General features: G+C 70.8%; 49 protein-coding genes (2 of these 49 only partly in view). 29 read left to right on the forward strand and 20 right to left on the reverse strand.

The features are described from left to right. The 3 genes from AB0M35_RS16470 to AB0M35_RS16480 all read right to left on the reverse strand — a co-directional run. Nucleotides 1-682, reverse strand: partial view of a DUF692 domain-containing protein gene (locus tag AB0M35_RS16470; RefSeq protein WP_363746052.1) — the 5' portion only. It extends 137 nt beyond the left edge of the window; only the first 682 of its 819 coding nucleotides appear in the window; the start codon lies at nt 680-682; the stop codon falls past the left edge of the window. Then, a complete protein-coding gene (locus AB0M35_RS16475) occupies nt 679-1,602 on the reverse strand; it encodes a TIGR04222 domain-containing membrane protein (RefSeq protein ID WP_363746054.1) in 924 nt (307 codons plus the stop codon). Before AB0M35_RS16475 ends, AB0M35_RS16470 begins: the two co-directional genes overlap by 4 nt. Before the next feature lie 90 nt (nt 1,603-1,692). Continuing rightward, the gene (locus AB0M35_RS16480) at nt 1,693-2,265 is read right to left on the reverse strand and encodes a helix-turn-helix domain-containing protein (protein WP_363746056.1); all 573 of its coding nucleotides are present in this window, start codon (nt 2,263-2,265) and stop codon (nt 1,693-1,695) included. Between the two features lie 161 nt (nt 2,266-2,426). Here AB0M35_RS16480 and AB0M35_RS16485 point away from each other — a divergent pair, with 161 nt between their 5' ends. Both AB0M35_RS16485 and AB0M35_RS16490 read left to right on the forward strand, forming a co-directional pair. Next, a complete protein-coding gene (locus AB0M35_RS16485) occupies nt 2,427-3,071 on the forward strand; it encodes an HAD family hydrolase (protein WP_363746058.1) in 645 nt (214 codons plus the stop codon). A 167-nt stretch (nt 3,072-3,238) separates the two neighbouring features. Further along, nucleotides 3,239-4,177, forward strand: a complete 939-nt coding sequence (locus AB0M35_RS16490; protein WP_363746060.1) for an RIO1 family regulatory kinase/ATPase — start codon at nt 3,239-3,241, stop codon at nt 4,175-4,177. A 49-nt stretch (nt 4,178-4,226) separates the two neighbouring features. On the opposite strand, the gene AB0M35_RS16495 is transcribed toward AB0M35_RS16490, so the two are convergent. Further along, nucleotides 4,227-4,475 (reverse strand): DUF2630 family protein, encoded by a 249-nt coding sequence (locus tag AB0M35_RS16495; RefSeq protein ID WP_363746062.1) that lies wholly within the window; start codon nt 4,473-4,475, stop codon nt 4,227-4,229. Between the two features lie 471 nt (nt 4,476-4,946). Between AB0M35_RS16495 and AB0M35_RS16500 the strand changes: the two genes are divergently transcribed. From AB0M35_RS16500 to AB0M35_RS16530, 7 genes are all read left to right on the forward strand, one after another. Then, on the forward strand, nt 4,947-6,284 hold the full coding sequence (locus AB0M35_RS16500) for a cytochrome P450 (RefSeq protein ID WP_363746064.1): 1,338 nt from the start codon (nt 4,947-4,949) through the stop codon (nt 6,282-6,284). A 41-nt stretch (nt 6,285-6,325) separates the two neighbouring features. Next, entirely contained in the window at nt 6,326-7,183 is an 858-nt protein-coding gene (locus tag AB0M35_RS16505; protein WP_363746220.1) for a terpene synthase family protein, read from the forward strand. Next, a complete protein-coding gene (locus tag AB0M35_RS16510; protein WP_363746065.1) occupies nt 7,180-8,796 on the forward strand; it encodes a prenyltransferase/squalene oxidase repeat-containing protein in 1,617 nt (538 codons plus the stop codon). The genes AB0M35_RS16505 and AB0M35_RS16510 overlap by 4 nt, the downstream gene beginning before the upstream one ends. Nucleotides 8,797-8,906: 110 nt before the next feature. Next, nucleotides 8,907-11,498: a nitrate- and nitrite sensing domain-containing protein gene (locus AB0M35_RS16515; protein WP_363746067.1), complete on the forward strand. Its 2,592-nt coding sequence runs from the start codon at nt 8,907-8,909 to the stop codon at nt 11,496-11,498. A gap of 89 nt (nt 11,499-11,587) precedes the next feature. Next, the gene (locus AB0M35_RS16520) at nt 11,588-12,010 is read left to right on the forward strand and encodes a roadblock/LC7 domain-containing protein (RefSeq protein ID WP_013734909.1); all 423 of its coding nucleotides are present in this window, start codon (nt 11,588-11,590) and stop codon (nt 12,008-12,010) included. Nucleotides 12,011-12,015: 5 nt separating this feature from the next. After that, the gene (locus tag AB0M35_RS16525) at nt 12,016-12,402 is read left to right on the forward strand and encodes a DUF742 domain-containing protein (protein WP_363746069.1); all 387 of its coding nucleotides are present in this window, start codon (nt 12,016-12,018) and stop codon (nt 12,400-12,402) included. Further along, nucleotides 12,383-12,985 carry an ATP/GTP-binding protein gene (locus AB0M35_RS16530; RefSeq protein WP_363746071.1) on the forward strand — a complete coding sequence of 201 codons (603 nt, stop codon included), beginning with the start codon at nt 12,383-12,385 and terminating at the stop codon, nt 12,983-12,985. Before AB0M35_RS16525 ends, AB0M35_RS16530 begins: the two co-directional genes overlap by 20 nt. Before the next feature lie 69 nt (nt 12,986-13,054). Here the strand turns inward: AB0M35_RS16530 and AB0M35_RS16535 are convergent, their stop codons facing one another. Next, on the reverse strand, nt 13,055-15,940 hold the full coding sequence (locus AB0M35_RS16535) for an aconitate hydratase (RefSeq protein WP_363746073.1): 2,886 nt from the start codon (nt 15,938-15,940) through the stop codon (nt 13,055-13,057). A gap of 159 nt (nt 15,941-16,099) precedes the next feature. Here AB0M35_RS16535 and AB0M35_RS16540 point away from each other — a divergent pair, with 159 nt between their 5' ends. Continuing rightward, the gene (locus tag AB0M35_RS16540; protein ID WP_363746075.1) at nt 16,100-16,513 is read left to right on the forward strand and encodes a VOC family protein; all 414 of its coding nucleotides are present in this window, start codon (nt 16,100-16,102) and stop codon (nt 16,511-16,513) included. A 134-nt stretch (nt 16,514-16,647) separates the two neighbouring features. Here AB0M35_RS16540 and AB0M35_RS16545 read toward each other — a convergent pair whose 3' ends face one another. Continuing rightward, entirely contained in the window at nt 16,648-17,292 is a 645-nt protein-coding gene (locus AB0M35_RS16545; protein ID WP_363746077.1) for a C39 family peptidase, read from the reverse strand. Nucleotides 17,293-17,710: 418 nt separating this feature from the next. Between AB0M35_RS16545 and AB0M35_RS16550 the strand changes: the two genes are divergently transcribed. Next, nucleotides 17,711-19,384 carry a right-handed parallel beta-helix repeat-containing protein gene (locus tag AB0M35_RS16550; RefSeq protein ID WP_363746079.1) on the forward strand — a complete coding sequence of 558 codons (1,674 nt, stop codon included), beginning with the start codon at nt 17,711-17,713 and terminating at the stop codon, nt 19,382-19,384. A 19-nt stretch (nt 19,385-19,403) separates the two neighbouring features. On the opposite strand, the gene AB0M35_RS16555 is transcribed toward AB0M35_RS16550, so the two are convergent. Beyond that, nucleotides 19,404-19,592, reverse strand: a complete 189-nt coding sequence (locus AB0M35_RS16555; RefSeq protein ID WP_363746230.1) for a hypothetical protein — start codon at nt 19,590-19,592, stop codon at nt 19,404-19,406. A 19-nt stretch (nt 19,593-19,611) separates the two neighbouring features. On the opposite strand from AB0M35_RS16555, the gene AB0M35_RS16560 reads away from it, so the two are divergent. From AB0M35_RS16560 to pulA, 5 genes are all read left to right on the forward strand, one after another. Then, on the forward strand, nt 19,612-20,271 hold the full coding sequence (locus AB0M35_RS16560) for a hypothetical protein (RefSeq protein ID WP_363746081.1): 660 nt from the start codon (nt 19,612-19,614) through the stop codon (nt 20,269-20,271). A 37-nt stretch (nt 20,272-20,308) separates the two neighbouring features. After that, nucleotides 20,309-20,698, forward strand: a complete 390-nt coding sequence (locus AB0M35_RS16565; RefSeq protein ID WP_363746083.1) for a hypothetical protein — start codon at nt 20,309-20,311, stop codon at nt 20,696-20,698. A gap of 122 nt (nt 20,699-20,820) precedes the next feature. After that, nucleotides 20,821-21,549, forward strand: coding sequence for a cellulose binding domain-containing protein (locus tag AB0M35_RS16570; protein ID WP_363746085.1), 729 nt, complete (start codon nt 20,821-20,823; stop codon nt 21,547-21,549). A 92-nt stretch (nt 21,550-21,641) separates the two neighbouring features. Continuing rightward, nucleotides 21,642-22,364, forward strand: coding sequence for a cellulose binding domain-containing protein (locus tag AB0M35_RS16575; protein WP_363746087.1), 723 nt, complete (start codon nt 21,642-21,644; stop codon nt 22,362-22,364). A gap of 139 nt (nt 22,365-22,503) precedes the next feature. Beyond that, nucleotides 22,504-27,990, forward strand: a complete 5,487-nt coding sequence (pulA, locus tag AB0M35_RS16580; RefSeq protein WP_363746089.1) for a pullulanase-type alpha-1,6-glucosidase — start codon at nt 22,504-22,506, stop codon at nt 27,988-27,990. A 160-nt stretch (nt 27,991-28,150) separates the two neighbouring features. Here the strand turns inward: pulA and AB0M35_RS16585 are convergent, their stop codons facing one another. The 3 genes from AB0M35_RS16585 to AB0M35_RS16595 all read right to left on the reverse strand — a co-directional run bounded on the left by AB0M35_RS16585 (nt 28,151) and on the right by AB0M35_RS16595 (nt 33,699). Next, nucleotides 28,151-29,845 carry a right-handed parallel beta-helix repeat-containing protein gene (locus AB0M35_RS16585; protein WP_363746091.1) on the reverse strand — a complete coding sequence of 565 codons (1,695 nt, stop codon included), beginning with the start codon at nt 29,843-29,845 and terminating at the stop codon, nt 28,151-28,153. A gap of 351 nt (nt 29,846-30,196) precedes the next feature. Continuing rightward, a complete protein-coding gene (locus tag AB0M35_RS16590; RefSeq protein WP_363746093.1) occupies nt 30,197-31,921 on the reverse strand; it encodes a right-handed parallel beta-helix repeat-containing protein in 1,725 nt (574 codons plus the stop codon). A gap of 296 nt (nt 31,922-32,217) precedes the next feature. After that, a complete protein-coding gene (locus tag AB0M35_RS16595; protein ID WP_363746095.1) occupies nt 32,218-33,699 on the reverse strand; it encodes an aminopeptidase P family protein in 1,482 nt (493 codons plus the stop codon). Nucleotides 33,700-33,936: 237 nt separating this feature from the next. Between AB0M35_RS16595 and asnB the strand changes: the two genes are divergently transcribed. Beyond that, on the forward strand, nt 33,937-35,898 hold the full coding sequence (asnB, locus tag AB0M35_RS16600; protein ID WP_363746097.1) for an asparagine synthase (glutamine-hydrolyzing): 1,962 nt from the start codon (nt 33,937-33,939) through the stop codon (nt 35,896-35,898). A 111-nt stretch (nt 35,899-36,009) separates the two neighbouring features. Here asnB and AB0M35_RS16605 read toward each other — a convergent pair whose 3' ends face one another. Next, a complete protein-coding gene (locus AB0M35_RS16605; protein WP_363746099.1) occupies nt 36,010-37,119 on the reverse strand; it encodes a lytic polysaccharide monooxygenase in 1,110 nt (369 codons plus the stop codon). A 398-nt stretch (nt 37,120-37,517) separates the two neighbouring features. Here AB0M35_RS16605 and AB0M35_RS16610 point away from each other — a divergent pair, with 398 nt between their 5' ends. Next, a complete protein-coding gene (locus tag AB0M35_RS16610) occupies nt 37,518-38,453 on the forward strand; it encodes a PfkB family carbohydrate kinase (protein WP_363746102.1) in 936 nt (311 codons plus the stop codon). 5 nt (nt 38,454-38,458) lie between these two features. On the opposite strand, the gene AB0M35_RS16615 is transcribed toward AB0M35_RS16610, so the two are convergent. Further along, nucleotides 38,459-39,289, reverse strand: a complete 831-nt coding sequence (locus tag AB0M35_RS16615) for an MBL fold metallo-hydrolase (RefSeq protein ID WP_363746104.1) — start codon at nt 39,287-39,289, stop codon at nt 38,459-38,461. Continuing rightward, a complete protein-coding gene (locus tag AB0M35_RS16620; RefSeq protein WP_363746106.1) occupies nt 39,286-39,690 on the reverse strand; it encodes a hotdog domain-containing protein in 405 nt (134 codons plus the stop codon). Before AB0M35_RS16620 ends, AB0M35_RS16615 begins: the two co-directional genes overlap by 4 nt. 210 nt (nt 39,691-39,900) lie before the next feature. On the opposite strand from AB0M35_RS16620, the gene AB0M35_RS16625 reads away from it, so the two are divergent. Then, complete coding sequence (locus tag AB0M35_RS16625) at nt 39,901-40,926, forward strand: phosphatase PAP2 family protein (protein ID WP_363746108.1); 1,026 nt, start codon at nt 39,901-39,903, stop codon at nt 40,924-40,926. Between the two features lie 88 nt (nt 40,927-41,014). Here AB0M35_RS16625 and AB0M35_RS16630 read toward each other — a convergent pair whose 3' ends face one another. From AB0M35_RS16630 to AB0M35_RS16640, 3 genes are all read right to left on the reverse strand, one after another. Then, nucleotides 41,015-42,448 carry a PH domain-containing protein gene (locus AB0M35_RS16630; protein WP_363746222.1) on the reverse strand — a complete coding sequence of 478 codons (1,434 nt, stop codon included), beginning with the start codon at nt 42,446-42,448 and terminating at the stop codon, nt 41,015-41,017. A gap of 119 nt (nt 42,449-42,567) precedes the next feature. Next, a complete protein-coding gene (locus tag AB0M35_RS16635; protein WP_363746110.1) occupies nt 42,568-43,107 on the reverse strand; it encodes a PH domain-containing protein in 540 nt (179 codons plus the stop codon). A gap of 95 nt (nt 43,108-43,202) precedes the next feature. After that, entirely contained in the window at nt 43,203-43,475 is a 273-nt protein-coding gene (locus AB0M35_RS16640) for a hypothetical protein (RefSeq protein ID WP_363746112.1), read from the reverse strand. A gap of 242 nt (nt 43,476-43,717) precedes the next feature. Between AB0M35_RS16640 and AB0M35_RS16645 the strand changes: the two genes are divergently transcribed. The 3 genes from AB0M35_RS16645 to AB0M35_RS16655 are packed head-to-tail and all read left to right on the forward strand — an operon-like array spanning nt 43,718 to nt 46,775. Next, nucleotides 43,718-44,827 carry a MoxR family ATPase gene (locus tag AB0M35_RS16645; RefSeq protein WP_363746114.1) on the forward strand — a complete coding sequence of 370 codons (1,110 nt, stop codon included), beginning with the start codon at nt 43,718-43,720 and terminating at the stop codon, nt 44,825-44,827. After that, nucleotides 44,806-45,828 (forward strand): DUF58 domain-containing protein, encoded by a 1,023-nt coding sequence (locus tag AB0M35_RS16650; protein WP_363746116.1) that lies wholly within the window; start codon nt 44,806-44,808, stop codon nt 45,826-45,828. Before AB0M35_RS16645 ends, AB0M35_RS16650 begins: the two co-directional genes overlap by 22 nt. Further along, nucleotides 45,825-46,775 carry a VWA domain-containing protein gene (locus tag AB0M35_RS16655; RefSeq protein WP_363746118.1) on the forward strand — a complete coding sequence of 317 codons (951 nt, stop codon included), beginning with the start codon at nt 45,825-45,827 and terminating at the stop codon, nt 46,773-46,775. The genes AB0M35_RS16650 and AB0M35_RS16655 overlap by 4 nt, the downstream gene beginning before the upstream one ends. 399 nt (nt 46,776-47,174) lie before the next feature. On the opposite strand, the gene AB0M35_RS16660 is transcribed toward AB0M35_RS16655, so the two are convergent. Next, the gene (locus AB0M35_RS16660) at nt 47,175-47,300 is read right to left on the reverse strand and encodes a hypothetical protein (RefSeq protein ID WP_363746120.1); all 126 of its coding nucleotides are present in this window, start codon (nt 47,298-47,300) and stop codon (nt 47,175-47,177) included. A gap of 567 nt (nt 47,301-47,867) precedes the next feature. Here AB0M35_RS16660 and fabG point away from each other — a divergent pair. The 4 genes from fabG (at nt 47,868) to AB0M35_RS16680 (ending at nt 51,361) form a co-directional block, all read left to right on the forward strand. Then, on the forward strand, nt 47,868-48,572 hold the full coding sequence (fabG, locus tag AB0M35_RS16665) for a 3-oxoacyl-ACP reductase FabG (RefSeq protein WP_363746122.1): 705 nt from the start codon (nt 47,868-47,870) through the stop codon (nt 48,570-48,572). Nucleotides 48,573-48,632: 60 nt separating this feature from the next. Beyond that, nucleotides 48,633-49,400 (forward strand): enoyl-ACP reductase FabI, encoded by a 768-nt coding sequence (gene fabI / locus AB0M35_RS16670; protein WP_363746124.1) that lies wholly within the window; start codon nt 48,633-48,635, stop codon nt 49,398-49,400. 112 nt (nt 49,401-49,512) lie between these two features. After that, nucleotides 49,513-50,544, forward strand: coding sequence for a ferrochelatase (locus AB0M35_RS16675; RefSeq protein ID WP_363746126.1), 1,032 nt, complete (start codon nt 49,513-49,515; stop codon nt 50,542-50,544). Nucleotides 50,545-50,581: 37 nt separating this feature from the next. Next, entirely contained in the window at nt 50,582-51,361 is a 780-nt protein-coding gene (locus AB0M35_RS16680; protein WP_363746128.1) for an HAD-IIA family hydrolase, read from the forward strand. Between the two features lie 207 nt (nt 51,362-51,568). Here AB0M35_RS16680 and AB0M35_RS16685 read toward each other — a convergent pair whose 3' ends face one another. After that, entirely contained in the window at nt 51,569-52,423 is an 855-nt protein-coding gene (locus AB0M35_RS16685; RefSeq protein ID WP_363746130.1) for an SDR family NAD(P)-dependent oxidoreductase, read from the reverse strand. A gap of 150 nt (nt 52,424-52,573) precedes the next feature. Here AB0M35_RS16685 and AB0M35_RS16690 point away from each other — a divergent pair, with 150 nt between their 5' ends. Then, the gene (locus AB0M35_RS16690; protein ID WP_363746131.1) at nt 52,574-53,482 is read left to right on the forward strand and encodes a helix-turn-helix transcriptional regulator; all 909 of its coding nucleotides are present in this window, start codon (nt 52,574-52,576) and stop codon (nt 53,480-53,482) included. Between the two features lie 16 nt (nt 53,483-53,498). Here the strand turns inward: AB0M35_RS16690 and AB0M35_RS16695 are convergent, their stop codons facing one another. Next, nucleotides 53,499-54,293 (reverse strand): hypothetical protein, encoded by a 795-nt coding sequence (locus AB0M35_RS16695; RefSeq protein WP_363746133.1) that lies wholly within the window; start codon nt 54,291-54,293, stop codon nt 53,499-53,501. Nucleotides 54,294-54,534: 241 nt separating this feature from the next. Between AB0M35_RS16695 and AB0M35_RS16700 the strand changes: the two genes are divergently transcribed. Further along, nucleotides 54,535-55,347 (forward strand): DUF3097 domain-containing protein, encoded by an 813-nt coding sequence (locus AB0M35_RS16700; protein WP_363746135.1) that lies wholly within the window; start codon nt 54,535-54,537, stop codon nt 55,345-55,347. Between the two features lie 116 nt (nt 55,348-55,463). After that, nucleotides 55,464-56,714 (forward strand): AI-2E family transporter, encoded by a 1,251-nt coding sequence (locus tag AB0M35_RS16705; protein WP_363746137.1) that lies wholly within the window; start codon nt 55,464-55,466, stop codon nt 56,712-56,714. Between the two features lie 90 nt (nt 56,715-56,804). Here the strand turns inward: AB0M35_RS16705 and AB0M35_RS16710 are convergent, their stop codons facing one another. Continuing rightward, nucleotides 56,805-57,413 carry the end of a serine hydrolase domain-containing protein gene (locus tag AB0M35_RS16710; protein ID WP_363746139.1) on the reverse strand. It continues 711 nt past the right edge of the window, so the window shows 609 of its 1,320 coding nt (coding positions 712-1,320); the start codon falls outside the window, past its right edge; its stop codon occupies nt 56,805-56,807.

The raw sequence follows: 57,413 nt of genomic DNA on the forward strand, positions 1-57,413 counted from the left end.
GTTCCAGCACCGGCGGGGGAACCGGGTCGGTGTGCGTGTCGTGGTAGAAGCCGCCCTGCTCGGCGCCGCCGGCCACGTGCAGGTACGCCACCCGTTCCAGGGGTAGCCGGTCCAGCAGCGCGAGCGGGTCGGTGCCCCGGTTACGGGCGTTGGCGTGCACGTTGGCGATGTCGAGCAGCAGTAGCGCGTCGGTGCGGGCCAGGATCTCGCTGAGAAACGCCGCCTCGTCGAGTTCGTCGTCGGGCCAGTCGAACAGCGCCGCGATGGGCTCCAGTGCGATCGGCACCGGCAGCTCGGCCTGGGCGCGCGCGACGTTGGCGCAGACCGCGTCGACCGCCTCACGGGTACGCGGCAGCGGGAGCAGGTGCCCTGCCTCCACCCCGCCGGCCCGTACGAAGGCGATGTGTTCGCTGACCAGTGGCGCGGCCAGTAGCTCGGCGACCGCCGCCAGATGGGCCACCCGGGCCGGCTCGACCGGTTCGGCGCCGCCGAGGGAGAGCCGCACCCCGTGCGGTACGACCGTCACGCCGCGCTGCCGTAGCTCGACCAGCGCGTCCGGCGGCGGGCCGGCGGTGGGCACCGCCTCGGCGATCACCTCGACGAATTGGAGGCCGGGAAGTTCGGCGACGAACCCGGCGATCTCGGGCCGCCAGCCGATGCCCACCCCGCGTGGACCGGTCATCCGCCACACCCACCGCCGCCGCAGCCACCGCCGCCACCACTGCCGCAGCCACCACCACCGCTGTCTGAGGTGCTGTCTCCGCCGTAACCGCCTGCGGTGCTGCTGCTGCCGCCGGCCGCCATCGCCTCGCGCTGGATGTCGGCTTGTTGGGCGAAGGTCGGGTCCAGCGCCCAGAGCGAGGCGGTGCCGTAGAGCGCCACCGCCATCGCCAGTCCGGCGGCGCCATAGACGGTGTACGCCGGCTTCGCGGCGGGTGCGAGGTGGCGGTTTCGGTGTCGCAGGCCGAGTAGGGCGTCCTGGGCCGCCCGGGTCCGGCGTGGTACCCGGACGAACAGGATCGTGGTCAACACCGCGAGCCCGCCGACGATGAGCACGAGATACCAGACCGGACGGTCGTTGGCCAGGCCGGCGGCGATGCGTGCGACGCCGAGCGCCACCAGCGCGGCCAGCAGCAGCGAGCCCAGGCGCAGTGCCGCCCGCCGGTCCGGACCGACCAGCAGGTCGTGGCGCGCCAGGCCGTCGCGCAACTCGTCGAGGGCGCGGGCCACCCACTCGGTGCGTCGCAGTTGCCGGGCGGGGTAGTGCTGACCAGCCGCGTGGTGCACGGCTCGGTCGAGCGGAGTGGCTCCTGGCGGCAACGCCCCTTCGGCGATGAGCGCACCGGTGGGTTGCACCCCGATCAGGCCCTGGCTGCGCAGACTGCTGACCGAGGACCAGACAGCGAGGTCGTCCCCGCCGTTGAGGTAGGCGACCTGCTGAGGGTTGAGCTGGTCGGCGGAGGGTGCCGAGCGGCCGGCCAGGGTGCGCCGGCGGTGGATCAGGGTGCCGATGACCAGCACGACGGCGGCCAGCAGGTAGAGAATCAGGAAGGTGCGACTGGGTACACCCCAGGTGTCGAAGTTTGCCGCGGGCTCCATCATGGCCTGCTCCTGTCGGGCGAGGGAACGCGCTTTCATTGTGCGGCGGCGATGCCAGTAATCGACGAGGGTGGAGGTGCGGTTACCTCGTCGTTATCTGCGGCGTACCGCTTCTTCGACCAGGTCGAGCACCGGGCCGAGGTCGCCGGCCGGTCGCCCCATGGCCAGGTGCAGCACCAACCCGTCGTAGGCGAGTTCGAGGAAGCGGGCCAGCACGTCGATCGGGACGTCGTCGCGGAGTACGCCGGCGTCACGCTGGCGTGCCAGCCGCTCTCGGGTCGCCTCGGCGATGGCGGCGGATCGTTCGGCCCAGCGTTTGGCGAAGGCCGGGTCGGTCCGCAGGCGCCGGGAGACCTCCAGCTGGCTGCCCAGCCAGCCGGTGGTGTCCGGGGAGATGGCCCGGGCGAGCAGGTCGCGCATCACCTGGACCAGGCCGTTACGGGCGACCGTGGCCACCATCGCCGCCGCGTCGTCCTCGGCGACGGCGAGGAACAGGGAGTCCTTGTCGCGGAAGTGGTGGAAGATGGCACCCCGGGACAGCCCCGTCGCCTCCTCCAGGCGGCGTACGGTGGCGCCCTCGTAGCCGTGCCGGGCGAAGCAGGCCCGCGCGGCGGCGAGAATTTCCTGTCGGCGGGCGTCGAGCTGGTCCTGACTTACTCTGGGCACAGTCCGATGGTGTCAGCACACCAGGGCTGACGCAAACCGTACGTACGGCTTGGTTTGCTCGCCGGTCAGGAGCCGTGATGATGCCGGCCAGGCTTGGTTCGACATATGTGCGTAACGTCCGGACCTGTCGGCCGGGTACCCGATTACCGTAGGGTTCCCGAGTGCCGCTGCTCCTGCTGGACTTGGACAACACCCTGCTCGACCGGGCCGGGCCGTTCCGCATCTGGGCAGAGCGTTTCCTCGACGGCATCGGTGCGCCGCCCGGTGACATCGAATGGCTGCTGTCGATCGATGCTGACGGGCTCACCGACCGCTGGGATGTCGCGGACGCCATCCGGGACCGTTACCGGTTGCGTATCCCCTCCATCGATCTGGTGGAGGAACTGCACGACGGGGTGGTCGGGTTCACCCGCCTCGATCCGCTGGTCGCCTGTGCCTTGCGGATCGCCGACGGCGCCGGCTGGATGCCGGTGGTGGTGAGCAACGGGGCGGTACGCCAACAGGACGCCAAGATCCGGCGTACCGGCCTGGACCGGTACGTGGCCGACTGGGTGATCTCGGAGGAAGCCGGGGTCAGCAAGCCCAATCCCCGGATCTTCGCGCTGGCCGCCCAGCGGGTACGGATGCCGCTGCGCGGGGCCTGGGTGATCGGTGACGGCCCCGAGGCGGACATCGGCGGCGCGACCGCCGTCGGCCTGCCCAGCATCTGGCTGCACCGGGGGCGGCGATGGACGGACACCCGCTTCGCCCCGACCGTCACGGTCGACACGGTGATCGCCGCAGTCGCCGCCGTGATGGGCGCGTGAGGCCGGCCGAGCCGTAAAGCGATTGACGCGGCGTGGTGAGCGCCGCGAACATGGTCCGCGCATCGTGCAGCCGGGTGCTCGCCCGGTCGAGGAGAGGGGGTCGGTCATGGCCGTCTTCGCAGGTCACTTCCTGCCTCCAACCGCCTCGACCAAGGGACTACAGCGCAGTGCGCGATCACGACTTCTCGGCGCGAGAGCGCCACACCCGCGGCAAGCGCCGCTTCGACGACGATGACGAACCGTATTTTCTGAAGCGCGGGCGCCCGTCCGAGCCGGTTCCCGCCGACCTCGCTGACGACCCCGATCCGGACACCGGCGCCGTCTGGTCCTCGTGGGACGACGCCGTGCACGGTCCGCAACCCCATCCGGCCTGGCTGGTCACCGACCTGGCCGCGAAGGACACCGAGTTGGGGGTGCTCAAGACCGGCAAGGAGGCGGATGTCCACCTGGTTCGCCGGGCCGTCCCCGACAGCGATCGTGCCTGCCTGCTGGCGGCGAAGCGCTACCGCGACCCCAGGCACCGGCTCTTTCACCGCGACGCCGGTTACCTGGAGGGACGCCGGGTCCGCCGGTCCCGGGAGATGCGCGCGATGACCGGCCGGACGGCGTTCGGCCGGCAGATGATCGCCGGGCAGTGGGCGGCGGCCGAGTTCGCCGCGTTGGCCCGGCTCTGGGAGATCGGCGACCGGTACGGGACGGTCGCCGTGCCGTACCCGGTGCAGTTGCGCGGCACCGAGCTGATGTTGGAGTTCGTCGGTGACCCGGATGCTGGGCGGGCCGCGCCCCGGCTGGCCGAGCTACGGCCGGTCGGCGCGGAGCTACGCGACCTGTGGGAGCAACTGGTCGAGGCCCTGATGGTCCTGGCGCGGGCCGGATACGCACACGGCGACCTGTCACCGTACAACCTGCTGGTGCACGCCGGGCGGCTGGTGCTGATCGATCTGCCGCAGGTGGTGGACGTGGTGGCGAACCCGCAGGGGCGCGATTTCCTGGCTCGCGACGTCCGGATCGTCACCACCTGGTTCGTGGCCCGGGGCCTGCCGTCGAGCCTCGCCGAGCCGGCCGCGCTGACCGAACTGCTGGCGCGCGAGGCGGGTCTGCGCTGATCACCGGCTCCGGGTGGCGGACCGACAGCCGCCCGGAGCCGGTCCACCGCTACTGGAGGTACCGCTCGACCTCCGACACCGGCCGGGCGCCCTGCGCCTCGGGGTCGCCATGTGCCTGCCGCGCGGCACGCCGACGGCGGAGCAGGTCCCAGCACTGGTCGAGGGACTCCTCCAGCTCACGTAGCCGGGTCCGGGCGTCGTCGTCGGTGCCTGCCTCGGTGGCCTGCGCATCGGCGCGCAACCGGTGCTCCTCGTCGACCAGTTCGGAGATCCGGCTCAGGATGGTCTTGTCGTCCATCCCCTGAGCGTGGCACAGCGGGACGGGCCACGCCTGGATTCACCCGCAGCGAGCCTCGGGCCGGGCCGGTCGGTGCTGATGCCCGTATGCCGGACATGACATAGATCACCCTAACCGACCGGGTCTGGTGGTTGACGACCCGTGTGTCGATGAGTACCGACCGTGGTCGCCACTCCTTTGGTGGCCGTGCTGAGCTGGGCAAACATGGTCTGAGTGGGGTCCTGGGGGTGGCCGTCGGGCCGCCGGGCGTGCCGGATCACGGCGGATGGTGGTCGCCGTACGGCGCCAAATCCGTTGTGGACAGCGGGAATGTCGACCATGAAGATTTCTCGGCACGCGACTAGTGAGGAATACCGCTGCGATGTCATGCTCTTCGCAACCGTGGCATTCCAAAGAGTAAACCCATACCCCGGGGGTCTGTACGTGGGAACCAACCACGCGACAATTGTCCAAAGCCGACGAGCGGGTTCGGTGCCGTTGCGGCGCGTACTGCCGGGCCTGCTGCGCGACCCGGCCCGCGCCCTGGTGGAGTTCGGTGAGCGGTCCGGTGGCGAGGTCGTGAAGCTCAACCTCGGCGCCTTCCGTCCCTTCCTCATCACCCACCCCGAACATCTCCAGCGCGTGCTGCGGGAAAAGTCCGACAACTATGTCCGAGCCGGGGACGGCCTCCAGTGGCGACCGCTCAAGCGGCTGTTCGGCGACGGCATTCTCAGCGACGGTGAACACTGGACGAACAGCCGACAGATCCTCCAGCCGTTGTTCACCGCCCGTCGCATCGACGGGCTGGTCGACCGTCTCGCCGTGGCGATCGAGGAGTCGATCGACGAGCTGGCCGAGCCGGCGCGTTCCGGCCAGCCGGTGGACATGGGCAAGGTGCAGGCGCAGGTGGTCTGTTCGGCGATCATGCGGGTCTTCTTCGCGGACAGGATCTCGGTGCCGGACGCGATGCGGATCATGGAGGCGCAGGACGCCATCGCCTGGTCGGTGATGCCTCGGATCCTGCTGCCCTGGGCGCCGCTGGCCGCGCCGATGCCCGGCGACCGGACGTTCCGTCGCGCCGTGCAGCTCATCGACGACCTGCTGCTGCCGACCATCCGGGCCGCGCGGGACACCGCCGACGAGGGCGCCGACGACATCATCTCCACGCTGTGGCGAGGGCGCACCGAGGACGGCGGCCGGTTGGACGAGCGTCAGGTGCGCAACGACACCGTGGCGATGGTGGCCACCACCACCGAGACCACCATCAGCGTGCTCACCTGGCTCTGGCCGCACCTGGAACAGAACCCGGAGATCTCCACCCGGCTCTACGAGGAGCTGGACCGAGTGGTCGGCGACCAGCCGGTACGCGGGCAGCACCTGCGCGAACTGCGCTACACCCGGCAGGTGCTCGACGAACTGCTCCGGCTCTATCCGATCGGCTGGCTCTTTCCCCGGATGGCGGTGGAGGAGGACGTCATCGGTGGGGTCCGGATTCCGGCCGGCTCCACTTTGGTGGTCAGCCCACTGATCACCCACCGGATGTCGCAGTTCTGGGACCGACCCGAGGTCTTCGACCCGGACCGGTTCCGGCCGGAGCTGGTCCGCGGTCGACCCAAGTACGCGCACTTCCCGTTCGGCGGCGGGCCGCACCAGTGCATCGGGATGCACCTGTTCTACCTGGAGGCGACGCTGATCGTCGCCACCCTGCTCAGCCGGTACCGGTTCCGGCTGAGTCGCCCGGCCGTACCCGGCATCAAGGTGGCTGCCGCGTTGCGTCCCCTGGACCGGGTCGAGGTCACCCTGCGACCCGTGGCGGGTGTCGCGGCGTGAGTTCGCTGACCGAAACGCCGCCGAGCACCGGCGGCGACCAGATGAGCGTGGCCGCCGAACAGGGACGCATCTGTGCCCTCGCCGCCCAGGGGCAGCGGGACCTGGCGCAGGTGGCGGCCGCCTACCCGGACCTGTTTCCCGCCAAGCCGTTCGACGCGACGCTGTTCGGCAACGTGGCCATGGCGATCGCCTTCGGCGCACCCTGGTGTGACGTGGCCCAGCTGCGGCTGACCAACCGGGCGGTGCTGTGGGGGTTCGCCGTCGACTGGCTGGTGGACCACGAGGCACGCTCGCGCGACGAGATCGACCGGCTGACCGCACGCTGTCTGGCGGTGGCCGACGGTGGTACGCCGGAGCCCGGAGACTCCCTCGGCGCCTTCCTCGCCGAGCTGCGTGACGAACTGGCCACCGTACCGGCCTTCGCCGCGCATCGGGGCCGCTGGCGGGAGGAGACCCGCAAGGTACTCGCCGCCATGGCGCGGGAGTGGGACTGGAAGCAGACCCCCGACAAGCTGCCCAGCTTCGAGGAATACCTCGACAACGCCGACAACCTGGCCTGCACCGTGGTCAACGTCGTGCACTGGATCCACACGGCCGATCCGGCGACGCTCGGGCAGCTGGACGCGATGCTCGCGGCGAGCGACCGCGTACAGCGGATCCTGCGGCTCGTCAACGATCTCGGCACCTACGAGCGGGACCTGCGGTGGGGAGACCTGAACGCGCTGCTGCTCGTGCCGCGCGCCGAGGTCGAGCAGCGTATCGCCGAGTTGGTCGCGCAGGCCCGCCAACTGTTGGAGGCGCTGCGCGAGAGCTGCCCGGTGCAGGCGGACTACCTGGCTCGGCAGATCGGCTTCAGCAGCGGTTTCTACCGTTCCACCGACTTCTGGGGGGTGCCGTGACGGCACCGACGCTCACCCCCGGTGCAGCGGCGGGATCGGCGCTGACCGATGCGGTCGGTGATCTGCTCGCGCAGCTGGAACGGCAGCCCCACGGCCAGGTCAGCACCTCGGTGTACGAGACCGGCCGGCTCGTCGCCGACGCGCCGTGGGTCGACGGACACCCACGGCGGTTGGCGTACCTGCTCGCCGAGCAGGGCGCGGACGGCAGCTGGGGCCCGGCCGGCGGGTACGCCCTGGTCCCGACCGTGAGTGCGGTGGAGGCGTTGCTGGCCAGCCTGGTACGGGCCGATCCGCTCGACTCGGCAGGACCGGACCGGTCCGAGATCGTCGCCGCCGCCATCCGTGGGCTGGCGGCACTGGACCGACGCCTCGGCGACGGCGCGGCCATGCCGGACACCCCGGCCGCCGACCTGATAGTGCCGGCCCTGACAGCGCGGATCGACGCGCTCCTGGTCGAGCTGGGTGGCGCGGACGCCCTGCCCGGTGCACCCGGCGCGCTGCTGCGGGTCGACCGGCGTCGGGTGGACGCGGTCAACGCGCTGCTGGCCAGCGGCAGACCGGTGCCCAGCAAGCTGTTGCACGCGTACGAGGTGCTCGGACCGGCCGCCGCCGTCCGCGACGACGTCACCCCGATCGACGGTGCGGTGGGCGCCTCGCCGGCGGCGACCGCCGCGTGGCTGGGCCACCGGGGTTACCAGGACCAGGCCGCGCGGTCGTACCTCGACGCCGTGGTGGCCCGGCACGGGGGCCCGGTCCCGTGTTGCACACCGATCACGGTCTTCGAGCGTTCCTGGACCCTCGCGACGCTGGCCCGGGTGGGTGTGCCGGTCCGTCCCGGCGCGCAACTGGTGGCGGAACTGATCGCCGCGCTCGGGCCGGACGGGGCGGCCACCGGGCCGGGTCTGCCCGCCGACGCCGACACCACCTCGACCGTGCTGTACGCCCTCGCCCGGCTGGGACACCCGGTGGACCCGGCGAGCCTGCTCCGCTATGACCTGGGCAGTCACTTCTGCACCTGGCGGGGTGAGGACGGGCAGTCGGTCACCACGAACGCACACGTGCTGGAGACACTGGGCTGGCACGCCCGGCACACCAGCGACGGTGCCGACCGGTACGCCGCCCGGGTGACGTCGCTGGCCGGGTGGCTGCGTGACGTGCAGCAACCGGACGGGCTCTGGGTGGACCGCTGGCACGCCTCGCCCTACTACGCCACCTGTTGCGCGGTGTCGGCCCTGGCCGGCTACGCACCGTCGGAGACGGCCGACGCGGCGATCGACCGTGCCGTGGACCGGGTCCTGGCCACCCAACGCGACGACGGCGGCTGGGGGCGTTGGTCCACGACGGTCGAGGAGACCGCGTACGCGGTGCAGATCCTGCTGGGCAGCGGCCGGCCGATCCGGCCGGAGGTGACCGCAGCCGTGTGCCGGGCACTCGGGCAACTGCGTGACGAACGATCCGATCACCCTCCACTGTGGCATGACAAAGATCTGTACGCGCCCATTCTCATTGTCCGGGCGGCCGTGATCGCGGCACGAAAACTGGCGCATGCGGCGGTGCCGACGAATAACCAGGCTTTGCCGCTGGCACGTGGAGTGGAGCCGACCAGGGCATGATCACGACCGCTTGAGTTGGCGCGGTGACGCTGTTAGCGTGCGCCGGGGTCGATGTGCGTGACGCGACGTTGACCGACCGATCTAATTAGCTCAGGGCCAGGGACGGTGTAATGGGTTCCCGCAGTTCGAATCTGCGTACCAAGGTCGTGGCCCTATTGGCCTCGCTGGTGGCACTCTGGGGCTTCACCGCCTGGGTCACCGTCCGAGAAGGAGTCAACCTCGTCGGCGTGCAGGCGCTCGACGTAAAGGTGTTCGACCCCACCGAACCGCTGTTGATGCAACTGCAGTTGGAACGGCGTACCTCACTGGTGTACCTGGGGCGCCCGGACGAGTCGCAGCGCGCCGAACTGGGGAAACTGCGCCAGCGTACCGACGAGTTGGCCGCCGAGTTCGTCGAGTCGACGGACAACTGGCAGGTGAGCCTGCTCGGCAGCAAGGATCTGCACGAACGGATCGACGCGCTGAACCGGGGCCTGGCCGTGCTGCCGGAAACCCGAGCCGCCGTCGACCAGCGCAACATCGGCCGGGGGGAGGCCATCAAGGCGTTCACCGGGCTGATCGAATCGATCTACGAGGTCTACGACGAGCTGGGCAACCTGGATGACGACGAGGTCGCCGAGAACACCGCCCAACTAATCCGGCTCAACCGCGCTCGGGAGTTGGTGTCCCAGGAGGACGCCATGCTCGCCGGAATCCTGGCCGCCGGTCGGATCACCCAGACCGAGCGCGCGGAATTCACGCGCCTGGTGGGCGCCCGGCAGTTCCTCGCGGAGCAGGCGGTCGTCCGGCTGCCCGAAGCCGATCAGCGTCGCTACGAGCAGATGATCGCCGGCACCAACTTCAAGCAGCTGGCTAATCTGGAAAGCCAGATCATGCTCGCCTCCGGTACCTCACGCCTGCCGTTCGACAGTCAGGAGTGGAACCAGGTCTCCTCCGCCTCGCTCATCGAGATCGGCGACGTGGTGCTGGCCGGTGGTGACGAGATCGTCAAGCGGGCCACCCCCGTCGCGATCGGCGTCGTCATCCGTCTGGTGCTCGCCGCCGGTCTCGGCCTGCTCGCCGTCATCGCCTCGGTGGTCGTCTCGATCACCACCGCGCGGGCCCTGGTGCAGCAGCTGCAACGGCTGCGCGACGCGGCGTTCCAGCTGGCCAACGAGCGGCTGCCGAGCGTGGTCGAGCGGCTCGGTCGCGGCGACCAGGTGGACGTGGCCAAGGAGGCGCCGCCGCTGCGATTCGGTGACGACGAGATCGGCCAGGTGGGTAAGGCCTTCAACGTCGTGCAGGAGACCGCCATCCGTACGGCGGTGGAACAGGCCGAGCTGCGCCGGGCGGTCCGCGAGGTCTTCCTCAGCCTGGCCCGGCGTACCCAGGCCCTGGTGCATCGCCAGCTCACCCTGCTGGACGCGATGGAGCGGCGGGAGCACGACGCGGAGGAACTGGAGGATCTGTTCCGCGTCGACCACCTGGCCACCCGGATGCGGCGTAACGCGGAGAACCTGATCGTGCTCTCCGGCTCGACGCCGGGCCGGGCCTGGCGGCGCAGTGTGCCGATGGTCGACGTGATCCGCGGTGCGGTCGGTGAGGTCGAGGACTACACCCGGGTCACCGTGCTGCCCGTCAGCGGCGTCTCGCTCGCCGGCCGGGCGGTGGGTGACGTCATCCACCTGCTCGCCGAGCTGATCGAGAACGGATTGTCCTTCTCTCCGCCGCACACCACCGTCGAGGTACGCGGGCAACTGGTCGCCAACGGTTTCGCCATCGAGATCGAGGACCGCGGTCTGGGCATGACCGAAGAGGACCTCGCCGCCGCCAACCACCGGATCGTGGACCAGTCCGAGCTGAACCTCGCCGACGCCTCCCGGTTGGGCCTCTACGTGGTGAGCCGGCTGACCGACCGGCACGGGGTGCGGGTGCGGCTCAAGGAGTCCGCGTACGGCGGCACGACCGCCGTGGTGCTGATCCCGAGCAACCTGATCATCATCGACGGCAGCGAGCCGGAGGCCGTCGACGGCCCGAGCACCGACACGCCGGCCCTGGCTGCCGGGCCGATCCCGGTGACTGCCGCGGAGCGGTCGGTCGCACCGGTGGCGTTGGCCGCACCGTCGCTGCCGCCCGCACCTCGTCCGGACCGCGATGTCGACGTCGAGCAGCGGCGCGCTGACCGACGCGTGGCCGACACACCGGTGGAGTTCGCGCTCGGCGCGACCGACACCACCGAAGGCGGGCTGCCGACCAGGTCACGGCGTCGACCGGGGCACTCCGCACTGGACGGACCGACCATCCCGATCAGCGTGCCGGTCACGACCCCACCCGCAGGCGAGGGCGTGTCCGGGCCGCCGAGGCTGCCGCTGGACACCCGCGACGGCCGGCTGGCCGATCCACCTGTCACGGACAGTTCCCCGATGGGCAGCGCGGCTACGACCGCCCCGGTCGAGGCCGCTCCGGCCGAGGCGGCTCGCACCGAGTCGGGCCTGCCGGTCCGCATCCGGCAGGCCAGCATCACGCCGGCTCTGCGGGCCGAGCCGGAGGCCGCGGAGGAGGACGAAGACGTGATCCGCGAACCCGAACAGGTTCGACGAATGATGAGTTCGTACCAGACGGGCACCCGGCGTGGCCGCACCGACGCCGCCCGGCTACTCGGTGGTGGCGGTCGGCCAGGCGACGCGGACGAGTCTGACGACGCCGACCAACAGGAGTCCTGACCGGGGTTCCGGTCGTGCGGCGATCCGCCCGACCGACGGTCAGGACCAGATGAGCACGGCGATGAGCCGGGGGAGAAGAGGACGACGAAGTGGCGCAGAAGACGGCTTCGAGTGCCGACCTGACGTGGTTGCTGGACGATCTGGTCGGCCGGGTCAAGCAGGCCGAGCACGCGGTCGCGCTGTCCGCCGACGGTCTGCTGATGGCCTCGTCGCAGGGGCTCAGCCGCGACGACGGCGAGCACCTGGCGGCAATGGCGGCCGGCATCCAGAGCCTGGCTCGAGGCGCGGGAAAGCGGTTCGGTGGCGGGCAGGTGCAGCAGACGATCATCGAGATGCAGTCCTCGTTCCTGTTCGTCACAGCCGCCGGCCGCAACGCCTGCCTCGCGGTCCTGGCCAGCGAGGACGCGGATGTGGGGCTGATCGCGTACGAGATGGCCATGTTGGTTACCCGGGTCGGCAAGTTCGTCGCGTCGCCGACACGATCAGCCGAGCAGACCAACGGGGAGAAGTAACCCACATGACGGTGCAGGGAGAGTCCGCCGACCACCAGTGGGTGGATGACCATGCCGGTCCGGTGGTCCGCCCGTACGCGGTGACCGGCGGCCGGGCCCGCCCGGTCACCGGCACGTTCGACCTGATCTCACTGGTGATGGCGACCCGGACGGACGTCTCGCCGGAGATCGGGTTGGGCCCGGAGCACCTGGCGATCGTCGGTTTGTGCCAGCGGATGCAGTCCGTCGCCGAGATCGCGGCCCACCTTGACCTGCCGGTCGGCACCGTGCGGGTCCTGCTCGGCGACCTGGTGGCGCGCAGCCTGGTTCAGATCCGGGAGCCGCACAGCACCGTCGGCGTTCCCGACCACAGCATCTTCGAGGCGGTTATCAATGGACTACGGGCACTCTGAGCGGCCGTCGGGCATGGTCGCGTTGCCCACGGCGATCAAAATTCTGGTCGCGGGCGGATTCGGGGTGGGCAAGACCACGCTGGTCGGCGCGGTCAGCGAGACCCGCCCGTTGCGGACCGAGGAGGTGCTGACCGAATCGGGGGTGGGCATCGACGATCTGTCCGGCGTCGAGGCCAAGCGCACGACGACCGTGGCGATGGACTTCGGCCGCATCACCATCAGCGACGACCTGGTGCTGTACCTGTTCGGCACGCCCGGTCAGGACCGGTTCTGGTTCGTCTGGGACGAGTTGGCGCTGGGCGCGATCGGGGCGGTGGTGCTGGCGGACACCCGCCGGCTCGCCGACTGCTTCCCCTCCATCGACTACTTCGAGGGACGCGGTACCCCGTTCCTGGTCGCGGTGAACTGCTTCGAGGGAGCACGGCACTACCGGCTCGACGAGGTGCAGGCGGCGCTGAACCTCGACCCCGAGGTCCCGGTGCTGCTCTGCGACGCCCGGCAGCGCGAGTCGGCCAAGGAAGTGCTCATCACCCTGGTGGAGCACGCGATGAAGCTCCGAGAGGCCCGTCGTACCGCTGGCTGAAGGGCTGTCGGAACGACCGAGGGGCTCCCTCCCGCACAGGCGGGAGGGAGCCCCTCGGCTCTGGGTACGTCAGCTGGCGATCATCCGCCGCAGCACGTACTGGAGGATGCCGCCGTGCCGGTAGTAGTCGGCCTCACCCGGGGTGTCGATCCGCACCACCGCGTCGAACTCCACCCCGCTGTCGGTGGTGACCTTGACCGTACGGGGGGTCGAGCCGTCGTTGAGCGCGGTCACCCCGGTGATGGTGAACGTCTCGGTGCCCGTCAGCCCCAGCGAGTCGGCGTTCTCGCCGGCCGGGAACTGCAACGGCAGTACGCCCATGCCGATGAGGTTGGAGCGGTGGATCCGCTCGTACGACTCGGCGATGACCGCCTTCACCCCGAGCAGCATGGTGCCCTTGGCCGCCCAGTCCCGCGAGGAGCCGGAACCGTACTCCTTGCCGGCCAGGATGACCAGCGGCACGTCGGCGGCCTGGTAGGCCATCGAGGCGTCGTAGATGGAGGACTGCTCGCCGGTCAGGTGGTTGACCGTGAAGCCGCCCTCAGGGAGCGGAGCTCCCGCATCCGGCCCAGCGCCCGGGATCCGCAGTTGATTACGCAGCCGGATGTTGGCGAAGGTGCCCCGGATCATCACCTCGTGGTTGCCTCGGCGTGAGCCGTACGAGTTGAACTCGTGTCGCGGTACGCCGTGCGCGGCGAGGTACTCACCGGCCGGGGAGTCGGCCTTGATCGAGCCGGCCGGGGAGATGTGGTCGGTGGTCACCGAGTCGCCCAGCTTGGCCAGCACCCGGGCCCCGGCGATGTCGGTCACCGGAACCGGCTGCTGCGCCATGCCCTCGAAGTACGGGGGCTTGCGGACGTAGGTGGAGTCACCGTCCCAGGCGAAGGTGTCGCCGGTCGGGGTGGGCAGCGACTGCCAGCGCTCGTCACCGGCGAAGACGTCGGCGTACGCGGCGCTGAAACCGGTGGCGCCGATCGCCGAGGCGATGACGTCCTGGATCTCGGCGGTGCTCGGCCAGATGTCGCGCAGGTAGACCGGCTGACCGGCGCTGTCCTCGCCGATCGGCTCGTTGGCCAGGTCGATGTCCATCGTGCCGGCCAGCGCGTACGCCACCACCAGCGGCGGGGACGCCAGGTAGTTCATCTTCACGTCCGGGTTGATCCGGCCCTCGAAGTTGCGGTTGCCGGAGAGCACCGAGACGACCGCGAGGTCGGCCTCGTTCACCGCCGCGGAGATCTCCTCCGGCAGCGGGCCGGAGTTGCCGATGCAGGTGGTGCAGCCGTAGCCGACCAGGTGGAAGCCGAGCTTCTCCAGGTACGGGGTGAGGCCGGCCCGCTCGTAGTAGTCCATGACGACCTTGGAGCCCGGCGCCAGGGTGGTCTTCACCCACGGCTTGCGGTTCAGGCCCTTGTCCACCGCGTTGCGGGCGAGCAGCGCCGCACCGATCATGACCTGCGGGTTGGAGGTGTTGGTGCAGGAGGTGATCGCGGCGATCACCACCGCGCCGTGGTCCAGCTCGTAGGTGTTGCCGTCGTCGCCGGTGACCCGGATCGGGTTGCTGGCCCGCCCGCCCGCGCCGACTGCGGCGGTCACCAGGTCGCGCGGGGCGTCGGCCGGGTCGTTGACGCCGTTGGCGGGGGAGTCGCTGGCCGGGAAGGACTCGGCGCTGGCCTCGTCGGCCGGGCCGGCGGTGCCGAACGGCGTCTCCTGCTGCGGCACACCGGGCTCGCGGCCCGGGTCGCCACCGGTCTCGTCGGCGGCCACGTAGTCGGTCAGCGCCGCGCGGAACAGCGTCTTGGCGCTGCCCAGCGGCACCCGGTCCTGCGGGCGCTTCGGGCCGGCGAGGGAGGGCTCGATGGTGCTCAGGTCGAGCTCCAGGCGCTCGGAGTACTCCGGCTCGGCCGCCGGGTCGTGCCAGAGGCCCTGCTCCTTGGCGTACGCCTCGACCAGCGCGACCTGCTGCGGGTCGCGGCCGGTCAGCTCCAGGTAGCGGACGGTCTCGGCGTCGATCGGGAAGATCGCGACGGTGGAGCCGTACTCCGGGGACATGTTGCCGATGGTGGCCCGGTTGGCCAGCGGCACCGCGCTCACGCCCGGCCCGTAGAACTCGACGAACTTGCCGACCACACCGTGCTTGCGCAGCATCTCGGTGATGGTGAGCACCAGGTCGGTGGCGGTGGTGCCGGCCGGCATCTCACCGGAGAGCTTGAAGCCGACGACCCGGGGGATGAGCATGCTGACCGGCTGGCCCAGCATGGCCGCCTCGGCCTCGATGCCGCCGACGCCCCAGCCGAGCACGCCCAGGCCGTTGACCATCGTGGTGTGCGAGTCGGTGCCGACGACCGTGTCCGGGTACGCCTGGCCGTTACGCTCCATGATCGTACGGGCCAGGTATTCGATGTTGACCTGGTGCACGATGCCGGTGCCGGGCGGGACCACCTTGAACTCGTTGAACGCGGTCTGGCCCCAGCGCAGGAACTGGTAGCGCTCCTTGTTGCGGGCGTACTCCAGCTCGACGTTGCGCTCGAAGGCGTCCTCGCGGCCGAACAGGTCGGCGATGACGGAGTGGTCGATGACCAGCTCGGCGGGGGCGAGCGGGTTCACCTTGGTGGGGTCGCCGCCGAGGTCGCGGACGGCCTCACGCATGGTGGCGAGGTCGACCACGCACGGTACGCCGGTGAAGTCCTGCATCAGCACCCGGGCCGGGGTGAACTGGATCTCGACGTTCGGGTCCGCGTTCGGGTCCCACGCGCCGAGCTGGCGGATGTGTTCGGCCGTGATGTTCGCGCCGTCCTCGGTCCGCAGCAGGTTCTCCAGCAGGATCTTCAGGCTGTAGGGGAGCCGTTGGTGGCCCTCCACCTGGCTGATCTTGAAAATTTCGTAGCTCGCGTCTCCGACGCGCAGCTGGGTCTTCGCACCGAAGGTGTCGAGGCTCGCCACGTCGTACTCCTTCACACCAGCGACTGTGAGTAGTCCTGAGCAGTCTGTCGCACCGGCTGGAGCGCCGCCGTGGTTAGGGGACACTTACCGCCGATTCTCCCTGTCAACAAAACCGTACGTCCGTCTTGCTATGAGCGCAACCCGGTGTCACCGTGTGGGCGGGAGGTGCCCATCATGATCCACCATGTCCAGCTCGCCTGCCCGCGTGGTTCCGGGGACCGCTCGCGGGCCTTCTACGTCGACCTGCTCGGCCTGACCGAGCAGGCCAAGCCGCCGGCCCTCGCGGCTCGCGGTGGTTGCTGGTTCACCGGGTACGGCGCCGAACTGCACCTGGGAGTCGAGGACGACTTCCGCCCGGCCCGCAAAGCACACCCCGCCCTGCTCCGACGTGACCTGGACGCCCTCGCCACCCGACTGGCCGCCGCCGGCTACCCGGTCATCTGGGGCGACGACGAGTTGCCCGGCCTGCGCCGCTTCCACACCAACGACCCCCACGGCAACCGCCTAGAATTCCTCACCCCCACCCAACCCCCTCCCTCGCCACCCGCCCCCTTCTCTGCGGCGATCTTGCACTTTTGGTCGGGGTGAATGGTGCCTATCGGGCATTTAGGCGACCGAAAGTGCAAGATCGCGGGGGCTTGGGCGGGGTGGGATGGGGTGGGATGGGGTGGGAAAGGGCCGGCCCCCGGGTGGGGGGCGGCCCTTTCGGTGTTTGGGTGGTGTCAGTGGGTGGCGGTGTAGCCGCGGGTGGCGATCCAGTCGGCGAGGTTGTCGGTGGTGAGTTCGTAGATGGCGGTGGCGGGGTTGGCGGAGTCGGCGATGGTGACGGTGTCGCCGTTGTCGCGGTAGCCGGTGACGCTGACGTAGTGGCCGCCTTCGAAGGAGTGGGTGGTGCCGTTGGTGTCGGTGGTGGTGCCGGCGATGTTGGCGACCACGGCGCGGCCGTCGTCGACGGTGCGCTTGATGTCTTCGCGCAGCTTGTCGGTCTGCTTGGTGTCGGCCTTGGCGCCGGCGATCTCCACCGAGCGGTAGACGTCCTTACCGGTCTCCTTGTTCAGGACGGGGGTGATGTCGTTGATGGAGTCGGTGCCGTTCTCGGTGGTGCCCATGCGCTGGGCCATGTCGTGCTGGTCGATGTTCTTGCCCTGCACGGACAGGGCGTTGCGGGCTGCGGCGGGGCCGCAGTAGTAGAAGGTGTCCTGGGCTTCGTAGCGCACGTCGAGCTGCCGTTCGCTCTTGCGGTCGGCGTGGGCCGCAGCGACCCCAGGGGTGGCCTGGGCGGCGATGGCGGGGCCGGCGATGCCACCGGCGGTGGCGGCGGCAGCGGCGATGGTCAGCGCGGTCTTACGCAGCATGGTGGTACGCATGATGAGGTTCCGCCTTCCGTTCGGGGGTGCGCGCGGCGGTCTGCGAGGGGGTCGCGGTGGCCGCGCAACAAGGGGGATGTCGTGCGGGAGCATCGCGGGCCCGCTGGGCCGCTCACGATGTCCGGGAGATGTGTAACGCCGGGTGGGGGGCGGTCATTCCGGCCCGGGTTCCCGGGGGCGTCGCCGAGGGGCGTCGCGGTTACCCCATGTACAACGACGGGGGTGGGGGCATGATTCCGCCACCACGGTGACCCAGCCCACCTGACTTATCGGGCAAATCAGTCAAGGTGCCTCAGAGTTCAGCCCTGGCCGCCCCGCGAGCCTCAAGACCTCTGGACGGAACTCGCGACGCGGCGTTTTCGGACACGGGGAGCGGGAAAGCCCGGCGGGCAGGTAGCTGACGATCGAGGGAGGGCCCGTGGGGCAGCGAGGCCGATCCGTCGCCATTCGCGAGCATCTGGCCCCGGTGGCCGGGGCGCCGCTGTGGTGCGACGCCCGGGCGTTCGGACTTCAGGGCGACGGGACGACCAACGACCAGCCCGCGCTGGCGGCCCTGGTGGATCGCCTCGGCGAGGGGTACGCGGCCGACGGGCGGGCCCGGGTCATCTACTGCCCGCCCGGGATCTACTCGATCCGCGACGCGGGCACCGTCTGGCGCAGCGGGGTGTCCCTGATCGGTGCGGGGTCGGGCGCGACCCGATTCCTGCTCAGTAACGAGGGAAACCGCGCCGAACCGACCCCGTTGGCGTACTGGACGACCGTCCAGCACGGCGCGGACCGCGACCGCCACATCGCCGACTGCACCTTCGCCGACTTCGAGATCGACGGCTCGGGCGTGGCCATGACGCAGTACAACTACCTCGCCAAGGGCCTGGGTCTTCAGTACGTCGTCCGGGGCGTGTTCCGCAACCTCTACATCCACCACACCGGCGCCACCGGGCTGGGCTGCGACTTCCTCCAGGACTGCCTGATCGACGGGGTGGTCGCGGTGGGCTGCGGCCGGCTGGACAACGGCGAGCAGATGGGCGGCGCGGGGATCGGTGTCGGCATCGGCGGCTGGGGCGACGTGGAACGCTGCACCATCACCAACTGCACCACGCTCGGCAACGGCACCAACGGCATCTTCCTGGAGTTGCAGAAGCCGTACTGGACACCACCACGCGGGTACCGCATCATCGGCTGCCACAGCCAGGCCAACCGGTTCGGCATCTCCGACTGGGGTGCCGACGGGCTGATCGTGTCGGCCTGCACCATCACCGGCAATCTGGAGGCCGGCTTCGACGTCTCCGCCAACGGCACCGCCGGCATCGCCGGACGCGGCGGCCTGCTCACCGGCTGTGTCATCGACCGCAACGTCGGCGACGGGATCAGCATGGGCAACACCCCCGGCCCCTACACCATCCAGGGCAACCGGATCAGCGGCAACGGGCGCCACGGCTATCACCAGCATTACCTCGGTGCCGGTTACGAAGGCCCGGCCACGGACGTCGTCATCAACGGCAACCAGTTCTGGGACAACGGTCTGGACGGGATCCGGATCGACCGGCCGATGGTCGACGCGGTGGTGGTGGACAACCGGATCCGCAACAACGGCCGACAGTGCGCCCCGGCCGCCACCGGGGCCGGCGAGTCGGTGCACTACGCCCGCCGATCCGTCACCGACCGGTCCGCACACTGGCCGATCGACGGGCACCGGGGCAAGGTGCTACGGGTGGGTACCCGGTACGCGGTGGTGGTCGCCAACACCGACACCGACCTGGCCCTGGCCGACCTGCGGCCGGACGCCGAGAACGCGTGGAACGAGGACGTTCCGCCGCCCGGCGCGGCGTACGAACTGCCCAGCCCGGCGCCGGTACGTGCGGGCCTCACCGTCAACACCGACCTGCACTCGGCGACGGTGCGCGGCAACCGGATCTGGGACAACCGCGACGACCCCACGCAGAGTTACGGCATGTGGATCACACCGCAGGGGCGCTGCCTGTCGTGCCGGGTCGAGGACAACGACCTCGCCGGCAACGCCGAGGGAGCGCTGCGGCTGGACAACCCGCCGGAGGGCGGTCGCTGGGACCGCAACTACACCGAAGTGGACTGAGCTCGCCGACCGGCGGCCGTCACTCGTACTCGCCGGCCGGCGAGAACGAGTGGGCCTCCGCGTGTCGGTTACGCAGCCGATCCCGGATCTCCTCCGGGGTGTACGCGCGCCGCCGTCGCTCGGCTCGCGCGATCACCACACCGGACGCCGCCACACCGGCCAGACCGGCGAGACCGACTACCTTCCACCAACGCACCCGTCGCCGCATACGCTTAGGGTAGTCCCTTATGAGCATCAGCCTGGACGAGGCGGTCGAGCTGACCCGTACCGGCGACGTGTGGGTGTTCCGGGGTCGCAGCGTGCCCGACCGGGCCATCCAGTTGACCACCAACAGCCCGGTCAACCACGTCGGCATGGCGGTCGTCCTGGACGACATGCCGCCGCTGATGTGGCACGCCGAACTCGGCCGGTCGCTGCCCGACATGTGGACCGGCAGCCACCAGCGCGGCGTGCAACTGCACGATCTGCGCGACGCGGTCTGCGTCTGGGCCAACCGGTACGGCCAGCGTGCCTGGCTGCGGCAGCTCGATCCACCGGCGGACCCGGAGATGGAACGGGCGGTGTTGCAGACCATCGCCCGGCTGGACGGCACACCCTTTCCGTCCACCGCCCAGCTGGCCTGGCGGTGGCTGCGGGGGAGGGTGCCGACGCCGCGGCTGCCGAGACCGGCCGCCCGGCCGCCCGTTGCTTCCTCCGGTGAGTCGACCCTGGAGACCGCGTACTGCGCGGAGGTCGTCGCGGTCACCTACGAGGCGATGGGGTTGCTGCCCGCCGGTCGCCGTCCGAACTGGTACGACCCGGGTCGCTTCTGGAGCGGTGATGATCTCGGCCTGCACGGCGGTGCCCGGCTGGGCAGCGAGATCGAGGTACGGATGCCGGCTCGTTGAGGTTTGGTCGGCCGGTGGGCCGGCAACTTCCTGCGGTGTGACTGCCTCCACCGATCTCGATGCCCTGACCGACTTCTTCGACCGGTACGGTGTCGCCCTGACCTCCGGCGACCTGCCGGCGATCGCCGGCTGCTACGCCCTGCCGGGGATGGTGGTCGCCGACACCTACAGCTTCTCGTTCACCTCGCCTGCGGCGGTGACACTGTCCTTCGTGGGCGCCGCGCCGGACTACACCGAGCGGGAACTGGTCGCCGCGCATGCCGAGATCGAACAGATCCAGCACATCTCCGCCCTGCTCACCCTGGTGGCGGTCCGCTGGGAGTTCCTGGACAGCCAGGGGCGGCAGGTGCCGGGCGAACGTTACCGCTACCTGCTGCGGTCAACCGATGACGGACCAGTGATCTGTACGGTCGTGCGGACCGGCTGATCCCCTCCGGCCAGGTGTCACGCGCTGTCGCGGAGATCGTCCGATCGGGCTTGCGGCCGGTGTGTTCCGTCCCCGGTGCCGGCGTGACTAGGCTGGCGCGTCGGCGACCAAGAGGGGGCTGCATGCCAGTGCGACCGGTGGGCGACGAGAGTGGTGAACAGAACGGCCGGGGTGCCGTGCCCAACGTGATCGCGTCGGCGCCGTGGGTGGTGGTCCTGGTCGGTGTCGCGGTGCTGGCCGTGTTGCTGGTGGTGGCGACGCTGTCGTTCCGCGAGCCGGAGCAGCCGGTGGCCTGGACTCCCGGTCCGCCGATGGTCCTGCCGGCGCTGGAGCACTCGCCGACCCCCACCGCGAGCCTTACGTCCGCGCCGGCGTCGACGGGCACCCGGACGGCCTCGGCAGCCCCGCCCACCGCTTCGTCGGGGCCGTCGGTGCTGCCGTCGAGAACCGCGTCGGCCTCGGCGCGGGCGGAAGCCGGCCCGTCCGCGTCGACCGCACCCGACGAGCAGCCATCGGTGTCGGTGGATGTCGGGATGCTGACCGCCGGGTATCAGGTCACCGCCAGCGACCCGGGCTCGTTCCGGGCTCAGCTGGTGGTCCGCAACGGCACCGGCCTGCCGGTGGGCTGGGTGGTGGAACTGCGGTTCACCAGCGGGGTCACCGGCATTCGGGCGTCCAGCGGCCCGGGTGTGTCGGTGAGCATCAAGGGTGCCGGCTGGTATCTGCTCAGTGGTGTCGGCCTGCTCGATGTCGGGGCGCAGCAGACGGTGCGGCTGCGGGTCAGCCGTACCGGAAACGGGGAGTACCCGGCACAATGCACGGTCAACGGCTCGGCCTGCGCGCTGGGCTGATCGTACTGTCAGGACTGTTGGTTGATTGGTCGGGTACTTCCCGGGACCACTGATGATCGTTACCCTTGCCGGGCTGCCCGCTGAGGAGAGACATGTCCGGTATGCGCCGCGCTCCGCGTCAGATGCCGCCCCGCAGTGCCACCGCCGTGGCGTCCTCGCCCTGGATTCTGGTGTCGATCGGGGTGGGCGCGATGGTGGTCCTGCTCGTCGTCGCAGTGGGGGCGTATCGCGGGCCCGGAGCGGAGTACGACCCGGCTCCGCCGGTGGGTGCTGTGCCGCTGCCGGAGCGCGCGTCGTCGGCCGGGCGGGAGTCGTCGCTGCCGTCGCAGGTGGTGCCCGGTCTCTCTCCGCGCCGCACCGATCCACCCAGCCCGACCGGCACGGGGCCGGCCTCACCCAAGCCGTCACCCTCGGCCACGCAGGCGTCGCACCCGCCCCGCCCGGCGCCGCCGGCCAGTAGCGCGCCGGCACCCCCACCTGTCGCTCCTGCTCCTGCTCCGGCTCCGTTGGAGGCGCGTTACCGGGTCACGGACACCTTCTCCGGTGGCTTCATCGCGGAGGTGCTGATCCGCAACACCTCCCGCCGCGACCGGAGCTGGTCGGCCCGGATCGAGTATCCGGGTGGGCGGGTGGTCACGGCCTGGTTGGAGGGGGTGCCGCAGGGAACGTTCAGCGGTGCCGGGGGGACCCTGACCTATCGCAGTGGACCGGATCTGGCGGCGGGATCGGCCGTCGCCCTGCGCTTCCACATCGAGTTCGCCTCCCCCCGCCCGGCAAGCTGCAACGTCTCCGGACGGGCCTGCGACGGACTCTGAGGACGGTCCGTTTCTCGATTGCTCGGTTTCAACCTTGCGCAAGGTGCCGGCAGTATTGCCGGCTGGTTTGCAAGGTATTGCAGAATGTTTCGGCAAGGGCTAGCGTGCGGGCCATTCAGCGACCAGAGGAAGGCCGTCGATGAAACCCCCGCCGAAACCGCGCAGAGCCCTGCTTGCCCCCGTCTTCCTGCTCATCCTCACCCTGCTCGGCGCACCGGTCGTGGTGCACCAGAGCCCCGCCGTGGCGGCGGGCGGCACCGGCCCGCTCAGTCCCACCGGCGCCGTGACCTGGCAGGCCGAGCCCACCGCCAAGGCCCTGCTGGACGCGGGCGGCAACCGGGCCCGCGCCGAGCAGTTCTACTTCGTACTGCCCGACCGGTTCGCCAACGGCGACCCGCGCAACGACCGGGGCGGCCTCACCGGCGACCGGCTGCGCACCGGGTACGACCCCACCGACAAGGGGTTCTACCAGGGCGGCGACCTCAAAGGACTGATCGACCGGCTCGACTACATCGAAGGGCTCGGCACTACCGCGATCTGGCTCGCACCGGTGTTCAAGAACCGGCCCGTGCAGGGCGAGGGGGGCGACGTATCGGCCGGCTACCACGGCTACTGGATCACCGACTTCACCCAGGTCGACCCGCACTTCGGCAGCGCCGCCGACCTGAAGAAGCTGGTCGCCTCGGCGCACAAGCGCGGCATCAAGGTCTACCTCGACGTGATCGTCAACCACACCGCCGACGTGATCACCTACGCCGAGGACAGGTACAGCTACATCGACAAGACGACCGCGCCGTACCGCGACGTGCAGGGTCGGCCCTTCGAGGACCGCAACTACGCCGACGGCAGCCGTACCTTCCCGCAGGTCGACAACCGGTCGTTCCCGTACACCCCGACCTTCGCGAGCCCGGCGGACGCGAAGGTCAAGGTGCCGGGCTGGCTGAACGACCCGACCATGTACCACAACCGTGGTGACTCGACGTTCGTCGGGGAGAACAGCGAGTACGGCGACTTCTTCGGCCTGGACGACCTGTGGACCGAGCGTCCCGAGGTGGTCCGGGGGATGACGAAGATCTACGCCGACTGGGTGCAGGCCACCGGTGTCGACGGTTTCCGGCTGGACACCGTCAAGCACGTCAACATGGACTTCTGGCCGCAGTTCAGCCAGGGCATCGACCAGGCCGCCGCCCGCGCCGGCAAGAAGGACTTCTTCATGTTCGGCGAGGTCTACAGCGCCGACCAGGAGATCACCTCCAGCTACGTACGCGAGGGCGCGCTGCCCGCCACCCTGGACTTCGCCTTCCAGGAGGCGGCCCGTGGCTACACCGCGAACGACGGTTCCGCCAAGGCCCTGGCCGACGTGTACGCCCGCGACGACCTGTACGCCGCCCGGGACACCCACGCCGGTCGACTGCCCACCTTCCTCGGCAACCACGACATGGGCCGGATCGGCTCCTTCATCGCCGCTGGCCCCACCGACCCGGCCACCCACCTGCGCCGCGACCAACTCGCCCACGAGCTGATGTTCCTCACCCGGGGCCAGCCCGTGGTCTACTCCGGTGACGAGCAGGGCTTCACCGGCGCGGGCGGTGACAAGGACGCCCGACAGCCGATGTTCGCCTCGCGGACGCCCGACTACCTCGACGACGACCTGCTCGGCACCGACCGCACCCATGCCCAGGACCAGTTCGACCGCAGCCACCCGCTGTACCGGACCATCGCCGGGCTGGGCAAGCTGCGCCAGGCACACCCGGCGTTGCGCGACGGCGTGCAGGTGACCCGGCACGCGGCCGACGGGCCGGGCGTCTTCGCCTTCTCCCGGTTCGACCCCGACAACCGCACCGAGTACGTGGTGGCGGTCAACAACGCGGCGACCGCGCAGACTGTCACCGTGGACACCTGGTCGGCCGGCGCCACCTTCGCCGGCATCTACGGCACCAACGGCCGTCCCACCGCCGCCGGCGACGGCAAGCTGACCCTGACCGTGCCGCCGCTGTCTGCGGTGGTGCACCGGGCCGGCAAGCCCGTCCCGCTGCCCACCGCCAAGCCGGGCCTCACCATCACCGCCCCCGACGCGCCGGCCACCCGGGCCGAGATCACCGCAGCGGTCACCGGGGACCCGCTGGCCACCGTCACGATGGCCGCCCGGGTCGCCGGTGGCCGGTGGACGCTGCTCGGCACCGCCCACCGGGCGCCGTACACCGTGCACCACGACCTGACCGGGCTGGCCGCCGGCACGAAGGTCGAATACCTGGCGGCGGTCCGCGACGGCCGGGGCCGCACCACCACCACCCGCGCGACCACCACCGTCGGCACCCCGGAGCAGACCGGCTCGTCCCGTGACTGGCTGGTGGTGCATTACCAGCGGCCGGACGGCGACTACACCGACTGGGGCCTCTACACCTGGGGCGACATCGACCCCGAGTACGCCACCGACTGGCCGAAGGGACAGCCGTTCGCCGGCACCGACGCGTACGGGCGGTTCGCCTGGGTGAAGCTCAAGCCGGGCGCGAAGTCGGTCGGCTTCCTGGTGGTCGACGCCGACGGCACCAAGGACGTCGAGAACGACCGGACCGTGGACGTGACACAGACCGGCGAGGTCTGGGTCAAGCAGGGTGACCCGGCGACGTACCCGAGCCGGGAGGAGGCTGCCGGTGAGCCGGCGCCGCCGGTCGAGGACGGCACGGCGGTCATCCACTACCGTCGGCCCGACGGCAACTACGACGGTTGGGGCCTGCACCTGTGGGACGGTGCCGCCAACCCCACCGACTGGGCGCGGCCGATGCCGCCGACCCGGATCGACTCGTTCGGCGCCGAGTTCCGGGTGCCGCTGTCCGAGGGCGCGACCGGGCTCAGCTACATCATTCATCGTGGCGACGAGAAGGATCTGCCGCAGGACCAGCGGCTCGACTTCGCCGACGCCGGACGCGAGGTGTGGTTGCTCGCCGCGACGCCGGGCCGGCTGCTGCCGACCACGGCCACCGGCACCGGTACGGACACCGACATCGGCAAGCAGAAGGCGCACTGGATCGACCGGTCCACCGTCGCCTGGCGTACCGGTGCAGGCGACGGCAAGGCATACGCGCTGGTCACCGCGCCGACCGGCGGGGTGCGGGTGGTCGACGGCGAGCTGGTCGGCACGTACACCTCGCTGCCGTTGACCGCGCAGCGCAACGGGCTCACCGAGGCCCAACGCGCGGCCTTCCCGCACCTGTGGGATCACCGGGCGTTCAGCCTGGACCGGCGGGACCTGGCAGGAGTGCCGGCCGCGTTGCGCGGACAGGTGCTGGTCACCGAGCGGGCCGCCGACGGCACCCTGCTCGGTGCCACCGGCGTGCAGATCCCGGGCGTGCTCGACGACGTGTACGCCCCGGCGACGGCCGCCCGACTGGGCGCCACCTTCACCGGTGGCGTACCGACGCTGGCGGTCTGGGCCCCGACGGCCCGGAACGTGTCGCTGGAGCTGTTCGACTCGCCCACCGCGACACCGCGCCTGGTCGAGATGCGCCGCGACGACCGCACCGGAGTCTGGTCGGTACGCGGGGCGCGGGACTGGACCGGTCGGTACTACCGGTACCGGGTGCAGGCCTGGCAGCCGGCGGCGCAGCAGGTGGTCACCGCCTCGGTGACCGACCCGTACTCGGTGGCGCTGGCGGCGGACTCCACGCACAGCCAGATCGTCGACCTGGCCGACCCGAAGCTGGCCCCGTCCGGCTGGGCGAAGCTGCGCAAGCCGGCCGCGCCGCCGGCCGCCAAGGTGCAGATCTCCGAGCTGTCGGTACGCGACTTCTCCATCGCCGACACCACCGTGCCGGCCGACCGGCGCGGCACCTACCTGGCCTTCACCGACCCGACCACCGCCGGGATGAAGCACCTCAAGGCGATCAGTGACGCGGGCGTCAACCACCTGCACCTGCTGCCCGCGTTCGACTTCGCCACCATCCCCGAGCGGCGCGCCGACCAGCGGCAGCCCGACTGCGACCTGGCCGCCCTGCCGTCGGACTCGGAGCGCCAGCAGGAGTGCATCGCCGCGGTGCGCGACACCGACGGCTACAACTGGGGGTACGACCCGCTGCACTACACCGTCCCGGAGGGTGGGTACGCCCTCGACCCGGACGGTGCCCGGCGCACCACCGAGTTCCGGCAGATGGTCGCCGGGATCAACGGGGCCGGTCTGCGGGTGGTGCTCGACGTCGTCTACAACCACACCTCGGCCGCCGGTACCGACCCGCGCTCGGTGCTCGACCAGATCGTGCCCGGCTACTACCACCGGCTGCTCGACGACGGGTCGGTGGCCACCTCCACCTGCTGCGCCAACACCGCACCCGAACACGCGATGATGGGCAAGCTGGTGGTCGACTCGATGGTCACCTGGGCCAAGGCGTACAAGGTCGACGGGTTCCGGTTCGACCTGATGGGCCACCACCCGAAGGCGAACATCCTGGCCGTACGCAAGGCGCTGGACAAGCTGACCGTGGCCCGTGACGGCGTGGACGGGAAGAAGATCCTGCTCTACGGCGAGGGCTGGAACTTCGGCGAGGTCGCCGACGACGCCCGGTTCGTGCAGGCCACCCAGGCCAACATGGCCGGCACCGGGATCGGCACCTTCAACGACCGGCTGCGCGACGCGGTACGCGGTGGTGGCCCGTTCGACGACAACCCGCGCCAGCAGGGCTTCGCCTCCGGGCTGTTCAGCGATCCCAACGGTGACCCGGTCAACGGCTCCGCCGCCGAGCAGCGGGCCCGGCTGCTGCACCAGCACGACCTGATCAAGGTCGGGTTGGTCGGCAACCTGCGTGGCTACCGGTTCACCGACTCGGCGGGCCGGACGGTCACCGGCGACCAGGTCGACTACAACGGTTCGCCGGCCGGTTACACCGACACACCCGGTGAGGCGATCACCTACGTCGACGCGCACGACAACGAGATCCTGTACGACGCGCTGGCGTACAAGCTGCCGCAGGCCACCTCGGCCACCGACCGGGCCCGGATGCAGGTGCTCGCCCTGGGCACGGTGGCGCTGGGCCAGGGGGCCGGCTTCGTCACCACCGGCACCGAGCGGTTGCGGTCGAAGTCGCTGGACCGCAACTCGTACAACTCGGGGGACTGGTTCAACCAGATCCGCTGGGACTGCACCCAGGGCAACGGCTTCGGCACCGGCCTGCCGCCCGCCGAGGACAACCGGGACAAGTGGCCGTACGCGAAGCCGCTGCTGGCCGACCCGAAGCTGGTGCCGGACTGCGGCGCGATCGAGTTGACCGACGCTCGCTACGCCGAGCTGCTGCGGATCCGCAACTCCACACCGGTGTTCGGGCTGTCCGACGCACGTCAGGTGCAGCAGCGGGTCGGGTTCCCGCTGTCCGGGCCGGACGAGCTTCCGGGGGTGCTCACCATGACCCTCGACGCCCGGGGCCTCGGCGGGGCATGGAAGTCGGTGACCGTGGTCTTCAACAGCACGCGTGAGTCGGCGACCCAGCGGGTCACCGGGCTGCGTGGGGCGGACGTGGCGTTGCACCCGGTGCTGCGTTCCTCGGCCGACCCGGTGCTGCGGACGGCGGCGTTCGACGCTTCGACGGGCACGTTCACCGTACCGGCGCGCAGTGTGGCCGTCTTCGTCCAGCGGTAGGCCGTGCCACGCGAACGCCGGGCTGGACCGGACGGTCAGCCCCCGTTCGCGCCCGCAGCAGGCAGCCACCGACAGAACGGCGCGGACCGGCTCCCTTCCATGGTCGGAAGGGAGCCGGTCTGCGGTCGGAACCGGTGCCAGTGCCGGTCAACCGGGTGGATCAGCCGAAGCAGCCGTTCGGAATCACCGGGCTGCCGAGGCAGTTGGTGGGGCGGTTGTCGGTGATGACGGACTTGTCGTCCAACACCACGCCGTCGTTGTTGGTGAAGACGCCGCCCGGCTTGTTGCGGGCGGAGTTGTGGGCCACCTTGGTCTTGGTCAGGTAGACCCAGCCGCCCTTGTTGAAGATCCCACCGCCGGTGGAGAACGGGCCGACGGCACGGTTGCCGGTGACCTCGGTGTCCCGCAGCGTGGTCTTGCTGTCCTCGTTGAACAGGCCGGCGCCGAAGAACCCGGCGACGTTGTCCTTGATGACGCTGTCGTCGACCGTGGCGGTGCTCCAGTCGACCACTGCCAGGCCGCCGCCGACACCTGCGGTGCTGTTCTTCGCGACCGTGCTGTGCGCCAGGGTGAGCTGGCTCTTCTTGGCCGCGAGGATGCCGCCACCGGCGATCAGCGCGGTGTTGTCGGAAACCTTCGAGTGCTTGACGGAGGTCTGACCGCCGATGTCGAGGATGCCGCCGCCGAAGCCGGTGGTCTCGTTCCCCTCGATCTCGGACTTCTCGACGTACAGGGTGCCGTTGTCGATGCCGGCGTGGTGCAGCTTGTCCTTGTACGGCTTGAACTTGACCAGACCGTTGGAGATGCCCGCACCGCCGATGATCGCCTGGTTGTTCTTCACCGCCGATTTCTCGATCTTGAGGACGCCGACGTTGAGGATTCCGCCGCCGAAGAGGAAGGCGGTGTTGTCGGCGACGCGGCTCTCGTCGAGCAGGGTCTGGCCGTAGTTGGCCACGGCGCCACCGTTGGCACCGGACTGGTTCTCGACGAACTCGGTGTCGTGGACATCGGCCCGGCCGCCCGGCTGCACCAGCAGGCCCGCGCCGTCAAAGCGGCCCGGCTCCCAGTCGCCCTCGGCCTTCCCCTCGGACTGCCACTCCTGCTCCCCGTCGACCTGGGCGGCGGCTGGCGCCGCGGCCGCGTCGGTCTCGGCCGGTGGCGCAGCCGCCGCCTTCGGCCCGGCCTGCAACGCGGTGGCCAGCGGCTTACCGCCCTGTACGGTGTCCGTCGCCTCGCCCGAGCCAGAGAACTGTGACCACGTCTCCCGTGGCTCCGGCGCCGAGACCTTCTTGGCCGGCGCGGTCTGGCCACCCTTGATGGTCAGGCCCTTGAGGGTGAGTTCCCCGCCGGGACCGACATTGAGGATGCGGAACGGCTTGGCCGTGGCATCCCGCTCGATCTTGGTCCGGTCGCCCTTGAGGGTGATCGGCTGAGTGATCTTCGGTAGGCCGTTGCCCCACTTGTCGTGCCGGGTGAGCTTGTAGGTGCAGCGCTCGGCCAGCCTCAGCGTGGCACCGTTCCGGTTGTTGGCGAGGGTGATCGCCTCGATCAGCTTGTCGGTGTCGCAGGGCACCTCCCTCGCCCGCTCGTCGTGCCGATCGCGGTCCCGCTTCTTGCCGTCGTGTTCCGCCTCCTTGCCGTTGTGTTCCGCTTCGCCCTGGGCGTCGTCGCGGCTGACCTGCTGGGTGGTCGACCACTTCACCCCGTCACTGCCGCCGACCGCCCCGGCGCCAGCGACGCCGACCGCGGCGATGCTGACCACGCCGGTCAAGCCGGCAACGCCGCTGGCCACCCAGAGCTTGCGGCGACGCTTCGGCGTCGGCCGATCATCGTTGTTCGCTAGGTAGTTGGACATCGGAGCTTTTGCCCTCTCCTCGTACCAGACAGGGTCGCACCGCCTCAGGCGGGCGTCCCCTGCTACAAATCGGTTGTAGCTCCCGAAACCAACAGTATGAGAATCTTCCTCATCTCGCGGTCAAATGCGAAACGAACCCGCATTAGGTGCATTTGCTGTCCCACCCACCCAAGCCCTCATCCCCACCCCACCTTGCCCGCACCCCGGACAGGCGGCTGATCAAGAGCTTTTGGTCGTGCTCCACGCCATTCGTGACGCGGTGCGGGTGGGGGAGAGGGGAGGGCTTCTTCGGGACGCCGGGTGGCGGCCCGGAGAAGCCCTCCGGCTATGTGGTCTGGCTTTCGATGTGTCTCAGCCGAAGCAGCGGTCCGGAACGACCGGGCTGCCGAGGCAGTTGGTCGGGCGGTTGTCGACGACCGTGGACTTGCTGTCGATGTCGACGCGGTCGTTGTTGGTGAAGATGCCGCCCGGCTTCTTGGTGGAGAAGTTGAAGGCCACCTTCGACCGGATCAGGCTGACCTTGCCGCCGTCGTTGAAGATCCCGCCGGCCTGTGCGTACCTGCCGACCGCCTGGTTGGCGAGGACCTCGGTGTCCCGCAGCACGGTGAATCCGAAGTTGAAGATTCCGCCACCGTCGCCGTCGGAGACGTTCTCCTTGATGAGACTGTGCTCGATGACGGCCTTGGTGCCCCTACCGATGCCGATGCCGCCGGCCCGGCCCTGGGTGGAGTTCTTCGCGACGAGCACGTGCTTGAGGGTCAGCTGACTGTCGACGTTGGCGAGCACACCGCCGACGTCGGAACCCGCGGTGTTGTCGGTGAACTCGCTGTGGCTGGCCGAGGTGGTCCCGCCGTTGTCGGCCAGGCCGCCGCCGTCACCCGCGGTCCGGTTGTGGCTGATCTTGCTCTTGAAGATGTAGACGGTGCCGCCCTCGATCCCGTACTTGTCGGACGAGCCGTTGGCGATGCCGCCGCCGCCTTCCTCGGCGCTGTTGTGAACCACCTCGGACTGCTCGACCTGGAGAGCTCCGGCGTTGAAGATGCCGCCGCCGAAGCCACCGGCGCTGTTGCGCTCGATCAGGGTCCTGTCGATGCGGGTGGCGCCGAAGTTGGCGATGGCACCCCCGTCGCCGGCCGCGTGGTTCTGTACGAAGGTGCTGTGCTCGACGACGGCGCGACCACCCTGGTGGACCAGGAGGCCCGCGCCCTCGGTGGGCGTGTGCCCGTGCCCGCCGGTGGGCCACGGAGCCGGCGTCGCCCCCGAACCGGGCCCGCCGGCTCCGGGCGCGGCTGCCGCCTGAGGTGCGACCGCCGGTGCGGCTGCTGCCTGAGGTGCGACCGCCGGTGTGTCGGGCGCGGCGTCAGCCGCCTCCGGTGTGGCCGTGGGGGTCGTCGCTTCCCCCTTCGATCCCCACCGTACGCGGGGCTTCGAGTCGTCCTTCTTCTTGTCGTCCTTGAGCTGGCCGCCCTTGATGGTCAGGCCTTTGAGGGTGAGTTCCCCGCCGGGGCCGACGTTGAGGATGCGGAACGGCTTGGCCGTCGGGTCCCGCTCGATTCGGGTCTTGTCGCCCTTGAGGGTGATCGGCTGGTTGATCCGTGGCAGGCCGTTACCCCACTCGTCGTGCCGGGTCAGCGTGTAGGTGCAGTGCTCGGCCAGCTTCAGGGTCGCGCCGTCGGTCCGGTTGGCCAGGGTGATCGCGTCGATCAGCTTGTCGGTGTCGCACGGCACCTCCTTCACCCGTTCTCGGCCTTCGAAGCGCTTGCCCTTGCCGTCCCGGTCGTCCCGGTCACCCTTGCCGTCCCGGTTGCCCAGGTCGTCCTTGCCGGACTCCGCGCCACCGGTCTCCTCGGCCTTGTCCGCGTCGCTGACGTGCTGTTTCGGCGCCGACGCCGGCATGTTCGACGCCTCTTGCCGCTCGCCGGACTTCTGGTTACGGGCGGCCACGCCGCCCACGGCGGCCAGGCCGACGACACCGGTCAAGCCGGCTACCCCGGCGGCCACCCAAAGCTTCCGTCGTCCTCGTCTCGGTGAGGCCATGGGGGCCTCGCCGGAGGGAGTCGTTAGGTCGTTGGACATCAGAGCTTTCCGCCCTTCCTGCTACCAAACGGGCTCGCACCACCCGAAGGAGGCGCGGGCAGCTACAAATCGGTTGCAGCCTCCGACGACCACCGTATGAGAAGGATCCTCGCGACAAGGGCGTATCCGAATAAGCCCCACATTTGATGTATTCAGGGTATCTGCCGGTCAAGGTGCCGGCCTGGGTAGGAAGCGGGTGACCAGGGTGAACACGGACGGGCCCCGCTCGGGGTGTGCTGGACGTACGAAACGTCGCACACCGCCGGGCGGGGCCCGTCGTGCGGTCGCCGGCGCGGTCAGCCGGGCAGGCGCGGGCCCGCCTCACGCTGCTCGGCCAGCCAGGTCTCCACCTCGTCGGCCCGGCGGGGCAGGCCCGCCGACAGGTTCACCGCGCCGGAGCTGGTGACCAGGACGTCGTCCTCGATCCGGATGCCGACACCGCGCAGTTCCTCGGGGACCAACTCGTCCTCCGGCTGGAAGTACAGCCCCGGCTCGACGGTGAGCACGTACCCCTCGCCCAGGCTGCCGTCGCGGTAGGCCTCCTTACGGGCGTTCGAGCAGTCGTGCACGTCGATGCCGAGCATGTGCCCGAACCCGTGCAACGTCCACCGGCGGTAGACGGTGGAGTTCTCGTCCATCGCCTCGTCCACGCTGACCGGCAGCAACCCCAGCTCGGCCAGACCCTCGGCGAGCACCCGCATGCAGGTCAGGTGGACGTCCTTGAACGCCACGCCCGGCTTGATGACGTCGATGCCGGCCTGCTGCGAGGCGTACACGATGTCGTAGACCTGCCGCTGGAGAGCGGTGAACCGGCCGTTGACCGGCAGCACCCGGGTTACGTCGGCGGTGTAGAGGTTGCGTCCCTCCACGCCCATGTCCATCAGCAGCAGCTCGCCCGGTCGGGTGACGCCGTGGTTGTGCACCCAGTGCAGGATCGTGGCGTGCTCGCCGGCACCGACGATCGAGCCGTAGCCGACGTCGTTGCCGTCGTGCCGGGCGCGCAGCGCGAAAATCCCCTCCAGCAGCCGCTCCGAGACGCCCTGGTCGGCCGGCAACGCCCGAGCCACGTCCTCGAAGCCGCGTACGGTGGCGTCGATCGCCTCCTGCAACTGGCTGATCTCCCACTCGTCCTTGACGAGCTTCTGCTCGGAGATGGCGATGGCCAGCTCACGATCCCGGGCCGGCTGGCCCTCGTCCCGCGGACCGTCGTACGCGCGTACCGCGGCGTCCACCCGGGGGTCGAAGCCGCGCAACACCCGGGTACGCGCCGGGGCGAGCCCGGCCAACGCCGCGTCCAGCTCGGCCAGGTCGGCGGTGGGCAGGCCCAGCTCGGTCGACTTCTCGGTCAGCGTGTGCCGCCGGCCCACCCACAGCTCGCCGTGCCGGCTGCGGAAGAACTCGTCGTTCTCCCGCGAGCTACGCGGCCGCATGTACAGGATGGCGTCGTGTCCCGAACCATTGGGCCGCAGCACCAGGACGCTGTCCGGGTCATGGTCACCGGTCAGGTACGCGAAGTCGCTGCCCGGTCGGAACCGGTACTCGGTGTCGTTGGCGCGGACCTTCTCCCCGCCGGTGGGAATCACCAGCGTCTCACCCGGGAAGGCGGCCGAGAGGGCGGCCCGACGCTTGGCGTGGTTCGGCACCTCCGGTCGGGGACCGACCGGCAGCGTGGTGTCCCGCCAGCCCTGCCGCATGAACGCCAGGAACGCCGGTGGGAAATCCGGGTCGTGCGACTCGGTGCCGTCGGTCGGCTTGCCGTCGGTGCGTTCCTCGGTCATGCCCGCTCCCTTCATGCCATTGCTGGCCCCGACCGTACCGCTCATTGCTGGCCCTGACCGTACCGCTCATAGCCGGCCCGACCGTACCGCGAATCCGGCTCGCGTCGGCTACGGCGGTGACGCCGGTCGGTCCCCGCGACCCGATGCGGCCCCACCGGGCGGCGTGCCGCGAGGTCGGTCCGGGCGAGCCCGCCCGTGCCGCAACGCCCGATTCGTACGCGTGGAAGGATGACCACCATGTGCGGACTCCTGGCTTTTTTCAGTGCGCGCGGCGATGCCGCCGCTCACCGCGACAGCATCGCCGGAGCGTTGGAATGCCTGCACCACCGCGGCCCGGACGAGACCGGTGTCGAGGTGGTCGGGGACGCCTCCGGCCGGTACGCGGACGGGGTCTTCGCCCACAAGCGGTTGGCGATCATCGACGTCGCGCTCAGCCACGAGCCGTTGCCCTACGCCGACGGGCGTTACCTGCTGACCTTCAACGGCGAGATCTACAACTACATCGAGCTGCGCGAGGAGTTGATCCGCGAGCACGGCGCCCGGTTCGCCACCAACGGTGACGGTGAGGTGATCGTCGCCGGCTACCACTACTGGGGCGAGCAGGTGCTCACCCGGCTGCGCGGCATGTTCGCCTTCGTCATCTGGGACCGGCAGGCCCGCCGCGCGTTCGGTGCCCGCGACTACTACGGCATCAAGCCGCTGCACTACCTGGAGACCGCCGACGGGCTCTACCTCGCCTCGGAGAAGAAGGCCCTGCTGCCCTTCGCGCACTCCGCCCACATCGGCGACGCCGGGGTCGACACGGCGAACCTCAGCCACTATCTGACCTTGCAGTACGTCCCCGAGCCGGGCACCCTGCACAAGCAGATCAGCCGGATCGGCTCGGGGGAGTACCTCACCTGGACCCCGGGCGGCCGGATCGACGTACGCCGCTGGTACCGCCCGGTGTTCCGGCCCGCCCCGGTCGCCGACGAGCAGAAGCTCTACCACGAGATCCGGGAGACGCTGCGCGAGAGCGTACGCATGCACATGCGCTCCGACGTGCCGGTCGGCTCGTTCCTGTCCAGCGGGATCGACTCCACCGCGGTGGTGGCCTTGGCGCGGGAGTTCAACCCGAACATCCTCACCTTCACCGTCGGCTACGACGTGCCGGGCTACTCCGAGATCGACGTCGCCCAGGAGTCCGCCCGGCACCTCGACGTGACCACCATCCCGACCAAGATCGGGCCGCAGGACATGATCGAGGCGCTGCCGAAGATCGTCTGGCACCTGGACGACCCGGTGGCCGACCCGGCGCTGGTGCCGCTCTACTTCGTGGCCAAGAAGGCCGCCGAGCACGTCACCGTGGTGCTCTCCGGCGAGGGCGCCGACGAGTTCTTCGGCGGATACACGATCTACCGTGAGCCGCTCTCGCTGAGCAGCGTCAACGGGCTGCCCGGCGGGGTCCAGAAGGGTCTGCGGGCGGTGTCCAAGGCGATCCCGCAGGGGGTCAAGGGCAAGAGCTTCCTGGAACGCGGCACCACCCCGATCGAGGAGCGCTACTACGGCAACGCGCGGATGTTCACCGAGGAGGAGAAGCAGCATCTGCTGCGCCGCTACGACCCCTCGGTGCGCTACACCGACGTCACCGCGCCGATCTACGCCGAGTGCACCGAACTGGACGACGTCACCAAGATGCAGTACGTCGACCTTTACACCTGGCTGCGCGGCGACATCCTGGTCAAGGCCGACCGGATCTCCATGGCGCACTCGCTGGAGGTGCGGGTGCCCTTCCTCGACCGCGCCGTCTTCGAGGTGGCGGCGAAGATCCCGGTCGAGCTGAAGCTGCCGCCGCGCTCGGATGCCACCAAGTACGCCATGCGCCAGGCGTTGCAGGGCGTGGTGCCGCCGGCCATCGTCAACCGCAAGAAGCTCGGCTTCCCGACCCCTACCCGGGTCTGGCTGCGCGGCGAGATGTACGAGTGGGCCCGGCACGTGCTCACCACCTCGGGCGCCGGTGACCTGCTCGACCTGTCGTACGCGCTGCGCCTGCTGGAGGAGCACAAGCGGGAGGAGGCCGACCACTCCCGCAAGGTGTGGACGGTGCTGATCTTCTGTATCTGGCACGCGATCTTCGTGGCGAAGACCCTGGACCCGGGCATCCAGCGCAACCAGTCGGCCCTGCTCACCAAGCCCGTCGTCGGCTCGATGGTGCGCTGAGCCGTAAGCGGCGCTGAGCCGTAAGCGGCGCTGAGCCCGTAAGCGGCGCTGAGGCGCAATCAGACAAGCGGAAGGGGGCCCCGACCGGGGCCCCCTTCGTGGTGCTGGTGATCAGCTGGCGGTGCAGGTGATCGTGGGAGTCGAGCTGGTACCGCTGGCAAGGAAGCCGAAGCTCGTAGTGCCGTTGGCCCCGAGACTGCCGTTGTACGACACGTTGCGGGCCGTCACCGACGAACCGGACGTGGTGTGGGTCGCGTTCCAGACCTGGCTGATCTGCTGGCCACTGGACAAGGTCCAGTTCGCAGCCCAGCCGTTCAACGGCGCGGTGCCGGTGTTCTTGATCTCCACCTCGCCCTGGAAACCACCCGACCAGCTGTTGGTCAGCTTGAAGGTGGCCGAGCAGCCGCTGTTGTTGCCGGGCGGCGGGGTGGTCGGCGGCGGCGTGGTGGGCGGCGGGGTCGTGGGCGGCGGGGTGGTCGGCGGCGGGGTGGTGGGCGGCGGGTTGGTGCCACCGCCGATGCCGGTCACCTCACCGTTGCCGCCGTCGAAGGTCACGTCGGAGCAGCCGAAGAAGTTCTCCTGGCTGTCCGAGCGGACCCAGCGGGAGTAGATGATGTGCCGACCGCTCTTGTTCGCCGGCAGGGTGCCGGTGAAGTAGTAGTGGCCGTCGTTGGTGCCGACCGCGCCGCGCTGCGGCGGGTTGGTCACCGTCAGGAACGGCTGGGCCTCAAGGTCGCTCCAGGCCAGCGCCCGGGTCGGGCTCCAGCTGTCCCTGGTCACGTAGAAGTAGAACGTGCCCGGGTGGTGGGCCCAGTTGCTGTACCGGAACTCCATGGTGCGGCCGGCGGTCAGGTGGGTCAGCGGCCAGTCGTTGCGGGCCAGGTCGTAGCCGCGGAAGCCGGTGGCGCCGCCGCTGCACAGCTGCCCGTCGGGGATGAAGCCGGTGGTGCGACCGCCGGCGTCCGAACGCAGCACGCTGAACCAGTTGTAGAGGGAGTTCGCACCGCTCTGCGCGACCGCCGCGGAACAGGCCGGGTTCTGCGGACGGATCTCACCGGTGGGGGAGAGCCCGTCGCGCCAACAGAGGTAGGTACGAGAGCCCGGCGTCATCGCCGCGCCGTGCGCGGCGGCCGGGTCGGGGCTGGCGGTCACGGCGACGACCGCGCTCGCAGCGAGAGTTACGGCCGCGAAGAAGATCGCGGCCAGACGAGGACGGTGCACAGGTTCTCCTGACTCGCGGGGACACCGGTCCGGTGGCCCCGCCGGAACGCGCGGGGGTGACGAGGTATGTCTGCCCCGCTGCTGTGGGCGGATGCGATTCGATGCGGCAGCCTGCGCCCAGGGCGGATGGCCCGACAGGCAGGTGCCGTCAGCATTCGATCGACGCGTAAATGCCCTCGCGTGCGGTGAACCCGGCGCCGGTGACGCGCAGCCCCGCGCCACCCGGCATCCCCTATCCCAGCATGCCGGGCGCATCGACGCAATAGTCATCTCTCGATGCCGTGTCGCGGCGGGTCCGTCTCGCGTCGACCGCGCACCCAATACCGTGGCTTCCGCGCCCGCGCGGCTCGCCCTGTGCCAGCCTGAGCATCACGACTGCCGACGGAGGGACCGGCTCGATGGGATACGCGGTGGTGCTCGGCGAAGCTCTCGTCGACCTGCTCGACACGGAATGCGACGGCGTGCCGGTCTACCGGCAGGCCATCGGCGGCGCCCCGCTGAACGTCGCGGTGGGCATCGCCCGGCTCGGCGGTGCGGCGCAGTTCGTCGGCGCACTCGGCGACGACACACTCGCCGACCGGATCCGTACCTTCCTCACCGCCGCCGGGGTCGGCCTGGACGGCGCGGTCACCGCCGCCGTACCGACCACGTTGGCCGTGGCCACCTTCTCCGGCGCCGAGCCGGACTTCCGCTTCTACGGCGATCCACCGTCGTACGCCCTGTTGAACCCCGAGGACCTCGACGTCGCGCTGATCGAGGGTGCGGACGTGCTCTACTGCGGCTCGATCGTGCTGCTGTCGCCGGCGCCCTTGGCCGCCGCGCGGCGGGCCTGGTCGCTGGCGACCGGCCTGCGGGTGTTCGACCCCAACGTCCGGCCCCGGCTGCTGTCCGGCCCGGCGGCGCTGACCGGCCTACGCGAGGTGGTCGCCGAGTTCGCCGCCGGGGCGCACCTGGTCAAGCTGAGCACCGCCGACGCGGAGCAGCTCTATCCGGGTGAGCCGGCCGAGGGCGTGGCGGCCTACCTGCGGGAGTTGGGTGCCGGCACCGTCGTGGTCACCCTCGGTGCCGCCGGCGCGGTGGTCGCCGCCGCCGGCACCGATCCGGTCCGGGTACCGGCGCCGAAGGTGACAGCGGTCGACGCCACCGGCGCGGGCGACTCGGTGCTGGCCGCCCTCGTCGCCGACCTGCTCGTCGCCGGTGCACCGGCCGACCCGACGGGCTGGAACGAGCGGGTCGCCTTCGCGCTGCGCGTCGCCGGGCTGGTCTGCGAACGTGCCGGCGGCGCCGTCGCCATGCCCACCCGGGCCGAGGTTGCCGACCGTTTCACCAGCTGACCCGCTCAGGCGGTGCCGTCCAACTCGGCGTAGCCGCGACGGGTGGCCAGCAGCGCGGGACGGGCCGGGAACGGTGCGTCGGCGGCGACCCGCTCCGGCGGCGCCGAGCCGGTGTGTCCGGCCCGGATCAGCCAGGCCAGCTCGACCAGTTGGGCGTGCTGCGCCCGGACGAACTCGACGTCCACCGGCTCACCGTGCCCCGGCACCACGACCGTCGCGGGGTTGGCCCAGCGCAGCAGTTCGGCCACCGCCTCGGGCCACTGCAACGGGTAGGAATCCTCGAATGCCGGCGGACCGGACTGCTCGACCAGATCACCGACGATCAGCACGTCGGCGTCGGGCACGTGCACCACGAGGTCGGCGTCGGTGTGCCCACGGCCGGGATGGCGCAGCACCACCCGCCGGCCCCCGACGTCGAGGGTGGCCTCGGTGCGGACGGTGTGCGTGGGCGCCAGCACGGTCACCTCGTCCAGTTGGGCCGCCAGCTCAGGGTGCTCGTCGCGCAGTTCCGCGTACGCCTCCCGGCGCAGCCGTTCCGGGTCGTCGCGCAACACCGCCGCGGCCATCTCGTGTGCCCAGACCGGTCGCGGCCCGTCGGCGGAGAGGGTGGCGTTGCCGAAGCAGTGGTCGAAATGGTGATGGGTGTTGACCAGGGTCAGCGGGTCACCGGTGACCGCGCGTACGGCGGCGGACAACTCGACCGCCTGCCCGACGGTGGACAGCGTGTCGACCAGCAGCGCCTCCCCGTCGCCCAACACCAGCGTGACGTTGACCGCGAGCAGCGGTTCCCGCAGCACCAACACCCGGTCGGCGACCTCGACGAAGCCGTCGCTCATGACGCCCCACCCGCCCGCTCGACGAAGCGGTGCCGGTCGACCATCACCCGCTCCACCCGACCCTCCGCCACGGTCTGCCCGCCCTCGGTGACGGCCACCTCGAAGGTCAGCCGACGCCGGTCGACCGCCGTCAGCCGGGCCTGCGCCACCACCGTCCGGCCCACCGGCGTCGCGGCCCGGTGATCCAACTCGACCCGGGTGCCGACGGTGGTCGTCCCGGCGGGCAGGTGACGGGCGGTCGCCGCCACCGTCGCCGCCTCGGCCAGGGCGAGCACCCGTGGGGTGCCGAGCACGGGTACGTCGCCGGAGCCGACGGCCTGGGCGGTGTCGGCGTCGGTGACGGTCAACTCGACCCGGGCCACCAGACCCGGCGTCAGGGCATGATCCGGCTGCTCCTGCATGGCCACAGCGTAGGTGTTCGCCCGGACCCCGGGCACCCGGGCGGCCACGATCACGCTCGATCAGGGCGCGCCGGGCCGGGGCTCCGGACCGGCCGGCTCGACGCCGGATGGCGTTCAGGCAGAGCCGGGGGTGCGACACCTGTCACTGCCCCGGCGCGGCAGGTGGTCCTGCGTGGGGCGATGGTTGATCCGCCGTTAACCTTGTCCGCGATGTCTGCCATGACCGACCCTCAGCCCGCCGCCCCCGCCGAGTCACCCGCCCCGCCGGACGGCGGTCGCCGCCGGGTGATCGCGATGTCGCTGTGGGTTCTCGCGTTCGTGGTGGGTTGGTTCGCCATCGGCCTGCCCACCGATCCGCTGTACGCGTTCTTCTGGATCTGGGCCGGCACCATCGCCTGGAACTCCGCCCGTCCGTGGCGCAGCCACCTGCGTTTCGCCCGGGACTGGGTACCGGTGGTGCTGTTGCTGGTCGCGTACAACCTCTCCCGTGGCTTCGCCTACCACGACGGGACGGTCCCGCACGCGTACGAGTTGATCCTGGCGGACCGGTTGATGTTCGGCTGGGCCACCGGCGGTGAGGTGCCGACGGTCTGGTTGCAGCAGCACCTCTACCGACCCGACGTGCGCTGGTACGACGTGCTCGTCAGCTGGGTGTACTTCTCCCACTTCGTGGCGGCGCTGGCTGCCGCCGCAGTGCTCTGGGTGCGTTCCCGCAGTCGTTGGGCGGCGTTCATGCGTCGCTGGTTCTTCCTCTGCGCGTCCGGCCTGATCACCTACTTCCTCTACCCGGCCGCGCCGCCGTGGTGGGCGGCGCAGAACGGGTTGCTGGACGAGGTGGCGCGGATCTCCACGCGAGGATGGCGGGAGTTCGGCATGCACGGCGCCGGCAACCTGCTCAACGCCGGACAGTTGGCCTCGAACCCGGTGGCCGCCATGCCGTCGCTGCACACCGCGTTCGCGCTGTTCGTCGTGCTGTTCTTCCTACGCGGCGTACGGCGTCGCTGGTGGCCGCTGCTGTTGGCGTACCCGTTGGCGATGACCTTCACGCTGGTCTACAGCGGCGAGCACTACGTGATCGACGTGCTGGTCGGCTGGGCGTACGTCGGGATGGCCTTCCTCGTGGTCGGCCTGGCCGAGCGCTGGTGGGCCCGCCGGAAGGCCCGCCGTACCCCGACCGAACCGCCGACCACCCGGACCGCTCCCGCCGACCCGCCCACCGTCCCCGCGACCCGCTGATCCGCCGGATCGACTGCGACTCGGTGAGACCGCGACACGGGCGTGCCGGGTCACCGAGCCGCAGCCGATCCAGGTTGGGCTGGGTTCGTCACTCCTGCCGGCGGGCGGCGTGGCCGCGCGCGGACAACTCCGCCGCCAGCGCCCACGCCTCGGCGAGATCCCGGTCGACGGCCGCCGCACCGGCCCCGCCCGCCGTGTCGGCGTGGACCGTGGCCAGCCGTAGCAGACGCTGCAACGGCCCCTGCACCACCCGGACGCTCTGCAACCGGGCGTACGGCACGACGGTCACCTGGCGGGTGAGCAGGCCGGAGCGGACCGCGAAGACCCGGTCGGTCAGGCCGGCACCGAGCACCTGGCGACTGAGCGGGTTGAGCCAGCGGGCCCGGTCCGGCGGCGTCGTCAGCGGCAGCGACGCCAGGTCGACCCCCGGCAGTACCTCGGCCACGATCGCCTCGGCGGTGGGCAGGTCACCGACCGGCAGCAGGCGGTCCGGCCGATTGCGCTGGTCCGGATCGCCGGCGGCGTAGCCCGCCACCTCCAGCCGCAGCCGCAGCCAGCCCTTGAAGCGCCAGAGCAGCGGCCAGGTCACGCCGATGGTTTGCACCCGGTGCAGCGGTACGGTCTGCACCCTGGTCTCCAGCAGGCCGTTGCGGATGCGCAGCCGGTCGTCGTCGCGGGCCAGTTGGAACTGCCAGTCGTCGAGGACCCGGCGGACAGGTTGCAGCAGGATGCCCGCCATCGCGGTCAACGTGCTCGCCACCGCGATGAACGACCAGGAACCCTCCGACAGGAACTGCGCGGCGACGAAGAGCACGCCGAACGGCAGCAGGAACGCCTGCGGGGTGAGCAACTGGCTGACCAGCAGATCCTGGTTGCGTACCGAGTGCAGTGCCCGGCCGGTGGGCGGCTCCGGCCCGGTCGCTGTCGCCACCGGAGCGTGCTGCGGCGCGGCACCCGTTGCCCCTGCGGCCGGTCGGCCCGCCAGGGCCAGCAGACGCTGCCGCAGCGCTGCCGCCTCGCCGACGCTGAGGAAAGCCAGCGGCGCCTCGGTCTTACCGCCGCCGACCACCTCCAGCCGCAACTCGGCCAGCCCGGTGAGCTGAGCCAGCAGCGGTCGGACGACTTCGACGGCCTGGAGCCGTTCCAGCGGAATCGCCCGGGTCCGGCGCCAGAGCAGCCCCTCGTGGATCCGCAGCTCCCGCCCCACCACCTGGTAGCCGGTGTTGTACCAACTCACCACGGCCAGCACCGCGGCGCCCAGGACGATCACGATCACCATCGCCACGAACCAGCCGAACCCGACCCGGGACAACGTCGACCAGGACAGCCCGGCGATGACGACGACCAGCGACCTCGCGCTGTGCAGCACGGGACTCAGCGGGTGCAGCCGCTGCCGGGCCTGCGGCGCGCCCGGCTGGCCCGGCCAGCCACCGGGCGGGTACCCCGGTGGCACCGGACCCGGTAGGTACCCGAGTGGATATCCCGTCGGCGGCGGTCCCGCCGGCATACCGGGCGGCGGCATACCGGGCGGATACCCGGGCGGCGGATGGACCGGAGGCCACGTGCCGGCCGGATAGCCGGGCGGCGGCTGGCTGCCGGGCGCGGGTGTGGAACGGTCCGAGTCCCGGCCGGCGGGGTCGCTCACAGCCCTTCCGCCCGGTCCTGACCGAGCGCGGTGAGCCGGTCGCGCAACCGGGACGCCTCCGCGGGCCGAAGACCCGGCACCCGGGCGTCGCTCGCCGCCGCGGCGGTGTGCAGCTGTACGGTGGCCAGGTCGAAGGCCCGCTCCAGTGGGCCCGCGCTGACATCGACGAACTGCATCCGGGAGTACGGCACGATGGAGAGTCGGCGGACCAGCAGCCCATGCCGAACCAACAGGTCGTTCTCACGCTCGGCGTAACCCCAGGCGTGCACCGCCCGCACGATGGTCACCGCGCGCCAGACGGCGAACAGCAGGACCACGCCGAGGGCCAGGCCGAAGGGCCAGGCGCCGGTGAACACCCAGCCGACCCCGATCATGATCGAGAACACGGCCACCACGGCCGACAGTCGCAGCAGCTCCACCCAGATCAGGTCGGACGAGATCGCCTGCCATCGGACGGTGTCCGGCCACGGCTCAAGCGGACCGGACTGTCCGGCGGCCGCCTCCGGCAGTTGGCCGGCCACCTCCTCACCGCTCACGGGGCTCGTCTTTCGTTCGCGGCTGCGGGGCTCGCAAGCTCACTCCTCGCGCTCACGGTGCTCGTCTTTCGTTCGCGGCTGCGGGGCTCGCAAGCTCACTCCTCGCGCTCATGGGCCGGGCCGTTCTTTGTACGCGTCCACTCTTCGAGCGTAGGCGATTCGGCCAGCGGGGTGACCTCACGCAGGAAGCCACGAGCGGTGAGGAAGTCGTTGAGATAGCTGCGGTGCGCGTCGCAGGCGAGCCAGGTCTTGCGCCGTTCCGGCTGGTGCAGACGCGGATTGTTCCACCGCAGTGACCACTCGGCCGGGGCGTGACACCCACGGGCCGAACAGATCAGGGCTTGGGTGGAGGTGTCGGACTCGCTCATCCCGGCCAGTCTAGGGCTGCGGGAGAGAAATGAATGAGCGCCGGGCGGCCACGGGGGAAGCCGCCCGGCGACGGATGAATGGTACACACGCGGGGGCGCAATCTGTCCACTGGTGATCGGCGATTGGCGTGGCGACGGACGGTGTGGCGAAAATCGGTCGCTCCCGCCGTCCGTACTCAGCCGAGCATGCGAGGCTTGGTAGCGCACACGCCGCGACGACCGATTCATGCTGTGGAGGACCGGTGGCCCAGCCGACCACGCCCGACGCCCCGACGCCGAACGGGACGCAGCCGCAGACGCCCGCCGCGTCGACCACGCCGGCGCAGGACGCCGGCCTGCTGGAGCGGGCCCTGTTCGAGATCAAACGGGTGATCGTCGGGCAGGACCGGATGGTGGAGCGGATGTTCGTGGCGCTGCTCGCCCGGGGGCACTGCCTGCTGGAGGGTGTGCCCGGGGTGGCCAAGACACTGGCGGTGGAAACCCTGGCCAAGGTCGTCGGTGGCTCGTTCGCCCGGGTGCAGTTCACCCCGGATCTGGTGCCGGCCGACATCATGGGTACCCGGATCTACCGGCAGTCCAGCGAGAAGTTCGACGTCGAGTTGGGCCCGGTCTTCGTCAACTTCCTGCTCGCCGACGAGATCAACCGGGCGCCGGCGAAGGTGCAGTCGGCGCTGCTGGAGGTGATGAGCGAGCGGCAGGTGTCCATCGGTGGGGAGAGCCACCGGGTGCCGAACCCGTTCCTGGTGATGGCGACGCAGAACCCGATCGAGCAGGAGGGGGTCTACCCGCTGCCGGAGGCACAGCGGGACCGCTTCCTCATGAAGATCGTCGTGGGCTATCCGACCGACGCCGAGGAACGGGAGATCGTCTACCGGATGGGCGTCGCGCCACCCGAGCCCACCGCGGTGTTCGACACCGACGACCTGATCGCCCTACAGAACAAGGCCGACCAGGTGTTCGTACACAACGCGCTGGTCGACTACGCGGTGCGGCTGGTGCTGGCCACGCGTACGCCCGCTGAGCACGGCATGCCCGACGTCGCGCAACTGATCCAGTACGGTGCCAGCCCACGGGCCTCGCTCGGCCTGGTTCGCGCGACGCGGGCGCTGGCGCTGCTGCGCGGTCGGGACTACGCCCTGCCGCAGGACGTGCAGGACATCGCGCCGGACATCCTGCGGCACCGGCTGGTCCTCAGCTACGACGCGCTCGCCGACGACGTGCCGGCCGACCACGTGGTGCACCGGGTGATGTCGACCATTCCGATGCCGTCGGTGGCGCCCCGGCAGCAGGCGACCCCGACGCCACCGGGTGCGGTGGCGCCGACCTCGGGGTGGCCCGGGCAGCGATCGTGACCTCGACCACCCCTCCCGCCGGTCACCGGCAACGCGCACCCGACGTCGCGGACAACCGCTCCGGCGCCGTGCTGTCCCGTCTGCAACTGCTGGTCACCCGCAAACTCGACGGTCTGTTGCAGGGCGACTACGCCGGTCTGCTACCCGGGCCGGGCAGTGAGGCGGGGGAGTCGCGGGAGTACCGCCCCGGTGACGACGTGCGCCGGATGGACTGGCCGGTCACCGCCCGGACCACCACCCCACACGTGCGGCGTACGGTGGCCGACCGGGAGCTGGAGACATGGTTGGCGGTGGACCTGTCGGCGAGCCTGGACTTCGGCACCGGCCGGTGGCTCAAGCGGGAGGTGGTGATCGCCGCGGCGGCGGCCATCACGCACCTGACCGTACGCGGCGGCAACCGGATCGGCGCGGTGGTGGGCAGCGGCGACGACGTGCCCGTGCCGCGCCGGGGTCGTCGGTCGGCGCCCGCGCCGGTGGGGCCGGGACGGCTGGTCCGGCTGCCGGCCCGGTCCGGGCGTAAGGAGGCGCAGGGCCTGCTGCGCGCCATCGCCGGCACCGAGAGCCGGCCCGGCCGCAGTGACCTCGGTGCGTTGGTGGACATGCTCAACCGTCCGCCCCGACGACGTGGCGTCGCGGTGGTCATCTCCGACTTCCTCGCTCCGCCCACCCAGTGGGCCCGCCCGCTGCGCAAGCTGCGGGTACGGCACGACGTGCTGGCGATCGAGGTGGTCGATCCGCGGGAACTGGAGCTACCCGACGTCGGGGTGCTTCCGGTCGTCGACCCGGAGACCGGGGGGCTGCACGAGGTGCAGACCGCCGATCCGAGCCTGCGGCACCGGTACGCGACGGCGGCAGCCGCCCAGCGTGCGGAGATCTCCGCCGCGTTGCGCGCCGCCGGTGCCGCCCACCTGCGACTGCGTACGGACCGAGACTGGCTGCTGGACATGGTGCGCTTCGTGGCCTCGCAACGGCACGCGCGTACCCGGGGGACGACACGATGATTCGACTGCTCCAACCGTGGTGGCTGCTGGCCGTACTGCCGGTGCTCGCCCTCGCCGCGCTGTACGTCTGGCGGCAGCTGCGCCGCCGGGAGTACGCGATGCGGTTCACCAACGTGGACCTGCTGCGTACCGTGGCACCGAAAGGGCTGGGCTGGCGGCGACACGTGCCGGCGACCGCGTTCCTGCTCGCCCTGCTGGTGCTGGCCGGCGCCCTGGCCCGGCCGGCGATGGACACCCGGGAGCCGCTGGAACGGGCCACCATCATGTTGGCCATCGACGTGTCGCTGTCGATGCAGGCCGACGACGTGCCCCCGACCCGGTTGGAGGGGGCCCAGGAGGCGGCCAAGCAGTTCGTCCGGGAGTTGCCCGAGACGTACAACGTCGGGCTGGTCTCGTTCGCGAAGTCGGCCAACGTGCTGGTGCCACCCACCAAGGACCGCCCGGCGGTGACCAGCGCGATCGACGGTCTGGTGCTGGCCGAGGCGACGGCGACCGGGGAGGCGGTCTTCACCTGCCTGGAGGCGATCCGGTCGGTGCCGGCCGACGGCGCGGCCGGGATTCCGCCGGCGAGGATCGTGCTGTTGTCCGACGGCTTCCGGACGGCCGGCCGGTCGGTGGAGGAGGCCGCCGCGGCGGCGCAGGCGGCGAACGTGCCGGTCTCCACCATCGCGTTCGGCACCGACGCGGGGCACGTCGCCATCGGTGGACAACTGCAACGGGTGCCGGTGGACCGGATGGCGCTCGCCGCACTGGCCGAGACGACCGAGGGCTACTTCTACGAGGCCGCCTCGGTCAGCGAGCTGAAGCAGGTGTACCAGGACATGGGCAGCTCGATCGGCTTCCGCACCGAAGCCCGCGAGATCACCCAGTGGTACGCGGGCATCGCCCTGCTGCTGGCCCTCTGCGCCGGCGCGACCAGTTTGCTCTGGTCCTCCCGCATGCTCTGACCCCGCCCTCTGCACCCCGAACCGCCCTGCCTGCGCGGCGACGACTCCCACGGGTTTGGCACGGCGGTGTCTGCGCGCGGTCCGGCGCGCTGCCACCGGCATGCCGCAAGATCGTGCTCGATCTAGGATCGAGTGGCTTCGCGCGCGCTGCCAAACCACTCGATCCCACATCGAGCGCGATCTTGCCGGGGTCAGCCTCGTCGGATGTGCTGCACCGGCGAAGCATCCCCGGGCTGGCGGGTCTCAGGCGACGAGGGGCGTGGGCCAGCGGGCCCTGGGCCGACGAGGGGCGTCGCCCAGCAGGTTCCTGGGCCGACGACGAGCGCGGGCCACTGGACCCCAGGGTCGAGCGAGGGCGTGGGCCACTGGATCCCAGGGTCGACGACGAGGGGTGGGTGGTCAGTGGTTGCCGCTGGCCAGGACGAAAAGGATGGCAACCCAGACGGCGGCGAGGGTGAAACCCAGCGGGGCGACGTAGCGGCTCATGACAGGCTCCGGGGTGAGCGGTTCGTCGGCCCGGGACATGGGTGGACCGGCGAGGGGTGAATCGGGGACGCACACACACGAAGTCGTGACCGGGGGGCTTCCGGTTGGCACCCGCAGGCTCGGCCACTCCGGTTTGCGGACCGGAGGGCGGTGGCGGGGTGCGCGGGGAGCGGGCCAGCTCAGGCGGAGTGAGGCTCAGCGTGGCTGGCGGTCGGCCCGGCCACGACTGGGAGGATCGCTATCTGGCACAGCGATCACCTCCTGGAGTCGGGTCGGTCCGAGTGGTACGGGCCGCCGTGCGACCCGCAAACGGGAGTCAGCGTACACCCGCGATCGAACCGGGGCGCATCCGGCCGACCGCCCCGGACGCCGGGAAAGGACTGTGCGGCACCGGCCGGCGGGGGAAGCCGGAAGAGGTGGGGAAGCGGGAAGACGCCGGGGAGGCCGCAAGCGCCAACCGGCGACGGGGTGAACCCCCGTGCGCACCTTCCGTTGTCCGAGGTGGAGGCGATCAGTGTGGGCCCACGGGTGACGTGGGTCGGGTTAGTGATTACCGTGCGGTAGCGCCTAGTCTCCAACCCGCAGCGATCTTTGGAGGAACGTACCGTGTCTCGAACTGTGTTGGTCACCGGCGGTAACCGTGGCATCGGTCTGGCCGTCGCGCAGGCCTTCGCCAAGCAGGGCGACCGGGTGGCGATCACGCACCGGGGCAGCGGTGCGCCCGACGGGCTGTTCGGCGTGCGTTGCGACGTCACCGACAGCGAGTCGGTCGACGCGGCGTTCGCTGCCGTGGAAGCGGAGTTCGGGCCGGTGGAGGTGCTGGTCGCCAACGCCGGCATCACCGACGACACGCTGCTGCTGCGGATGTCCGAGGAGCAGTTCACCCGGGTGCTGGACACCAACCTGACCGGGGCGTACCGCTGCGCCAAGCGGGCGTCGTCGAAGATGCTGCGGGCCAGGTGGGGTCGCATGATCTTCGTTTCCTCGGTGGTCGGCCTCTCCGGCGGTGCCGGCCAGGTCAACTACGCGGCCAGCAAGGCCGGCCTGGTCGGGGTGGCCCGCTCGATCACCCGTGAGCTGGGCACCCGCAACATCACCGCCAACGTCGTCGCGCCCGGCTTCATCGAGACCGACATGACCGCCGTGCTCTCCGACGAGCGCAAGGCGGAGATCCTGAAGTCCATCCCGGCGGGCCGGATGGCCAGCGCGGACGAGGTCGCTGCGGTCGTCACCTGGCTGGCCGGCGACAGTGCCGGTTACGTCTCCGGCGCGGTCATCCCGGTCGACGGCGGCATGGGCATGGGCCACTGAATCCGAGCAGGCCACCGAACCGAGCAGCCCACTGAACCTGAGTACGGAGGAATGAGCATAATGTCCGGACTGCTGGCCGGTAAGCGGCTGCTCGTCACCGGCGTCATCACCGACGCCTCCATCGCCTTCTCGGTGGCCAAGCTCGCGCAGGAGAACGGCGCCCAGGTCGTGCTGACCGGGTACGGCCGGCTCTCGCTGGTGGAGCGGATCGCCAAGCGGCTGCCGGAGGCGGCACCCGTGATCGAGTTGGACGTGACCAACCCCGAACACCTCGCCGGGCTCGCCGACAAGGTTCGCGAGCACGTCGACGGCCTCGACGGGGTGGTGCACTCGATCGGGTTCGCCCCGCAGAGCTGCCTCGGCGGCGGCTTCCTCGACGCCTCCTGGGAGGACGTGGCGACCGCGCTGCACGTCTCGACGTACTCCTACAAGTCGCTGGCCGTCGCGGCGCTGCCGCTGATGTCGCCGGGCGGCGCGGTGGTCGGGCTGACCTTCGACGCCACCCAGGCCTGGCCGGTGTACGACTGGATGGGCGTGGCCAAGGCCGGCCTGGAGTCCGCCTCCCGCTACCTCGCCCTGCACCTGGGCAAGCAGGGCATCCGCAGCAACCTGGTCTCCGCCGGGCCGCTGCGCACGATGGCCGCCAGGTCGATCCCCGGCTTCGAGCAGTTCGAGGACGCCTGGTCCGGGCGGGCGCCGCTGGGCTGGAACCTCACCGACCAGGAGCCGGCCGCGCGGGCCTGCCTGGCCCTGCTGTCGGACTGGTTCCCCGCCACCACCGGCGAGATCGTGCACGTCGACGGCGGCTACCACGCCATCGGCGCCTAGGTGTAAGGAAGGGCCCCCTGTTAACGCCTGCGGTATAGCAGGGGGCCCCTTTTAACGGCCGGGACCCGGGGGCGTTGCCAGGTCGTCGTCCGGCAGGGGCAAGAATGGGGCCATGGCGTACGACGCGGTGGTGCTGGTCTCCTTCGGCGGCCCGGAAGGGCCGGACGACGTGCTGCCATTCCTGCAGAACGTGACCCGGGGGCGGGGCATCCCGCCGCAGCGGCTGGCCGAGGTCGCCGAGCACTATCAGCACTTCGGCGGAGTCTCCCCGATCAACCAGCAGTGCCGGGAACTGCTCGCCGCCGTCCGCGCCGACTTCGCCGCCCACCACCTCGACCTGCCGGTGTACTGGGGCAACCGGAACTGGCACCCGATGCTCGCCGACACCCTGGCGCAGATGCGCGACGACGGCGTACGGCGGGCGTTGGCCTTTGTCACCAGCGCCTTCGGTGGGTACTCCTCCTGCCGGCAGTACCAGGAGGACATCACCGCCGCCCGGGCCGCTGTCGGCTCGGACGCACCGGTGATCGAGAAGCTGCGCCAGTTCTGGGATCATCCCGGCTTCGTCGAGCCGCACGTCGACGCGGTACGGACGGCACTGAGCCAGCTCGACCCGGCCCGGCGGGACAGCACCCGGCTGGTCTTCACCGCGCACTCGGTACCCGTCTCGATGGCGGACAGCGCCGGCCCGCACGGCGGCCGGTACACCGCGCAGCTGGCCGAGACGGCCCGGCTGGTGCACACGGCGGCCGCCCCCGACCTGCCGTACGACCTGGTGTGGCAGAGCCGCTCCGGGCCGCCGCACGTACCGTGGCTGGAGCCGGACATCAACGACCACCTGGCGGTGCTCGCCGATCAGGGTGTCACCGCAGCGGTGGTCAGTCCGATCGGTTTCGTCTCCGACCACCTTGAGGTGATCTGGGACCTCGACACCGAGGCCCGGGACACGGCCAGCCGGCTCGGCCTGGACTACGTCCGCGCGGCCACCCCCGGCACCGATCCCCGCTTCGTGACCATGGTGCGGGAGTTGGTCCAGGAACGCATCGACCCGGCCGGGGTCGACCTGCGTCGCCGCCTCGGTGAGCTGCCGATCTGGGACACCTGCCCCACGGTCTGCTGTGTCCCGCCCCGCCGTCCGTCCTGACCGGCCCTGGCGACCCGACACCCCTGCGGAGACGAACATGCATGACCGTAAACCCGTCGAGAGTTGGCTCACCGACATGGACGGCGTGCTGGTGCACGAGGGCCAGCCGGTGCCGGGCGCCCCGGAGTTCATCAAGCGGATGCGCGCCTCCGGCAAGCCGTTCCTGGTGCTGACCAACAATTCCATCTACACCCCGCGTGACCTTCAGGCCCGGCTGGCCCGGATGGGGCTGGACGTGCCGGAGCAGGCGATCTGGTCCTCCGCGCTGGCCACCGCACAGTTCCTGGCCGACCAGCGGCCGGGCGGCACCGCGTACGTCATCGGGGAGGCCGGGCTGACCACGGCGCTGCACGCGGTGGGCTACGTGCTCAGCGACTTCGCGCCCGACTACGTGGTGCTGGGGGAGACCCGCACCTACAGCTTCGAGGCGATCACCAAGGCGATCCGGCTGATCAACGACGGGGCCCGGTTCATCTGCACCAACCCCGACGCCACCGGCCCGTCCGTGGAGGGTGCCCTGCCGGCCGCCGGCTCGGTGGCCGCGATGATCTCGAAGGCGACCGGGGTGGAGCCGTACTTCGTCGGCAAACCCAACCCGATGATGATGCGCTCGGCGCTGAACACGATCGACGCACACTCGGAGAACACCGCGATGATCGGCGACCGGATGGACACCGACATCCTCTGCGGGCTGGAGGCCGGGCTGGAGACCATCCTGGTGCTGACCGGCATCAGCACCCGCACCGAGGCGGAACGCTACCCGTACCGCCCGTCGCGCATCGTCAACTCCGTGGCCGACCTGATCGACGAAATCTGACGCGAGGGCGTCAGTTGGCGCGGAAGTGCCCCGCGGCGTCGATGAGGATCAGCGGCGGACCGGCCGTCGCGCTGGTAGGCGATCCGCGTCCCGTCCCGGGAGGTGACGTACGGCATGAGGTGAACCGTACTGCCCGTCGCGCTGGCGTGACCCCGACGGCCGACCGCATCCACGGATGGATCCGGCCGGCCACCACTGAGCCGGGGGTCAGTTCTGTGTGATGTCGGTGCTGAAGGCGAGTTCGCGGCCGGTCTCGACGTCGTTGGTCAGGGTTTCGATGCGGCTCCTGGCCAGGCCGTACGAGTCGGAGCCGAGCAGCTGGTGCAGGGGCGCCTTACCCGAGTCGGCGACCGTGATGATGGCGGTGGCTGCCTTGACCGGATCGCCGAGCTGGGTGCCCGGCATGGCCAGGTGCGCCTCGGTCATCTCGCGGATCGCCTGGTAGCCGGCGGCGGTGGCCTGGGGCAGACCGAGCGACGACGTACGCAGGAAGTTGGTGCGGGTGTAACCCGGCTCGATCACGTTCACCTTGATGCCGAAGCCGGCCACTTCCGCCGCGAGCGAGTCCGACAGGCCCTCCAGCGCGTACTTGGCCGAGCAGTACAGGCCCCAGCCGGGAAAGGCGGTCAACCCCAGAACCGAGGAGACGTTGATGATGTGTCCTTGGCCGGCGGCGCGCATCCCCGGCAGCACCGCGCGCAGGACGTTCCAGACGCCGAAGATCTGCACCTCGAACATCTGCCGCACCTCGGCATCGGTCGCTTCCTCGACTGCCCCGAGAAAGCCGTAGCCGGCGTTGTTCACCACCACGTCGATGCTGCCGAAGCGGTCGGTCGCGGCCCGTACCGACGCCGCGACGGCCGGCTCGTCGCCGAGGTCGACGCCGAGGGGCAGCAGCCGCTCCCCGGCGGCTGGCCCGAGGGCCGCCAGTAGGCGTTCGGTTGAGCGGGTGGCGGCGGCGACGTTGTCGCCTCGGTGCAGCAGCTGCCGTACCAGTTCGAGGCCGAGCCCTTGGGAAGCGCCGGTGACGAACCAGGTGACCGGACCGGTGGCGGATGCCATGGTGTGCTCCTTTGCGTTCGATGGGGAACACGTCCCATGGTTCGGCGAAGCAACGTGCTGCACCACGGCGAGCCAGGCCCAGCCGTGCCGGGGTATGACATGCCCACCCGACAGCTGTCGGCGGGCACCCGGACAACCGATCATTGGGTTATGAGCCGACGCACGGAACTGGGCGACTTCCTGCGAAAGTGCCGGGCCGACCTGACCCCGGAGCACGCCGGCCTCCCCGAGTCGCAGTCCGGTCGACGGGTGCGTGGCCTACGCCGGGAGGAGGTCGCCGCGCTCGCCGGGGTGAGCGTCGACTACTACACCCGGCTGGAACAGGGGCGTCACAGCAGTCCATCGGAGGCCGTCCTCGACGCTCTCGCGCGGGTCTTCCGGCTCGACGCGGTGGGGCGCGCCCACCTGGCCGACCTGGCCCGTCCGGTGCGTCGCAGCCCCGCGCCGCCGCCCACCCAGCGGGTGCGGCCGGCGATGCACCAGCTGATCGCCTCGATGACCGACCAGCCCGCGCTGATTCTCGGGCGCCGCACCGATGTGCTCGCTTCGAACACCCTTGCCCGGGCCCTGCTCACCGACTGGACTCAGCTGCCACCTCGGCACCGCAACTACACCCGCTGGATCTTCCTCGACCCCGCCGCGCGGGAAGCCTTCCTCGACTGGCCGACCGTGGCCGCCGAGGTGGTCGGGACCCTGCGGCTCTACGCCGGCCGCAACCCCGACGACGTCCGGCTCAACGAACTTGTCGGCGAACTGACCATCAGGAGTGCCGACTTCCGCAGGTGGTGGAACGGGCATCAGGTGCACGAGCGCACGTACGGCGTCAAGCGGATGATGCACCCGGCCGTCGGGCCGATCACCCTGCGGTTCGAGGCGCTGTCGCTGCCGGGCGACCCGGAGCAGACGCTGTTCCTCTACAGCACCGACCCTGGCAGCCCGTCACACGACAATCTGCGCCTGCTCGGGCTCCTCGCCGCCCAGCAGGTCGCGGGCGCCGCCGCTGCGGTGTCGGACCCGCCACCGGTGCCCGACGCGTCGCGTACCGTCGATCCCTCCTGAACCGGCGACACCTCCACTACGGGCGTAGCGGGGCGTTGCAGGCGGCGACGAGGGCCTGGCGGCAGGCGGCGGTCAGGGGGCGCAGGGCGGCGTCGCGCTGCTGGGCCTCGTAGTTGTTGACCGCGCCGCCGGGTGCGGCGTGCCCGGCCAGAGCCAGCACCCGGTCGAGTACGGCGGCGCGGGCGAACAGCCGGCGGGCCCGTGGGTCGAAACCGGGCGGCAGGTCGGTGGTGCCGTCCGGGCGGCGTAGCGCCTCCAGCGCACCGGCCAACTCGGGACGCCACTGGGCGATGTCCAGGCGGGTCAGCGCCGCTGTCGTGTCGGCCAGCGCGGCGGCCAGTTCCGCCTCGGCCTCGGCGGCGCCGGGCAGGGTGAGCGATGCGGCCGGGGCGTTCGCCGGCAGCGGGTACACCCGCCAGAGCACGGTCTCGAAGGTGTCCCCGGAGCCCGAGGTGTGCACCCGTACCTGGGGGATCAGACCCATCGCACCGGCGACCACCGCTTCACCGGCGAGCAGCGCTTCACCGGCGAAGTCACCCGGGCCGGGCAGGCCACGGGGGTCGCCCGGCGCCGGCAGCACCAGCCGGATCTCGTCCGGCGAGAGCTTGGCCAGGGTGGGCAGGGCCTCCCGCAGCGGCACGTCCGTCCAGGTGCCGGGTGCGTCGGCGACCAGGTGCTCCTCGTCGCCGGCGACCTCGTCGGCGACCTCGTCGAAGGGCACCAGCCCGGCGCGCCATGCGCGCACCCAGGCAACGAACCGGCTCGACCGGCGCGGCGCGAGGATGGCCGCACCCGCAGCGGGGGTGGACATGCGGAAAGAGTACGTGCTCCCGCCCGCCCCTGTCTCGACTGCCGCCCCCACCCCCACCCACCCACCCCTCCCCCCACCCTCACCCCCACCCCTCCGCCAGCGTCGATCATGCAGTTGTGGTCGCTGTTTCATCCGCTTTGTGCCTTTCGTCGCGACAGTTAGTGCAAGATCGACGGTTCCGGGCGGGGTGGGCGGCGAGTCGGGATGTGGGGTGACGGGGGGCGGGACTAGCGTGCCTGGGATGGGGTGGGGGTATGGCGAGGACGTGTTGGCGGGGGACTGGCGGCGGCGGACGGTGATTCCGGAGGTCGACGCCGAGGCGGACCTGGTGGTCGAGGACGCCGATTCCGGCTTCTGCGGCGCGGTCGTCGGGTTCGAGTCCGGTGCGGTCGTGCTGGAGGACCGGCACGGTAAGCGGCGCAACTTTCCGCTGCGCCCCGCCGCGTTCCTGCTCGACGGCCAGCCGGTCACCCTGCGTCGACCCGCTCGGGCGCCGGTGCCGGCCGCGCGTCGGCGTACCGCGTCGGGTTCGATCGCGGTGGACGGGGTGCGTGCCCGCGTCGCCCGGGCCAGCCGGATCTGGGTGGAGGGCGTGCACGACGCCGCCCTGGTCGAGCGGATCTGGGGCGACGACCTGCGCATCGAGGGCGTCGTGGTGGAACCGCTGGAGGGCATCGACGAACTCGACGCCGCGGTACGCGAGTTCGGGCCTGCCCCGCACCGGCGGCTCGGCGTACTGGTCGACCACCTCGTGCCCGGCTCGAAGGAGAGCCGGATCGTGGCCCGGGTGACCTCGCCGCACGTGCTCGTCACCGGCCATCCGTACGTGGACGTGTGGCAGGCGGTGAAGCCGGCGGCGCTGGGCATCCGGGCGTGGCCGGTGGTGCCGCCGGGGCGGCCGTGGAAGGAGGGTGTCTGCGCGGCGCTCGGTGTCGCCGAGCCCGCCGACATGTGGCGGCACATCCTGTCCCGGGTGAACAGCTATGCCGAGGTGGAGACGCCACTGATCAACTCCATGGAGCGGTTGATCGATTTCGTCACCGAACCGGGCTGATCCGCGCCGCTCACGGCCCATGCCCAGCTTGGACGTCAGGCGCTACGGTGTACCGCCTGATCCCTACCCATCCTCGGGGGTGTCGGTTGAGTCGGTTCGAGCAGCCGCGGCGGCGAATGCGTCAGGCGTACCTGGCGGGCCGCGAGTCGGTACGCGCCGCCCGCGAGCGACAGCGCGAACGGGCAGCGATCCGGGCGGAGGAAGCCCGCCCCGACCCGATAACCTGGCGCCCCGCCCCGCCGGTTGACGGCGGCGGTTCGACGACGAGCCGCGACGACTCCGACGTGCCGAAGGCGCTGCGGATCGCTGCGGCCTGGTCGTGGCGCCTGATCGTGATCGGGGTCGTCGGCTGGGCGCTGCTGCGCTTCATGGGCGCCACTCGGATCGTCATCGTCCCGTTGCTGGTCGCCCTCCTGCTCGCCGCGTTGTTGGCGCCGGCCGTGGGTTGGCTGCTACGCGTGCGGGTGCCCCGGACCCTGGCCACCGCCGTGGTCCTGATCAGTGGCCTGGGCGCGGTGGTCGGCACGCTGACCCTGGTGGTCAACCAGTTCATCGTCGGTCTGCCCGACCTGAGTGTGCGGGCCTCGGCCGGCATCGGGCAGATCCAGGACTGGCTGCGCGACGGCCCGCTCGGCCTCTCCGACGGGCAACTCGACGGGTACGTCGAGGCCGGCCAGAAGTGGATCAACGAGAACAGCCAGTCGTTGACCAGCGGCGCGATCAGCACCGCCGGCACGGTGTTCGAGGTGTTCACCGGCACCCTGCTGGTGCTGTTCGCCACGTTCTTCTTCCTGCGCGACGGCGACCGGATCTGGCGCTTCCTGGTCGGGATGCTCCCGGTCGCCGCCCGCTGGCGGGCGGACGACGCCGGTCGGGCCTCGTGGTTGACCCTGGTGGCGTACGTCCGGGCCACCGTGTTGGTCGCCTTCATCGATGCGGTGGGCATCGGGATCGCGCTGGTGCTGTTCGACGTGCCGTTCGCCTTCCCGCTGGCCGCGCTGGTGTTCCTCAGCGCGTTCATCCCGATCGTCGGCGCCACCCTGTCCGGAGCGGTGGCGGTCCTGGTCGCCCTGGTCGACGGCGGCTGGGTCACCGCGCTGGCCATTCTCGGTGCGGTGATCGTGGTGCAGCAGGTGGAAGGCAACGTCCTCCAGCCATTGATCATGGGCCGGGCGGTGGCCCTGCATCCGCTGCCGGTGGTGCTGGCGGTGACGGCCGGGGTGGTGCTCGACGGCATCGTCGGAGCACTGGTGGCCGTACCGCTGATCGCCGTGGTCAACACCGCGGTCCGCCGCCTGGCCCGCCGCCCGCCGGAGCCCGCGCCACCGGTCCCCGACGCAGTCGTGGTCCGCTCCACACCCTCATGATCGACCCACCCGGGCCGCGCGGCTCACGGGTCTGCGGTTGGCACAACGCCTTTCCACGCCGCTGACCGCGCCCTGGGTGGGACGGCGGGGTCAGGGGACCTGGTCGGGGGAGCGGGTGAAGACGAAGGTGGCGATGTCCAGGGCGACCGGGGTGCCGGCCTCGTCGCGGAGCACGGCCAGGATCTCGCCGTGTTCCTCGCCGCTGACGCCCCGCCAGCGGTCCGGGCCCTGCGGGACATAACGGCTGACCGGATCGCCCGGTACGGTGCCGACCAGTTCGCCGGTCGCGGCGTCCCAGGTGACGTCGAGCGGGAGGCCCATCCACCACCAACGGCCGGTCAGGGTGGCCACGTCGGCCGGGGGCGGTGCGTCGGCCGGGAGCCACGGCCGGGCCGGCGTCGGTTCGGCGTCCAGGACCTGGGTGAGGAGCTGCCGGCCGAGCGTGCCGAGACCGCCGCTGCGGAAGGAGTACGCGTTGGTGAAGCCGACGACTCCGGTACGACTGGGCCGGTGCACCTCCAGTACGGCGAGGTAACCGGGCATCGAGCCGCCGTGTCCGGCGTACACCCGCTCGCCCTCGCGGTGCAGCGCCAGGCCGAGGCCGCGTCCGGCCCGCCAGGAGTCGGGGTCGACCATCGCCACCGGGGCGCACATCTCGTCGACGGTCTCCGGGGCGAGCACGGCCGGATCGGGATCGGC

The organism is Micromonospora sp. NPDC051196, from assembly GCF_040682415.1.
Taxonomy (GTDB): Bacteria; Actinomycetota; Actinomycetes; order Mycobacteriales; family Micromonosporaceae; genus Micromonospora.

What these genes read in the sequence shown, in the direction of transcription:
- AB0M35_RS16475 (WP_363746054.1), bottom strand. Translation starts at nt 1,602, where the DNA reads ATGATGGAGCCCGCGGCAAACTTCGACACCTGGGGTGTACCCAGTCGC.
- AB0M35_RS16495 (WP_363746062.1), bottom strand. Translation starts at nt 4,475, where the DNA reads ATGGACGACAAGACCATCCTGAGCCGGATCTCCGAACTGGTCGACGAG.
- AB0M35_RS16505 (WP_363746220.1), top strand. Translation starts at nt 6,326, where the DNA reads ATGAGCGTGGCCGCCGAACAGGGACGCATCTGTGCCCTCGCCGCCCAG.
- AB0M35_RS16515 (WP_363746067.1), top strand. Translation starts at nt 8,907, where the DNA reads ATGGGTTCCCGCAGTTCGAATCTGCGTACCAAGGTCGTGGCCCTATTG.
- AB0M35_RS16525 (WP_363746069.1), top strand. Translation starts at nt 12,016, where the DNA reads ATGACGGTGCAGGGAGAGTCCGCCGACCACCAGTGGGTGGATGACCAT.
- AB0M35_RS16530 (WP_363746071.1), top strand. Translation starts at nt 12,383, where the DNA reads ATGGACTACGGGCACTCTGAGCGGCCGTCGGGCATGGTCGCGTTGCCC.
- AB0M35_RS16540 (WP_363746075.1), top strand. Translation starts at nt 16,100, where the DNA reads ATGATCCACCATGTCCAGCTCGCCTGCCCGCGTGGTTCCGGGGACCGC.
- AB0M35_RS16545 (WP_363746077.1), bottom strand. Translation starts at nt 17,292, where the DNA reads ATGCGTACCACCATGCTGCGTAAGACCGCGCTGACCATCGCCGCTGCC.
- AB0M35_RS16555 (WP_363746230.1), bottom strand. Translation starts at nt 19,592, where the DNA reads ATGCGGCGACGGGTGCGTTGGTGGAAGGTAGTCGGTCTCGCCGGTCTG.
- AB0M35_RS16560 (WP_363746081.1), top strand. Translation starts at nt 19,612, where the DNA reads ATGAGCATCAGCCTGGACGAGGCGGTCGAGCTGACCCGTACCGGCGAC.
- AB0M35_RS16570 (WP_363746085.1), top strand. Translation starts at nt 20,821, where the DNA reads ATGCCAGTGCGACCGGTGGGCGACGAGAGTGGTGAACAGAACGGCCGG.
- AB0M35_RS16575 (WP_363746087.1), top strand. Translation starts at nt 21,642, where the DNA reads ATGTCCGGTATGCGCCGCGCTCCGCGTCAGATGCCGCCCCGCAGTGCC.
- pulA (WP_363746089.1), top strand. Translation starts at nt 22,504, where the DNA reads ATGAAACCCCCGCCGAAACCGCGCAGAGCCCTGCTTGCCCCCGTCTTC.
- AB0M35_RS16585 (WP_363746091.1), bottom strand. Translation starts at nt 29,845, where the DNA reads ATGTCCAACTACCTAGCGAACAACGATGATCGGCCGACGCCGAAGCGT.
- AB0M35_RS16590 (WP_363746093.1), bottom strand. Translation starts at nt 31,921, where the DNA reads ATGTCCAACGACCTAACGACTCCCTCCGGCGAGGCCCCCATGGCCTCA.
- AB0M35_RS16595 (WP_363746095.1), bottom strand. Translation starts at nt 33,699, where the DNA reads ATGACCGAGGAACGCACCGACGGCAAGCCGACCGACGGCACCGAGTCG.
- asnB (WP_363746097.1), top strand. Translation starts at nt 33,937, where the DNA reads ATGTGCGGACTCCTGGCTTTTTTCAGTGCGCGCGGCGATGCCGCCGCT.
- AB0M35_RS16610 (WP_363746102.1), top strand. Translation starts at nt 37,518, where the DNA reads ATGGGATACGCGGTGGTGCTCGGCGAAGCTCTCGTCGACCTGCTCGAC.
- AB0M35_RS16615 (WP_363746104.1), bottom strand. Translation starts at nt 39,289, where the DNA reads ATGAGCGACGGCTTCGTCGAGGTCGCCGACCGGGTGTTGGTGCTGCGG.
- AB0M35_RS16620 (WP_363746106.1), bottom strand. Translation starts at nt 39,690, where the DNA reads ATGCAGGAGCAGCCGGATCATGCCCTGACGCCGGGTCTGGTGGCCCGG.
- AB0M35_RS16625 (WP_363746108.1), top strand. Translation starts at nt 39,901, where the DNA reads ATGTCTGCCATGACCGACCCTCAGCCCGCCGCCCCCGCCGAGTCACCC.
- AB0M35_RS16630 (WP_363746222.1), bottom strand. Translation starts at nt 42,448, where the DNA reads ATGCCGCCGCCCGGTATGCCGGCGGGACCGCCGCCGACGGGATATCCA.
- AB0M35_RS16640 (WP_363746112.1), bottom strand. Translation starts at nt 43,475, where the DNA reads ATGAGCGAGTCCGACACCTCCACCCAAGCCCTGATCTGTTCGGCCCGT.
- AB0M35_RS16655 (WP_363746118.1), top strand. Translation starts at nt 45,825, where the DNA reads ATGATTCGACTGCTCCAACCGTGGTGGCTGCTGGCCGTACTGCCGGTG.
- AB0M35_RS16660 (WP_363746120.1), bottom strand. Translation starts at nt 47,300, where the DNA reads ATGTCCCGGGCCGACGAACCGCTCACCCCGGAGCCTGTCATGAGCCGC.
- fabI (WP_363746124.1), top strand. Translation starts at nt 48,633, where the DNA reads ATGTCCGGACTGCTGGCCGGTAAGCGGCTGCTCGTCACCGGCGTCATC.
- AB0M35_RS16675 (WP_363746126.1), top strand. Translation starts at nt 49,513, where the DNA reads ATGGCGTACGACGCGGTGGTGCTGGTCTCCTTCGGCGGCCCGGAAGGG.
- AB0M35_RS16680 (WP_363746128.1), top strand. Translation starts at nt 50,582, where the DNA reads ATGCATGACCGTAAACCCGTCGAGAGTTGGCTCACCGACATGGACGGC.
- AB0M35_RS16685 (WP_363746130.1), bottom strand. Translation starts at nt 52,423, where the DNA reads ATGGCATCCGCCACCGGTCCGGTCACCTGGTTCGTCACCGGCGCTTCC.
- AB0M35_RS16690 (WP_363746131.1), top strand. Translation starts at nt 52,574, where the DNA reads ATGAGCCGACGCACGGAACTGGGCGACTTCCTGCGAAAGTGCCGGGCC.
- AB0M35_RS16695 (WP_363746133.1), bottom strand. Translation starts at nt 54,293, where the DNA reads ATGTCCACCCCCGCTGCGGGTGCGGCCATCCTCGCGCCGCGCCGGTCG.
- AB0M35_RS16700 (WP_363746135.1), top strand. Translation starts at nt 54,535, where the DNA reads ATGGGGTGGGGGTATGGCGAGGACGTGTTGGCGGGGGACTGGCGGCGG.
- AB0M35_RS16705 (WP_363746137.1), top strand. Translation starts at nt 55,464, where the DNA reads ATGCGTCAGGCGTACCTGGCGGGCCGCGAGTCGGTACGCGCCGCCCGC.